At 73.4% G+C, this 43,102-nt stretch carries 39 protein-coding genes and 2 pseudogenes; 27 read left to right on the forward strand and 14 right to left on the reverse strand.

What is annotated here, in order from left to right; all coding sequences use genetic code 11:
• Positions 1 to 50: 50 nt before the first annotated feature.
• On the reverse strand, positions 51 to 386 hold the full coding sequence (locus ACN6LM_RS23445) for a hypothetical protein (RefSeq protein ID WP_445067354.1): 336 nt from the start codon (positions 384 to 386) through the stop codon (positions 51 to 53).
• Positions 387 to 538: 152 nt separating this feature from the next.
• Positions 539 to 1,321: a hypothetical protein gene (locus tag ACN6LM_RS23450; RefSeq protein WP_445067355.1), complete on the reverse strand. Its 783-nt coding sequence runs from the start codon at positions 1,319 to 1,321 to the stop codon at positions 539 to 541.
• Between the two features lie 633 nt (positions 1,322 to 1,954).
• Between ACN6LM_RS23450 and ACN6LM_RS23455 the strand changes: the two genes are divergently transcribed.
• Positions 1,955 to 2,170 (forward strand): I78 family peptidase inhibitor, encoded by a 216-nt coding sequence (locus ACN6LM_RS23455; protein WP_445067356.1) that lies wholly within the window; start codon positions 1,955 to 1,957, stop codon positions 2,168 to 2,170.
• 69 nt (positions 2,171 to 2,239) lie between these two features.
• Here ACN6LM_RS23455 and ACN6LM_RS23460 read toward each other — a convergent pair whose 3' ends face one another.
• The gene (locus tag ACN6LM_RS23460) at positions 2,240 to 3,265 is read right to left on the reverse strand and encodes a phosphatase PAP2 family protein (RefSeq protein ID WP_445067357.1); all 1,026 of its coding nucleotides are present in this window, start codon (positions 3,263 to 3,265) and stop codon (positions 2,240 to 2,242) included.
• 466 nt (positions 3,266 to 3,731) lie between these two features.
• On the opposite strand from ACN6LM_RS23460, the gene ACN6LM_RS23465 reads away from it, so the two are divergent.
• Complete coding sequence (locus ACN6LM_RS23465; protein WP_445067358.1) at positions 3,732 to 5,456, forward strand: MFS transporter; 1,725 nt, start codon at positions 3,732 to 3,734, stop codon at positions 5,454 to 5,456.
• A gap of 40 nt (positions 5,457 to 5,496) precedes the next feature.
• Positions 5,497 to 6,708 (forward strand): acyl-CoA dehydrogenase family protein, encoded by a 1,212-nt coding sequence (locus ACN6LM_RS23470; RefSeq protein WP_445067359.1) that lies wholly within the window; start codon positions 5,497 to 5,499, stop codon positions 6,706 to 6,708.
• A gap of 15 nt (positions 6,709 to 6,723) precedes the next feature.
• Here ACN6LM_RS23470 and ACN6LM_RS23475 read toward each other — a convergent pair whose 3' ends face one another.
• Positions 6,724 to 7,167, reverse strand: a complete 444-nt coding sequence (locus ACN6LM_RS23475; RefSeq protein ID WP_445067360.1) for a cell division protein SepF — start codon at positions 7,165 to 7,167, stop codon at positions 6,724 to 6,726.
• 305 nt (positions 7,168 to 7,472) lie between these two features.
• Between ACN6LM_RS23475 and ACN6LM_RS23480 the strand changes: the two genes are divergently transcribed.
• The 5 genes from ACN6LM_RS23480 to ACN6LM_RS23500 all read left to right on the forward strand — a co-directional run bounded on the left by ACN6LM_RS23480 (position 7,473) and on the right by ACN6LM_RS23500 (position 12,908).
• Positions 7,473 to 8,696, forward strand: coding sequence for a DUF5685 family protein (locus ACN6LM_RS23480; RefSeq protein ID WP_445067361.1), 1,224 nt, complete (start codon positions 7,473 to 7,475; stop codon positions 8,694 to 8,696).
• Positions 8,697 to 9,126: 430 nt separating this feature from the next.
• On the forward strand, positions 9,127 to 10,104 hold the full coding sequence (locus ACN6LM_RS23485; RefSeq protein ID WP_445067362.1) for an LLM class flavin-dependent oxidoreductase: 978 nt from the start codon (positions 9,127 to 9,129) through the stop codon (positions 10,102 to 10,104).
• Positions 10,101 to 11,015 (forward strand): LLM class flavin-dependent oxidoreductase, encoded by a 915-nt coding sequence (locus ACN6LM_RS23490; protein WP_445067363.1) that lies wholly within the window; start codon positions 10,101 to 10,103, stop codon positions 11,013 to 11,015. The genes ACN6LM_RS23485 and ACN6LM_RS23490 overlap by 4 nt, the downstream gene beginning before the upstream one ends.
• 5 nt (positions 11,016 to 11,020) lie before the next feature.
• The gene (locus ACN6LM_RS23495) at positions 11,021 to 11,821 is read left to right on the forward strand and encodes a DUF1684 domain-containing protein (RefSeq protein ID WP_445067364.1); all 801 of its coding nucleotides are present in this window, start codon (positions 11,021 to 11,023) and stop codon (positions 11,819 to 11,821) included.
• 187 nt (positions 11,822 to 12,008) lie between these two features.
• Complete coding sequence (locus ACN6LM_RS23500) at positions 12,009 to 12,908, forward strand: S1 family peptidase (RefSeq protein ID WP_445067389.1); 900 nt, start codon at positions 12,009 to 12,011, stop codon at positions 12,906 to 12,908.
• Between the two features lie 69 nt (positions 12,909 to 12,977).
• On the opposite strand, the gene ACN6LM_RS23505 is transcribed toward ACN6LM_RS23500, so the two are convergent.
• From ACN6LM_RS23505 to ACN6LM_RS23515, 3 genes are all read right to left on the reverse strand, one after another.
• Positions 12,978 to 13,463 (reverse strand): phospholipase, encoded by a 486-nt coding sequence (locus ACN6LM_RS23505; RefSeq protein ID WP_445067365.1) that lies wholly within the window; start codon positions 13,461 to 13,463, stop codon positions 12,978 to 12,980.
• Positions 13,464 to 13,600: 137 nt separating this feature from the next.
• On the reverse strand, positions 13,601 to 14,152 hold the full coding sequence (locus tag ACN6LM_RS23510) for a hypothetical protein (RefSeq protein ID WP_445067366.1): 552 nt from the start codon (positions 14,150 to 14,152) through the stop codon (positions 13,601 to 13,603).
• A 76-nt stretch (positions 14,153 to 14,228) separates the two neighbouring features.
• On the reverse strand, positions 14,229 to 15,251 hold the full coding sequence (locus tag ACN6LM_RS23515; protein WP_445067367.1) for a DUF3533 domain-containing protein: 1,023 nt from the start codon (positions 15,249 to 15,251) through the stop codon (positions 14,229 to 14,231).
• A gap of 184 nt (positions 15,252 to 15,435) precedes the next feature.
• On the opposite strand from ACN6LM_RS23515, the gene ACN6LM_RS23520 reads away from it, so the two are divergent.
• The 4 genes and pseudogenes from ACN6LM_RS23520 to ACN6LM_RS23535 all read left to right on the forward strand — a co-directional run.
• Positions 15,436 to 18,897, forward strand: a complete 3,462-nt coding sequence (locus ACN6LM_RS23520; RefSeq protein ID WP_445067368.1) for a DNA polymerase III subunit alpha — start codon at positions 15,436 to 15,438, stop codon at positions 18,895 to 18,897.
• Entirely contained in the window at positions 18,894 to 19,889 is a 996-nt protein-coding gene (locus ACN6LM_RS23525) for a DNA polymerase Y family protein (RefSeq protein ID WP_445067369.1), read from the forward strand. The genes ACN6LM_RS23520 and ACN6LM_RS23525 overlap by 4 nt, the downstream gene beginning before the upstream one ends.
• 195 nt (positions 19,890 to 20,084) lie before the next feature.
• A complete protein-coding gene (locus ACN6LM_RS23530) occupies positions 20,085 to 20,975 on the forward strand; it encodes an esterase/lipase family protein (RefSeq protein WP_445067370.1) in 891 nt (296 codons plus the stop codon).
• Between the two features lie 75 nt (positions 20,976 to 21,050).
• Positions 21,051 to 22,136 (forward strand): annotated as a pseudogene (locus tag ACN6LM_RS23535) (methyltransferase domain-containing protein); the annotation flags it as partial.
• 15 nt (positions 22,137 to 22,151) lie between these two features.
• Here ACN6LM_RS23535 and ACN6LM_RS23540 read toward each other — a convergent pair.
• Both ACN6LM_RS23540 and ACN6LM_RS23545 read right to left on the reverse strand, forming a co-directional pair.
• A complete protein-coding gene (locus ACN6LM_RS23540) occupies positions 22,152 to 22,649 on the reverse strand; it encodes a DUF402 domain-containing protein (RefSeq protein WP_445067371.1) in 498 nt (165 codons plus the stop codon).
• The gene (locus tag ACN6LM_RS23545; protein ID WP_445067372.1) at positions 22,630 to 23,550 is read right to left on the reverse strand and encodes a GNAT family N-acetyltransferase; all 921 of its coding nucleotides are present in this window, start codon (positions 23,548 to 23,550) and stop codon (positions 22,630 to 22,632) included. Before ACN6LM_RS23545 ends, ACN6LM_RS23540 begins: the two co-directional genes overlap by 20 nt.
• A 69-nt stretch (positions 23,551 to 23,619) precedes the next feature.
• On the opposite strand from ACN6LM_RS23545, the gene ACN6LM_RS23550 reads away from it, so the two are divergent.
• From ACN6LM_RS23550 to ACN6LM_RS23565, 4 genes are all read left to right on the forward strand, one after another.
• Positions 23,620 to 23,994: a GntR family transcriptional regulator gene (locus ACN6LM_RS23550; protein WP_445067373.1), complete on the forward strand. Its 375-nt coding sequence runs from the start codon at positions 23,620 to 23,622 to the stop codon at positions 23,992 to 23,994.
• A 199-nt stretch (positions 23,995 to 24,193) separates the two neighbouring features.
• Positions 24,194 to 24,994 (forward strand): SGNH/GDSL hydrolase family protein, encoded by an 801-nt coding sequence (locus tag ACN6LM_RS23555; protein WP_445067374.1) that lies wholly within the window; start codon positions 24,194 to 24,196, stop codon positions 24,992 to 24,994.
• A 184-nt stretch (positions 24,995 to 25,178) separates the two neighbouring features.
• A complete protein-coding gene (locus ACN6LM_RS23560; protein ID WP_383296636.1) occupies positions 25,179 to 25,442 on the forward strand; it encodes a hypothetical protein in 264 nt (87 codons plus the stop codon).
• Between the two features lie 166 nt (positions 25,443 to 25,608).
• A complete protein-coding gene (locus ACN6LM_RS23565) occupies positions 25,609 to 26,217 on the forward strand; it encodes a TetR/AcrR family transcriptional regulator (RefSeq protein WP_445067375.1) in 609 nt (202 codons plus the stop codon).
• 15 nt (positions 26,218 to 26,232) lie between these two features.
• Here the strand turns inward: ACN6LM_RS23565 and ACN6LM_RS23570 are convergent, their stop codons facing one another.
• Genes ACN6LM_RS23570 through hmgA form a run of 3 tightly spaced genes read right to left on the reverse strand, consistent with a single transcriptional unit; the run spans position 26,233 to position 29,715 of the window.
• Complete coding sequence (locus tag ACN6LM_RS23570) at positions 26,233 to 27,513, reverse strand: type ISP restriction/modification enzyme (RefSeq protein ID WP_445067376.1); 1,281 nt, start codon at positions 27,511 to 27,513, stop codon at positions 26,233 to 26,235.
• 44 nt (positions 27,514 to 27,557) lie between these two features.
• Positions 27,558 to 28,358, reverse strand: coding sequence for a GntR family transcriptional regulator (locus tag ACN6LM_RS23575; protein WP_445067377.1), 801 nt, complete (start codon positions 28,356 to 28,358; stop codon positions 27,558 to 27,560).
• Positions 28,359 to 28,386: 28 nt separating this feature from the next.
• Positions 28,387 to 29,715, reverse strand: a complete 1,329-nt coding sequence (gene hmgA, locus ACN6LM_RS23580) for a homogentisate 1,2-dioxygenase (RefSeq protein WP_445067378.1) — start codon at positions 29,713 to 29,715, stop codon at positions 28,387 to 28,389.
• A gap of 119 nt (positions 29,716 to 29,834) precedes the next feature.
• On the opposite strand from hmgA, the gene ACN6LM_RS23585 reads away from it, so the two are divergent.
• The 7 genes from ACN6LM_RS23585 (at position 29,835) to ACN6LM_RS23615 (ending at position 38,900) form a co-directional block, all read left to right on the forward strand.
• Entirely contained in the window at positions 29,835 to 31,976 is a 2,142-nt protein-coding gene (locus ACN6LM_RS23585) for a right-handed parallel beta-helix repeat-containing protein (protein WP_445067379.1), read from the forward strand.
• Entirely contained in the window at positions 31,973 to 32,782 is an 810-nt protein-coding gene (locus ACN6LM_RS23590; protein ID WP_445067380.1) for a hypothetical protein, read from the forward strand. The genes ACN6LM_RS23585 and ACN6LM_RS23590 overlap by 4 nt, the downstream gene beginning before the upstream one ends.
• Complete coding sequence (locus tag ACN6LM_RS23595) at positions 32,779 to 34,089, forward strand: hypothetical protein (protein ID WP_445067381.1); 1,311 nt, start codon at positions 32,779 to 32,781, stop codon at positions 34,087 to 34,089. Before ACN6LM_RS23590 ends, ACN6LM_RS23595 begins: the two co-directional genes overlap by 4 nt.
• A gap of 39 nt (positions 34,090 to 34,128) precedes the next feature.
• Positions 34,129 to 34,746, forward strand: a complete 618-nt coding sequence (locus tag ACN6LM_RS23600; RefSeq protein ID WP_445067382.1) for a TetR family transcriptional regulator — start codon at positions 34,129 to 34,131, stop codon at positions 34,744 to 34,746.
• A 138-nt stretch (positions 34,747 to 34,884) separates the two neighbouring features.
• Positions 34,885 to 36,243, forward strand: coding sequence for an ABC transporter ATP-binding protein (locus ACN6LM_RS23605; protein WP_445067383.1), 1,359 nt, complete (start codon positions 34,885 to 34,887; stop codon positions 36,241 to 36,243).
• Positions 36,244 to 36,363: 120 nt separating this feature from the next.
• Positions 36,364 to 37,758, forward strand: a complete 1,395-nt coding sequence (locus tag ACN6LM_RS23610) for an aldehyde dehydrogenase family protein (RefSeq protein WP_445067384.1) — start codon at positions 36,364 to 36,366, stop codon at positions 37,756 to 37,758.
• A 62-nt stretch (positions 37,759 to 37,820) separates the two neighbouring features.
• Positions 37,821 to 38,900: a Zn-dependent alcohol dehydrogenase gene (locus tag ACN6LM_RS23615; protein WP_445067385.1), complete on the forward strand. Its 1,080-nt coding sequence runs from the start codon at positions 37,821 to 37,823 to the stop codon at positions 38,898 to 38,900.
• On the opposite strand, the gene ACN6LM_RS23620 is transcribed toward ACN6LM_RS23615, so the two are convergent.
• Positions 38,897 to 39,574 (reverse strand): TetR/AcrR family transcriptional regulator, encoded by a 678-nt coding sequence (locus ACN6LM_RS23620; protein ID WP_445067386.1) that lies wholly within the window; start codon positions 39,572 to 39,574, stop codon positions 38,897 to 38,899. The genes ACN6LM_RS23615 and ACN6LM_RS23620 overlap by 4 nt on opposite strands.
• 65 nt (positions 39,575 to 39,639) lie before the next feature.
• Here ACN6LM_RS23620 and ACN6LM_RS23625 point away from each other — a divergent pair, with 65 nt between their 5' ends.
• From ACN6LM_RS23625 to ACN6LM_RS23635, 3 genes are all read left to right on the forward strand, one after another.
• A complete protein-coding gene (locus ACN6LM_RS23625) occupies positions 39,640 to 40,791 on the forward strand; it encodes an acyl-CoA dehydrogenase family protein (protein ID WP_445067387.1) in 1,152 nt (383 codons plus the stop codon).
• A gap of 59 nt (positions 40,792 to 40,850) precedes the next feature.
• Positions 40,851 to 41,141 (forward strand): YiaA/YiaB family inner membrane protein, encoded by a 291-nt coding sequence (locus ACN6LM_RS23630; RefSeq protein ID WP_164398473.1) that lies wholly within the window; start codon positions 40,851 to 40,853, stop codon positions 41,139 to 41,141.
• Positions 41,142 to 41,221: 80 nt separating this feature from the next.
• The gene (locus ACN6LM_RS23635; RefSeq protein ID WP_164398472.1) at positions 41,222 to 41,845 is read left to right on the forward strand and encodes a TetR/AcrR family transcriptional regulator; all 624 of its coding nucleotides are present in this window, start codon (positions 41,222 to 41,224) and stop codon (positions 41,843 to 41,845) included.
• Positions 41,846 to 41,904: 59 nt separating this feature from the next.
• On the opposite strand, the gene ACN6LM_RS23640 is transcribed toward ACN6LM_RS23635, so the two are convergent.
• Positions 41,905 to 42,366 carry a MaoC family dehydratase gene (locus ACN6LM_RS23640; RefSeq protein WP_445067388.1) on the reverse strand — a complete coding sequence of 154 codons (462 nt, stop codon included), beginning with the start codon at positions 42,364 to 42,366 and terminating at the stop codon, positions 41,905 to 41,907.
• 130 nt (positions 42,367 to 42,496) lie between these two features.
• Between ACN6LM_RS23640 and soxR the strand changes: the two are divergent.
• Positions 42,497 to 42,970: pseudogene (gene soxR, locus ACN6LM_RS23645) on the forward strand (redox-sensitive transcriptional activator SoxR); the annotation flags it as partial.
• Positions 42,971 to 43,102: the final 132 nt, after the last annotated feature.

The following is a 43,102-nucleotide window of genomic DNA, read 5'->3' on the forward strand; positions in this document are numbered from 1 at the left end:
CCCCGGAGCGCTCGGTCACCGAGCGCTCCGGGGCTGTCGCGTACGGGAGGTCAGGCGTCCCGTGAGCCGGGCGGCAGCGCCGCGGGCCGGGCGCGCCCCGCATGGCGGCCCACCCGCTGCCAGCCGCCGAGACTCCCGGAGCGGGTGCCCGCGCCGGAGCGGTCGCCCGCCGCCGTCACCGTCCCGCCGGGCGAGGAGTGGCCCGAGTGGCCGCGCAGCGGCGCGCGCGAGCCGAAGAGGCCCGGGCCGAGCGCCTGGAGGCCCAGACTCTCCTCGCCGGTCCTGTCCCCCGGCAACGCCCGGAACGAGCGGCGGTACTCGGAGTACAGCGCGTCGTAGATCGGGGTGTGGGACGGGCCGCCCGAGGGGTCCTGCGCGGGACGCATGGCAGGGATCGGGCTCGGACGCTGGTGGGAGGGGTCGTATGAGTGCACGTAGGTGCCAACGACCCCGTCGGCCGTCGGATGCGGGCCCGACGCGGAAACACCCGTCGGGCAGACATCTGTTCGCCGCCGGTGCACCGGAAGCGCGGTCACGGTCAGGTCCCGGCCAGCGGCATGGCGGCGGCGACCAGCAGTCCGGCGGCCGACGCCTTCTCCAGCGCGTCGCGCAGCAGGTCCTCGCGGGGCTGCTGGCCGATGGAGCCCGCCGGGGCGGCGTAGACCAGCACGGTCTGGGACTTGTTGGCGGCGGTCCGCCAGCCCTCGGTGACCTGGAGCGGTGCGTGCGCCTGCCACCAGGCGACCGGGGTGCCGCCCCCCGTACCCGGCTGGAGCACGGCGTGCAGCTGGCCCATGGCGAGCAGGATCGACCAGCCGTGCAGCACCTCCGGCACCTGCTCCATGCGGTGGACCGGCTGGAAGCCCTGTTCCAGGAGGAGCTGGAGGAACTGGTCGCCGTCCCGGCCGTCCGTCCCGGGGCGGGCGATCGCGCCGGTCGGCTCGACGACCAGGGCCGGGTGGAGTTCGTCGTCGATCAGCACGAGACCGCTGGTGATGCCGAGGACGGCCTGCTCGGGGACGACCCGCTCCGGCTCCCCCCGGTCTCCGGCGGTGATGCTGCGGACGGCGCCCTGCAGCTGCTCCTCGGCGACCTGGACCACCTGCGAGGGGATGCAGCTGGCGTGCGCGAAGGCGAGCACGGCGGTCTCGTCGCCGACGAACAGCACCGTGCTGGTGCGCTCCTGCTCGGAGTCGCCGGGGGTGCGGCAGGAGGTGCAGTCGTAACTGCCCGGGGTGTTGTCGCCGACGAGCAGCCGGTCGGCTTCGGCGTCGCCGATCTCGGCGCGTACGTCCTCGCTGACGTCGAGCATGCGCGGCACGGGTGGCTCCTCGAACTCGGTGCGTGCGCCGGGCGGTTCCCGGCTCGGAGATGACAACGGGCGAGCCGCTGCCGGGGTCACGCGGGAAGCCGTACGGAATCGGCCCGGGCGCGCCGGGAGGGTGGGGGATCGGCCGACAAAGAGGGAGGAAGCGGCCCGCCGGGACGGGTATGCAGGGGCGGGCGCGGGGTAGGCGCGGGGTGCGGACCGCTGCCCGGCCGCACGCCGGAATGCGCGGACCGGGGTTGTCCGCTATACGGTCCCGCGGCCCCGGGCGGGCCCGTCCGATGGTATGCCTGTCGGCCCTCTGGGATAAGGACGCGATAAGGAACGGTGAATTACCGGCGAAGCCCGTCTTCGCGGAACGTTTTCCCGAAGGGGAATTCAACCTCGCCCCGGGGCGGAAATCGTGCTGGTTTTCTCGTCTTCCGGAACCCGGTCCGATGATCGTTCACGGCCTGTGCGATTACTGTGCGTCCGGTTGTGAATCGCACGTTCGGGTGAAGGGGGCCGCGGGGGAGACCTGTCGGGATCCTGTGACACAAGCGTGACCGGTGAGCGACGTGAGGATGCCGTGTGCCCGCGCGCGGCCCCCGCTACCGCCTCCGCGCCCGGGCGCCTACGGTGAGGGGTATGGCACCCATACCGACTCCCCCCGCCCAGCCCGACGACGCCGCCGGCGCCTATGTGGGACTCTCCGCGGAGAGCGCCGAACAGCGGGCCCGGGAGCACGGCTGGTCCACCGTACGGGCCCTGCCGCCGGGCATGGTCATCACCATGGAGTTCCAGGCGGGCCGGATCAACTTCGAGGTCGACGGCGGCGTCGTCAGGCGCTGCTGGACCGGCTGAGCCGTCCGTGCCGTACGCGTGAGGGGCCCCGACCGGACGTGGTCGGGGCCCCTCACGCGTGTGCCGGGATCAGCCGCCGGCGACCGGGCGGGCCGGGGCCGTGCCTCCACGCGGCGCGCGGTCCGCGTGCGGCGGGCGCCGGCTGCCGGCCGGCGTCACCGGGGACCGCTCCGAGCGCACCGCGTGAGCCGCGGCCGGCGCGGGATGGGCGCGCGGGCGGCCGCTCGCGGCCGACGGGCGCCCGGCCTGGCCACGCGCCGGGCCCTGGGCCGCCGGCTCCTCCGCGGGCGGCTGCACGGCGGGCTGTACGGCCGGCACGGGCACCGGGGCGTCGGCGGCGGGCGCCGGGGCCGCGGGGCGGCTGCCGGGGGCGCCGAGCCGTGCGCGGGCGGCGAAGATCCAGTTCTCGGCACGGGTGATCAGGGGCTCCACCCACGGCAGGCCGAGCAGGATCAGCAGGCCCGCCGCCCAGCCGAGGAGCACATCGCTCAGCCAGTGCGTACCGAGGTAGACCGTCGTCAGGCCGACGCCGAGGGAAACGATGGCGGACATGGCCGACAGGTAGCGCCTGGCCCTCGGGGTGGCGGCCAGATAGGCGAGGATTCCCCAGGTCACGACGGCGTTGGCGGTGTGGCCGGAGGGAAATATATCGCCGCCGGCGAAGAGCTCGGCCGATCCGATCCTGGTCGCGTAGTGCGGGCCGAGCCGGCCGAGGCCGATCTTGACCGCGCCCACCGTCAGGTTGAGCAGCAGCAGCGAGGCGCCGAGCGTCAGCAGGGGACGCAGGGTGTGCTGCCGCCAGGAGCGCCAGCCGAGCCAGCAGGCGACCATGACCGCGGTGGGCCCGCGCTGGCCGAGGACCACGTAGTAGTCGAGGGCGGCGTGGATTTCGGGCCACTGCTGGTAGGGCCGGAAGAGCATGACCTTCCAGTCCAGGGCCACCAGCCAGGACGACATGAGCACGGCAATGACGATGGCCAGATAGAACGCCAACGTCCCGCCGAAGAGAGCGATGCGGTGACGGCTCATCCGCGGTGTCTCTATCTTCGGCGGTTCCGGCTCCCGGTCCAGCCGGGCGAAGATGTCGGTACGCACCCAATCGACGTTACAGGGAGTGAGTGGGCGCGCCTGTCGATCCGGGCCCTTTGTGATGACGATGTGATGTGGAGTATGTCTCAGCCGCCCGGTTTTTCCAGGGCGGCTGAATAACTCTCCTATTCTTTGCAGCCTGTTATGCGATACCTGTTCGACAAGTAATTCGCTGAAACTTGCGAAGAATTCCGGAGATGCCGAAGTGTGTTTATCCGCGGTGCGGCGGAGCGGAACGGAGGGTGTCAGTCCGGTTACCGTACGGCTTCGGGCGGGAGGTCGCGCGGGGCCCCCGGGCCGCACATGCAGTGGCGTACGCCACACTCCGGCGGGTCGGGCGGTATGAGATGGGCCACGTGTGGCCCCGCCGAACTCGCGTACGCTGACGGATCACTCGCCCGTCGACGCCGGGCCCGGACACCGCGTCCCGTGGGCCCGCCGAGAGCGAGGGGACCATCTGGGAGGTAGATGCATGTCCGGGACGCCCACCGCCCGAATCCGCCTGCGCGCAGCCGCCGACGGTGCCAACCGCTGGGTCGTCCTGGTCGTCCTCTGCCTCAGCCTGCTGCTCGTCGCGCTCGACGCGACGGTGCTGCACGTGGCCGTCCCCGCCGTCACCGAGGACCTGCGGCCCAGCGCCGCCGGACTGCTGTGGATCGTGGACGCCTACCCGCTCGTCTGCGCCTCGCTGCTCATCCTCTTCGGCACCCTCGGCGACCGGGTCGGACGCCGGCGCGTCCTGCTGCTCGGATACGCCCTCTTCGGCGTCGCCTCGGCCGTCGCCGCCCTGGCCGACAGCGCGGCCGTGCTCATCGCGGCGCGGGCCCTGCTCGGGGTCGGCGGGGCGATGATCATGCCCGCCACCCTCTCGATCCTGCGCCAGGTCTTCCCCGACCGGCGCGAACGGGCCGTGGCGATCGGCGTCTGGTCCGCCGTGGCCGCCGTCGGTGCCGCCACCGGGCCCGTCATCGGCGGCTTCCTCGTCGAGCACTTCTGGTGGGGTTCCGTCTTCCTGATCAACATCCCGCTGATGGCCCTGATCCTCCCGGTCGGCCGTCTGCTGCTCCCCGAGTCCCGGGGCAACGACGACGGACCCTGGGACGTGCTCGGCGCGCTGATGGCCGCCGCCGGGGTGCTCGGCGTGGTCCTCGGCGTGAAGCGGGCCGGTACCGGCGAGGGACTGGTCGACTTCGCGACCCTGGTGCCGCTGCTGCTCGGGGCCGCCCTGCTCATCGCCTTCGTGCGCCGCCAGAAACGGCGCACCCACCCGCTGATCGACATCGGCATGTTCGCCCGGCCCGCCTTCTCGACCGCCGTCGGCTGCATCGTCCTGGCCATGCTCGCCCTGGTCGGCCTGGAACTCGTCGCCGTCCAGTACCTCCAGCTCGTTCTGGGCCTCAGTCCGCTGGAGACCGGCCTCCGGCTGCTGCCGCTCACCTTCGCCGCGATGGCCGCGGGCGCCACCGGCTCCCACACGCTGCGCCGGATCGGGCCGCGCCGGATGGTCGGCTGGGGCTTCGTCGTGACGGCCGCGGCGGTGCTGACGTTGACCGTGATGGGCCGCGACGACCGGCCCGTCCTGCTGGCGGCCGCGTTCGTCGCCCTCGGCTTCGGCCTCCAGTCCACGCTGTTCGGCGCGTACGAGTCGATGCTCAACGAGGCCCCCGCCGACCGGGCGGGCGGGGCGGCCGCGATCGGGGAGACCTCCTACCAGCTGGGCGCCGGGATGGGGATAGCGCTGCTCGGCAGTGTGATGAACGCCGCCTATACGCCCGGCCTCGCGGGGCTGCACGCCGACGGCGTCCCCGCGTCCGCGGCGGCCGGGGCCGCCCGCTCGCTCGGTGAGGCGTACGAGGAGGCCGCGCACCTGGGCGGGCCGCTCGGCGCCGTCCTGCGCACCACGGCCCGGGACGCCTTCATCGACGGGCTGCACGTGACCCTGCTGGTCAGCGCCGGGCTCCTGCTGCTCGGGGCGCTGGCCGCGCTGCGGCTGCCCCGCGCGATGGAGTGCGCCCCGAAGCTCTGCGAGCCCCGGGAGCCGGCCGAGCGCCCGGACGCGCCGCAGCGCGAGGGTGTCGACCGGCTCGACGCGCAGCCGCGGGTGCCCGCGCGGCGCCGGCCGGGCGGAGCGGCGGGCTCCGGACGCTCTGGACGTCCGGCACACCGGGTCGTAACGTCGGCACGGCACCGTAACTAACGCTGCTAGTTTTCGAGCACCCCGCCGGAGGCACACCCTCATGTCCACCGCCCCCACCTCGAAGCTCCCGCCCTTCGACCCCCGTGACCCGATCGGCGTCGACGACCTGCTGAGCCCCGAGGACCTCGCGATCCGCGACACCGTCCGCACCTGGGCCGCCGACCGCGTCCTGCCGCACATCGCCGAGTGGTACGAGAACGGCGAGCTGCCCGGCATCCGAGAGCTGGCCCGCGAACTGGGCGCCCTCGGCGCGCTCGGCATGTCGCTCCAGGGCTACGGCTGCGCCGGTGCGACGGCCGTCCAGTACGGGCTGGCCTGCCTGGAGCTTGAGGCGGCCGACTCCGGCATCCGCTCACTCGTCTCCGTACAGGGCTCCCTCGCGATGTACGCGATCCACCGCTACGGCTCCGAGGAGCAGAAGCAGCGGTGGCTGCCGGGCATGGCGGCGGGCGAGACCATCGGCTGCTTCGGCCTCACCGAGCCCGACCACGGATCGGACCCGGCCGCCATGCGCACGTACGCCAAGCGCGACGGCGAGGACTGGGTGCTCAGCGGCCGCAAGATGTGGATCACCAACGGCTCCGTCGCCGGCGTCGCGGTCGTCTGGGCGCAGACCGACGAGGGCCCGGCCGGCACCGGCGTCCGGGGCTTCGTGGTCCCGACGGACGCGCCGGGCTTCTCCGCGCCCGAGATCCGGCACAAGTGGTCGCTGCGTGCCTCGGTCACCAGTGAACTGATCCTGGACGAGGTACGGCTGCCCGCCGACGCCGTCCTCCCCGGGGTCACCGGGCTGCGCGGACCGCTCAGCTGTCTGAGCCACGCCCGCTACGGCATCGTCTGGGGCGCCATGGGCGCGGCCCGGTCCAGCTTCGAGGCGGCCGTCGACTACGCGCGCACCCGGGAGCAGTTCGGGAAGCCGATCGGCGGCTTCCAGCTCACCCAGGCCAAGCTGGCCGACATGGCCGTCGAGCTCCACAAGGGCATTCTGCTCGCCCACCACCTGGGGCAGCGGATGGACGCGGGGCGGCTGCGCCCCGAGCAGGTCAGTTTCGGGAAGCTGAACAACGTGCGGGAGGCCATCGAGATCTGCCGCACCTCGCGCACGATCCTCGGCGCCAACGGGATCTCGCTGGAGTATCCGGTGATGCGGCACGCGACCAACCTGGAGTCGGTGCTCACCTACGAGGGGACCGTGGAGATGCACCAGCTGGTCCTGGGGAAGGCGCTCACCGGCCTGGACGCGTTCCGATGAGCGCCCGGAGGGCGGTCAGCTCTGGTTGAAGAAGCCGTCGGCCGGCCGGCCGACGGCTTCGCCGTTCATCACCTGGGTGTCGGCGGGGGTCAGCAGGAAGACGCGGGTGGCGACGCGGTCGATCGACCCGCGCAGTCCGAAGATCAGGCCCGCGGCGAAGTCCACCACGCGCTTGGCGTCCGCGGAGTCCATGGACGTGAGGTTCATGATCACCGGGACGCCGTCCCGGAAGAGCTCGCCGATGGCGCGGGCGTCCCGGAAGCTGTCCGGGGTCACGGTGGCGATCCGGCGGCCCGTCTCCTCGGCGCTCTCGGAGACCACCCGCACCCGGGGATCGGTCACCCATGCCTGACCGGTACCGGTCCGTGCACCCTCGGTGTACTCGTCGTCGTCGTAGTACCGCTCGTCGTTGTCCTCTACGAGGCCCAGCCAGGCACTCGCCTTGCGCACCGATCCCATGGACGCCTCCTCTCACCGCGGTTCCTTGTTGTTCCGCATCTCTTTCGTATCCCTATGGTCGTCCATGATGCGGATCGTGCGCCAAGGGGATAGGCGGCGCGCAGGGCATTCGTGACGGTACTGGTGCAGAGGATGTGGTGATTCGTCAGGCTTCGTACGGGTAAGGGGGCCTGAAGAAAGAAAATATGAAGTCCGGGCCGTACGGGTGACATGGGGGACGTACGGGTGAACGGGCCGCTCGGTACGATGCCGTCGCGTCCGCGCCCGAGTGCGGCGCACACGCGAACGAAACCCGGGGGACGACCGTGTTCGGAATAGTCAGGCCCTGTACGCATCGCCTCTCCGAGAGGCTCAAGACCGAGTGGATGGCCCATCTCTGCGGGCTCTGTCTGGCGCTCCGCTCCGACCACGGGCAGTTCGCCCGGGTCGTCACCAACTACGACGGCCTGATCGTCTCGGTCCTGACGGAGGCTCAGGCCGAGCGCACCCCCGCGCAGCGCCGCACGGCCGGGCCCTGCCCCCTGCGCTCCATGCGCACCGCGCCCGTCGCGCGCGGCGAGGGCGCCCGGCTGGCCGCCGCCGTCTCGCTGGTGCTGGCCTCGGCGAAGGTACGGGACCACGTCGCCGACCGGGACGGCCTGTTGGCGCGCCGCCCGGTCGCCGCGGCGGCCCGCCGTGTCGCGGCGGGCTGGGACCGGGCCGGGGCGCGCACCGGCGCACAGCTCGGCTTCGACACCGCGCTCCTGGTCGACGCGGTCGACCGGCAGACCGGCATCGAACTCCTCGCGGGCCCCGGCACCCCGCTGCTGACCGTCACCGAGCCCACCGAGACCGCCACCGCCGCGGCCTTCGCGCACACCGCCGTCCTCGCGGGCAAGCCGCACAACGCCGAACCGCTCGCCGAGGCCGGACGCCTCTTCGGACGCCTCGCGCACCTGCTGGACGCCGTGGAGGACCAGGAGGCCGACGCGGCGTCGGGTGCCTGGAACCCGCTCACCGCGACCGGCACCTCGCGCGCGGAGGCCCGCCGGCTGTGCGACGACGCGCTGAAGGGCGTACGGCTGGCGCTGGCGGACGCGGAGTTCACCGACGGCAAGCTCACCCATGTGCTGCTGACCCACGAACTCCGGCGCTCGGTGGACCGGGCCTTCGCCACGGACGTCTGCTCGCACCGGTCCGGCGGGCTGCTGACCGGCGAACCGTCAGGAACGGCGCCCACGGGCTCCTTCGGGCCGCCGCCGGGCAATCCGTACGCGCCCACGGGGCCGGGCGGGCCCTCCGGGCCCCGGCCGCCCGAGCCGCCGCGCGACCGGCGCGGGCTCGTCATGGGCTGCCTGGTGTGGGCGGGGCTCGCCTGCACCTGCCAGATGTGCTGCGGCACCTTCGAGGACCCCTGGTCGCGTCAGCGGCGCGAGGGGCTGTGCAGCCAGTGCGACTGCGGGGACTGCTGTGACGGCTGCGACGCATGCAGCAACTGCTGCGACTGTTGCAACTGCTGTGACGGCTGTGACTGCGGGTGCGACTGCTGAGGCGGTGTCACCTGGACGTCGTCACCCCTGCGTCCCGCTCCGCGACAGGGCGGAGCGGGACGCGGCGAGGGGAGGGTGTGCTGCTGTGCCGGATGCGCGAGGGCGCGCCTGGACAAGGGCAGGGCGGGCGCGGAGAGCAGGGCGTCGGCTCAACAGGAACAGGACCACACGCGACCGAAGTCGATGTGGGAGCGCTTGACCAGCCACTGCTGCGATTGCATGGCCTCAGTGGAACAGCCATCCGATGGCCCGTCAACTGCCTTGAGACGTAGTGCTCACAGTGTGGACAGGCTTGACAGCCCGCCCCGCACAGCGCTTGTCTCGGGCAAGGACCGGGCTGAGGGGCCCGTCCGCCTCGCTCCACGCTGCTGCTTTCCGCCGTCCGCGCCGAGGGCGCGCCCCGTGTTCACCGCATCCACGGAGCCTCCGCATGCCCGCGCGCACATCCGCACCCCGTCCTGCCGCCCTCCGGCCCCTCCACCTGGCCGCCGAGATCGGCGGCCCGCCCCGCTACGACGCGGCCCACCACACCGGTCTCGCCCGGCTCGCGGAGAGCGGCGCGCTCGACTTCGTCACCCTCGGCGACTCCTTCGCCCGGCCGGGCCCCGACGCGCTCGCCGTCCTCGCCCGGGTGGCCCCCGCCACCCGCCGCATCGGCCTCGTGCCGACGCTCACCGCCACCCACACCGAGGCGTCCCGCCTGGCGTCCGCCGTGGCGACCCTGGACTGGGTCAGCCGGGGCCGGGCGGGCTGGCGCGTCGGCGTGTCGGCCACGGAGGCCGAGGCGCGGCTGTTCGGCCGCCGCCCCGCCGCGTCCGCCCACGCCCTGTGGGCCGGGGCCGGGAAGTACGCCGAGGTCTGCGCCCGGCGCCGGCACCGCTGGGAGCCGCCCCAGGGACACCCCGTGGTCGTCGTCGACGGCACGCCCGAACCGGCCAGGGCGGCCGCGGCCCGCCACGCCGACGTCGTCCTCGTACGGGCCGGCACCCCCGAGCGGACCGCCGCGATCCGCGACGACGTGCGCCGCCGCGCCGCCGCGCACGGCCGGGACCCCGACGCGCTGCGGGTGCTCGCCGCGCTCACCGTCGACCTCGGCGACGCCGAGACGGCACCGGAACCGGGGCTGGCCGACGAGCCGTCACTGCCCGACCGGGGCACCTACTACCGGGGCGGACCGGTCGACCTGGCCGCGCTGATCACCCGGTGGTACCGGGCCGGCGCGGTCGACGGCTTCCACCTCACCCCGATCACCCCCGGGCGCGACCTCGAACGGATCGTCAACGGCACGGTGGCCCTGCTCCAGCACCGCAGCCTGTTCCGGACCTTCTACCCGGGCGGCACCCTGCGCGAGCACCTGGGCCTGGCCCGGCCGGCCCGTCGGTACGCACGGACCGGAGCGGGCGTATGACGGCCGCGCCGCCCCGGCGGATGCACCTCGCCGCGTGCGGCCCAGGCGCCGGCGAGCGGGCCGGGTTCGCCTCGTACGAACACCTCGCGCGCACGGCGGAGCGGGGCCTGTTCGACTTCCTCCTCGTCGCCGAGGGGGCGGCCGGCGGGCCCGACGCGCTCACCCTGCTGGCCGCCCTCGCCGCCGGCACCGACCGGCTCGGTCTCGCCGCCGGTACCGCCTTCGGGGAGCCCTACGAACTGGCCCGCCGCCTGGCCACCCTCGACCACCTCAGCGCCGGCCGGGCCGCGTGGCACGCGCGCCCCCCGGCCGGTGAGCACCCGCGCGCCGCCGAATGCGTCGCCGCCGCCCGCGCGCTCTGGGACTCCTGGACACCCGACGGCACCCCGCGCCCCGTCGCCCACCACGGGCGGTACTTCGCGGTGGAGGGCGAGTTCACCGTGGAGCGCTGTCCGCAGGGGCACCCCGTCACCGCCCTGGCGGGCGACTCGCCGCAGGACCGGGAACTCGCCGCGTCCGCCGCCGACATCGTCCTCGTTCCGCACACCACGTTCGACGCGGCCCGCGCCCGTTACGCGGAGGTGAAGGGGCGGCTCGCGGCCCACGGCCGGGCGCACGACGAGCTGAAGGTCATGCTCCGCGTCGACCTCGTACCCGGTGACACCGACGACACCGACGCGCGGGAACCGTTCACCGGCAGCCCGGCCGCCGTCGCCGCGCTGCTCACCGAATACGTCACGGAGGGCGCCGCCGACGGCTTCGTCCTCGTCCCGGACGCTCCCGGCGGCCTCGACGGCTTCGTGGACCGGGTCGTTCCGCTCCTCCGGGACCGGGGAGCGTTCCGCCGCACGTACACCGGTTCGACGCTGCGGTCGCATCTCGGGATCGCGGCACCGGTGTGGAAGGGTTGACCGCTATGAGTACGCACGCACAGCAGCAGGCAGCGCGGGACTGGGAGCGCTGGCACGAGGAGCGGACCGCCACGGTCGCGGCGCCGTACGGGCCGCTCTCCCTCACCGGGACCCACTGGCTCGCGGATTTCCCGGAGGGGCGAATTCCGGCCGTCCCGGGGCGGTGGCGCGAGGAGGGCGGCGCGCTGGTGCTCGACGCCGTCCCGGAGGACGGGCTGACCGTCGACGGGAAGCCCTTCGCCGGCGAGGTCCGGCTCGGTGCCGACCGGGGCCCGATCGACGGGTCCCGGGTCGCGCACGAGGGGCGCAGGCTCGTCGTGCTCAGCCGCGAGGGCCTGTGGGCGGTCCGGGTCTTCGACCCCGGTTCGCCCGCGCGGCGTGCGTTCCAGGCGATCGACGCGACCCCGTACGACCCGCGCTGGGTGCTGCCGGGCACCTTCCGCCCGTACGCGGACGCGCGCACCGTCCGGGTCGAGAACGCCGACGGTGTCGAACGCGGACTCGGGCTCGCGGGGGAGATCGCCTTCGAGGTGGACGGGGCCGGGCACACGCTCCAGGTCGCCGTCGAGCCGGACGGGTCGCTCTGGGCCGTCTTCGCCGACGCCACCAGCGGGAAGGGGAGTTACCGCTTCCGGTTCCTGCGGCCCGCCGCGCCGGACTCGGAGGGCGCGGTGACCGTCGACTTCAACCGCGCGCTGCTGCCGCCGTGCGCCTTCGCGGACCATTTCATCTGCCCCTTCCCGCCGCCGGGCAACACCCTTCCGGTGGCCGTGGAGGCGGGGGAGCGGCAGCGGACCGACGGCTGAGGACGGCTGTCGCGAGCTCAGGCCAAAAGGCACCCTTGCGCGAGAAGTTGACGCCTTGAATACTCCCGAGCAGCGCTTGTCAGGGGCACGGCGTATCCGGAATGCGGACGGATCGCCGTGGACCTGACTGCGCCTCACGGGCCCGGCCACCCCACAGGCGGGCCCCCGATCCCCTCGGGAGATGACAGTGAGGATCAAGCGCACCACCCCCCTCAGCGGTACCGCCAGACGCAGCAGGGCCGTCGCCATCGCGGCGGGCCTGGTGGCCGTAGCCGCCCTGGCCGCCCCCACCGCCCACGCGGACTCCAGCGGAACGTACAGCGCCAACCAGCTCGCCGCCGCCAGCGACGCCGTCCTCGGCGCCGACATCGCCGGCACCGCCTGGAACGTCGACGCGAAGACCGGGAAGCTCGTGGTCACCGTCGACAGCACGGTCTCCGCGGCGGAGATCCGGCAGATCAAGGACTCCGCCGGAGGCAACGCGGGCGCTCTGCGCATCGAGCACACCCCGGGCACGTTCAACAAGCTGATCGCCGGCGGCGACGCCATCTACGCCCCCGGCTGGCGCTGTTCCCTCGGGTTCAACGTCCACAGCGGCAGCACGTACTACTTCCTGACCGCCGGTCACTGCACCGACGGCAACCCGCCCTGGTACACCAACTCCTCGAACAGCACCTACATAGGCCCGACGGTCGGCTCCAGCTTCCCGGTCAACGACTACGGAATCGTGCGCTACGACAACACCTCGCTCGCCCACCCGGGCAAGGTCGGCGGCGTCACCATCACCGGCGCGGCCAACGCCACGGTCGGCATGTCGGTGACTCGCCGGGGCTCCACGACCGGCACCCACAGCGGCAGCGTCACCGGGCTCAACGCCACGGTTAACTACGGCAACGGTGACATCGTCTACGGCATGATCAAGACCAACGTGTGCGCCGAGGGCGGCGACTCGGGCGGTCCGCTCTACTCCGGCAGCAAGGCCATCGGCCTGACCTCCGGCGGCAGCGGCAACTGCAGTTCCGGCGGTACGACGTTCTTCCAGCCGGTCACCGAGGCGCTGAGCGCCTACGGCGTCACCCTGAACTGACGCCCGGTCCGTACGGACACATGGCCCCCGGTCCCGCCGGGGGCCATGTGCGCGCGGGGCGGATGCCGGTCAGCCTCTGGCCGCGCCCGCCCCGGCCGGGGCCACGCCGAAGATGTCCACCGCGTGGTAGTACGTCCAGGCCGTGGCGTCGCACGAGGTGCGCTTGGCGCCGGAGTAGGCGGCGCACACGCGCTTGAGGTCCGCGTAGAGGGCGCTGTCGAGCCGGGCCTTGTTGGCGGAGAACGTGCCGGCGGCCTTGTAGTTGCGGTACCCGAAGTCGTGGCGGGCGCAGGCCGTCTGGAACGGGAAGCCGAAGGGGTTGTCGGGCGAGGTGCTGCAGTAGTCCGTCGACCAGTCGAAGCCGTACGCGGACCACGCGCCCTTGTTGTTGCGGGCGGAGTTCCACGCGTTGTAGCTGGCGGCGCTCGTCTGCGTCCAGGAGCTGAGGACCTGGGGCTTGTCCGCGGGGGCCGCCGAGGCGGACGCGGTGGGCAGCAGGGTGAGCGGGAGCGACAGGCCGAGGGCGGCGAGCAGGGTGGCGACGCGACGGCGCATGAGCAACCTCCGTGGTGCGGCGGGGAATCGTGGCGGCTCGCGGGGTGCGCGAGGTCGCTCCAGGATGCCGTCATGCACCTGTCACGCCTAGGGGCGTGCGGTGGCCGTTCGGCGCTGTGCGCCGTGCGGGGTACGTGTCAGCGGGCGCGCCGCCGCCCCAGCAGGCGGGCCTGTTCCCTCTTCAGTTCGGTGAAGCCCTTGCGCGCGTAGGCGGCTATCTCCTGACTGGGGAACGGTACGACCGAGAGGTGCTGTTCATGGCTGCCCCGCGACCACCGGGCGGCCGTGATCTCGTAACCCGAGACATGGGCGCACAGCTGGAGCAGGAGGGGCGGCATCACCGGGTCGTTCAGGAGGTCGGCGTGGGCGAGGACCAGATCGCGCATGGCCCGGATGTTCGGGAGGAAGACGGTGGTGACCCACAGCCGCCACTCGGCGAGCTCCTCCTCGGTGGGCGGCGTCTCATGGTCGAAGGGGGACCTGCCGTCGGGGCGGGCGTTGCGCTCCAGGAACGCGGCGAAGACGCGGCTGTTGGCCTCGGTGAGGGCGAACAGGGGGCCGTAGAAGTCACTGAGCTGGCGGTTCACCCGGGCGAGGCGTTCCTGGCGCTGCGAGAGGCGCAGTCCGTTGAGATAGGTGAGGGCGTAGCCCGCGAACGTGAGTCCGATGGTGACGGCCAGTGTGATCATGGGGGCCGATGCTAGGGCGTGTTCCGAAAGTAGCGCCGTCCGCCCGGCCGGACAGGCGGGACTTTCGAAACACGCCCTAGTGGTGGGACGCCTCCACCGTCGGCCGGTCCTGGGGTCCGCGCATCGCCGTCAGCAGGGTCCCCGCCGTGCCCGCCACCGCCCACGCGGACAGCACCAGCAGGGGGCCGGTCACGGCGTTGCCGTGGAAGTACGCGATCGAGCGGGCCGTCCAGGTCGAGGCGCCCGGGGGCAGGGCGGGGCCGATCGCGCGCCAGAAGTCCGGGAGCATCGGGAGCGGGAAGGCGCCGCCCGCGCTCGGGTTGCCCGCGATGACCACGATCAGGACGGCCAGGCCGATGCCGACGATGCCGGTGAGCCCCTCCAGGGCGAGGGTGATCATGCCGACCGCGAAGACGGTCAGCGCGCCCAGGCCCGACAGCCCCCAGAGGCTGCCGGGCAGGGCGCCGAGGACCGGGCCGATGATGAGCGCGCCGCCGATGCCGCCCGCGATCGAGTACAGCGCCATCACCCCCGTGCGGATCAGCGCGCGCTGCCGGTTGGCGGGGCGGGTGCCCGCGCTGATCGCCAGGATCGAGGCGCACAGGTAGCCGCCGACGCACCAGCCCACCGCCAGGTAGAACGCGGACAGCCCGTCGAAGTCCTGGCGGGAGGCCGGGGCCACGTCGACGGCGCGCACGGTGCGCCGCTGGGCCGCCTCCGCCTCCTTGACGATCTTCGTGAGGGAGGTGGCCAGGACGGTGCCCCCGCCGGAGGCGACCAGCACGGTGTCCCTCGTGCCCCGGGGGTCCACGATCAGGGCGCCGTCGATCTCGCGGTCGAGGATCTGCCGGCGGGCGGTGGCCTCGTCGGAGACCGTACGCGGGTCGAGCGGGCCGCCGGGGAGGCCGTCCAGCCGGTCGACGAGCCGGGCGGACGCCTGCTGGGGCGCGACCACACCGAAGGGGACGTCCGTCGGCTTCGGGTGGTGCAGCGCCCCGATGTAGGACGCGATGAACAGCAGCTGGAGCGCCAGCACCCCGATGACGAGCAGGGCGGCTCGGGGGGTGACGGCGTTCCGCACCTCGTCGGCGAAAGTCATGCCCCCACGCTCCGGGCTGTCCCTCGCGCGCGCAGTCGGGGCGCGGCCGAACGGCGGAAGGCGAGGGGTGCGTGACCGGGGGAGATGGGGCGGGCAGCGAGTATCGTACGAGTGTTCGAAACTTGGTTTATGGTGGAGAGCGAGGGGGTGGGTCAGCGCGTACGAATCGGTTCAGGAGGTGCAGGTGCCAGGGTTCACGCATCTGCATACCGCCTCCGGGTTCTCCCTGCGGTACGGGGCCTCGCACCCGGAGCGGCTGGCGGAGCGCGCCGCCGAGCGCGGCCTGGACGCCCTCGCGCTGACCGACCGCGACACCCTGGCCGGCGCGGTCCGGTTCGCCCGGGCCTGCGAGCGGGCAGGGGTGCGCCCGCTGCTCGGGGCGGACCTCGCGGTGGGACCGGGGCCGGGGGACGGGCCCGCCCGGCGCCCCCGCACCCCCGCCCGCGGAGGTGTCTTTGTCGATGAATCCGCACCCCGGGTCACCTTTCTCGCCCGCGACGGCGCCCAGGGCTGGGCCGAGCTGTGCCGTCTGGTCACCGCCGCCCACGCCGCCGTCCCCGAGGGCGGCCGCCCCCTGGTCGGCCGGCCCGCCCTGCCCGCCGAAGGGCTCACCGTCCTGCTCGGCCCCGCCTCCGACGTGGGCCGGGCGCTCTCGGCGGGCCGCCCCGACCTGGCCGCCGCCCTCCTCGGCCCCTGGCGCGAGCTGTACGGCGACGGCCTGCGCCTCGAAGCCGTCCACCACGGGCGGACCGGCACCGGGCCCGGTTCGCTGCGGCTCGCCGCCCGGACCGTCGGCCTCGCCGCCGAGCAGGGCGTACGGGCCGTGCTGACCAACGCCGTCCGGTACGCCGACCCGGGGCAGGGCCCGGTCGCCGACGTGCTCGACGCCGCTCGCCGGCTCGTCCCCGTCGACCCGCGCCGCGCCCCGCTCGACAGCGGTGAGCGCTGGCTCAAGGACGCCTCCGCGATGGCGGAGACCGCCGAACGGATCACCGCCGCCGCCGGGCTCGGCTCCGGTGCCGGGGCGCGGCTCCTCGCGGAGACCCGGCACACCGCCGAGGCGTGCGTGGTGGACCCCGGGGGCGACATCGGCCTCGGCTCCGTCCACTTCCCCGAACCCGGCCTCGTCGGCGCGGGCCGGCGCACCGCCCAGCGGGTGCTGGCCTCCCGCGCCGCCGCAGGCATGGTGCTGCACGGCTACGACCGCAGGCCCGAGTACTGGGACCGGATGCACCACGAGCTGGACATCATCGCCCACCACGGCTTCGCCTCGTACTTCCTGACGGTCGCCCAGGTGGTGGAGGACGTACGCGCGATGAAGGTGCGGGTGGCCGCCCGGGGCTCCGGGGCCGGTTCGCTGGTCAACCACCTGCTGGGCATCGCGCACGCCGACCCGGTCGAGCACGGGCTGCTGATGGAGCGCTTCCTGTCCAAGCGCCGCTTCGTGCTGCCCGACATCGACATCGACGTCGAGTCGGCCCGCCGCCTCGACGTCTACCGCGCGATCATCGGCCGCTTCGGCGCCGAGCGGGTCGCCACCGTCGCCATGCCCGAGACCTACCGGGTGCGCCACGCCATCCGCGACGTCGGCGCCGCGCTCTCCATGAACCCGGCCGAGACCGACCGGCTCGCCAAGGCGTTCCCGCACATCCGGGCCCGCGACGCCCGCACGGCCATGGAGGAACTGCCCGAACTGCGCGAGGTCGCGAGGACCAAGGAGACGTACGGGAGGCTGTGGGAGCTGGTGGAGGCGCTGGACGCGCTGCCGCGCGGCGTCGCCATGCACCCGTGCGGGGTCCTCCTCTCGGACGCCTCGCTGCTGCGCCGTACCCCCGTCATGCCCACCAGCGGCGAAGGCTTCCCGATGTCCCAGTTCGACAAGGAGGACGTGGAGCACCTGGGGCTGCTCAAGCTGGACGTGCTGGGCGTGCGGATGCAGTCGGCGATGGCGCACGCGGTGGCCGAGGTGAAGCGGGCCTCGGGGCGCGAGGTGGACCTGGACGCCGTGGAGCCGGGCGACCCGCGTACGTACCAGCTGATCAGGACGGCCGAGACGCTGGGCTGCTTCCAGATCGAGTCCCCGGGCCAGCGGGACCTGGTCGGCAGGCTCCAGCCGGAGAACTTCCACGACCTGGTGGTCGACATCTCGCTGTTCCGGCCGGGCCCGGTCTCCGCCGACATGGTCCGCCCGTTCATCGAGGCCCGGCACGGCCGGGCGCCGGTCCGCTATCCGCACCCCGACCTGGAGGGGCCGCTGCGCGAGACGTACGGCGTGGTGGTCTTCCACGAGCAGATCATCCAGATCGTCGACATCATGACCGGCTGCGGCCGCGACGAGGCCGACCGGGTCAGGCGCGGGCTCTCCCACCCCGAGTCCCAGTCCCTGATCAGGGTCTGGTTCGCCCAGCACGCGGCGGCGCGGAAATACGACGCGGAGGTGATCGCCCGCGCCTGGGAGATCATCGAGGCGTTCGGCAGCTACGGCTTCTGCAAGGCGCACGCGGTGGCCTTCGCCGTGCCCACGTACCAGTCCGCCTGGCTGAAGGCGCACCACCCGGCGGCCTTCTACGCCGGGCTGCTCACCCACGACCCCGGGATGTACCCGAAGCGGCTGCTGCTCGCCGACGCCCGGAGGCGCGGGGTGCCCGTGCTGCCGTTGGACGTGAACCGGTCGGCGGCCGCTCACAGAATCGAACTGGTGTCTGATGAAGGGGGGAAGGGGGAGCGCTGGGGACTCCGGCTCGCGCTCTCGGACGTCCACGGGATCAGCGAGGCCGAGGTGGCCAGGATCGAGGCCGGTCAGCCCTACAGCTCGCTGCTCGACTTCTGGCAGCGGGCCCGCCCGGGAAGGCCGGCCGCCGAACGGCTGGCCCAGGTCGGCGCGCTCGACGCGTTCGGGGCCAACCGCCGCGACCTGCTGCTGCACCTGTCCGAACTGCACCGCGCCCAGCGCGGCGCGGGTTCCGGCGCTCAGCTCCCGCTCGGCGGCGGGCACCGCACCGCGTCCGTCGGCCTGCCCGACCTCAACGAGGCGGAACGGCTCAGCGCCGAGCTGGGTGTGCTGAGCATGGACGTCTCGCGCCATCTGATGAGCGATCACCACGCCTTCCTCAAGGAGCTCGGCGCGGTCTCGGCCAAGCGGCTGCGCGAGGCGCGGCACGGGGAGACCGTGCTGGTCGCGGGCGCCAAGGCGGCGACCCAGACCCCGCCCATCCGCTCCGGCCGCCGGGTCGTCTTCACCACCCTGGACGACGGTACGGGCCTGGTCGACCTGGCCTTCTTCGACGACAGCCACGCCGCCTGCGCGCACACCGTCTTCCACTCCTGGCTGCTGCTGGTGCGCGGAGTGGTGCAGCGGCGCGGGGCGCGCAGCCTGAGCGTGGTCGGCGCGGCGGCCTGGAACCTGGCGGAGCTGGCCGAGCTGCGGCGCACCGGCGGACTCGACGCGGTCGCGGAGCGGCTGGCGCGGGTGCCGGAGCCGGAGGGCGGGGACGAGGAAGGGCCGGAGCCGGCCGGTGACGACGGGCGGCGCATCCGGATGCCCACCGGTTACGAGATGAACCCCTGGGCGGACCTCAAGCCGGCCGGTGAGGGGCTGCCCACCGGAAGGAAGCTGTGGCACCAGAGCCCGGGGAGCGCGGGATGACCGGGGCCGATGTCCTCTGCCTGCGGTTCCGGCGGGTCGGCGGTGGGCCCCCGGACGCCGCCGGGTACGCGGGACTGCTCGCCCTGCTCGGTTCGTTCACCCCGGTCGTGGAGGCGGCCCCGCCCGACGGGGCGCTCGCCGATGTACGCGGCGCGCTCCGCTACTTCGGGCGGGACGTACGGGGGCTGGCCTCGGTGATCCGGGTCCGCGCGCTGGCCCTGCACGGGGTGGACTGCGCGATCGGGGCCGCCCCGAACCCGATGCTGGCCCGGATGGCGCTGCGGCAGGCCCCGCCCGGGGCGACCTTCGTGGTGCCCGCCGACGGGGTGACCGCCTTCCTCGCGGACCGGCCGGCCGCCGCGCTGGACGGCGTCGGGGCGGCGACGGCCCGGACGCTGTGCGGCTACGGGCTCGACTCTGTCGGCCGGATCGCGGCCGCCCCGCTCGGCACCCTGCAACGGATCACCGGGACGCGGACCGGGCGCGACCTGTGGGAGCGGGCGCACGGCATCGACCGCACCGCCGTCCGGCCGAACGCCGCCGCCCGCTCGGTCGCCGCCGAGCGCACCTTCCCGCGCGACGAGCTGGACCCGGAGCGGCAGCGCCGCGCGCTCATGTCGCTCACCGAGGAGCTGGGGGCGCGGATGCGCGGCGAGGGGCAGGTGTGCCGCGCGCTCGCGGTCTCCGTGCGGTACGCCGACCGCACCGGCTACTCGACGCTGACCCGGAGCCGTACCCTCCGCGAACCCACCGCGCACTCCGCGGAGCTCACCGCGCTCGCGTACCGCATCCACGACTCGTTCGGCCTGCAACGGGCCCGGGTGCGGGGGATCGGTCTGCGCGCGGAGGGGCTGGGCGAGGCCGAACGGGCGGCCCGGCAGCTGAGCTTCGACCCGGTGGACGAGCGGGCGCGGCGGATCGAGGAGGTCGCGGACCGGCTGCGCGAGCGGTTCGGCCCCCGGGCCGTGATGCCGGGGCGGCTGGCGGCCTGAGCGGTGCGCGCGGGGCCGCCCGCCGGTCGCGTAACGCCTGGCCGGCCCGCGGACTTTTTACCGACGCGTAACTTCCCAGCGAACCCTACTCGTGCGTAATTTGGCATGAGCACGCAGAAAGTCAGCAGAACTTGTGGTCCGGGCCGCAGGGTGCACAGACATCGCAACTCCCTTGAGCCGCAAGGAGACCCCACGATGCTGCCCTGGATCCGTGCGCCGCGTCCCCCACGCGCCCGCCGGACACTCGCCGCCCTGCTTCTCGCCGTCGCCGCGGTCGCCACCCCCACGGCGACCGCGGCGGCCGCCCCCGCCGCGACGGCCGCCACCTCGCGCGGCTGGAACGACTACTCCTGCAAGCCCTCCGCCGCCCACCCCCGCCCCGTCGTCCTGGTCCACGGGACCTTCGGGAACTCCGTCGACAACTGGCTCGTCCTCGCCCCCTACCTGGTGAACCGGGGCTACTGCGTCTACTCGCTCGACTACGGTCAACTGCCCGGCGTGCCGGTCTTCAACGGCCTCGGCCCGATCGACAGGTCGGCAGGCCAGCTCGCCACCTTCGTCGACAAGGTGCTCGCCTCCACCGGCGCGGCCAAGGCGGACATCGTCGGCCACTCGCAGGGCGGCATGATGCCGAACTACTACCTGAAGTTCCTGGGCGGGGCGGCCAAGGTGAACGCCATGATCGGGCTCGCGCCCGACAACCACGGCACCACGCTGCTCGGTCTGACCAAGCTCCTGCCGTACTTCCCCGGTGCCGAGTACCTGCTCAACGCCGGTACGCCCGGACTCGCCGACCAGGTGGCCGGATCGCCCTTCGTCACCAAGCTCAACTCCCTGCCGGACACCGTGCCCGGGGTCCACTACACCGTCATCGCGACCCGCTACGACGAGGTCGTGACCCCGTACCGGACCCAGTTCCTGGACGGCCCGGACGTGCGCAACGTCCTGCTCCAGGACCTGTGCCCGGTCGACCTCTCCGAGCACGTGGCCATCGGGACCATCGACCGGGTCGCGTACCACGAGGTGGCGAACGCCCTGGACCCGCCGCACGCCACTCCGACCAACTGCGCCTCGGTCATCGGCTAGGGCGTCCCCCGTCCCGGTGGGGGTTCCTCCTCGCCGGGACGGGGCGTTGTCAGTGCCGGCTGGCACGATCGGATCATGACGACGACCGACTGGGACTCCCTCGCCGACACCTTCGACCACGAGGCCGACCACGGGCTGCTCGACCCGGTGGTCCGCGCCGCCTGGGCGCGGCGGCTGGAGAACTGGCTGCCCGCCGGACCGTCCGATGTGCTCGACCTCGGCTGCGGTACGGGGAGCCTGGCGCTGCTCGCGGCCGGGCAGGGGCATCGGCTCACCGCCGTGGACAGCGCGCCGCGCATGGTGGAGCGGGCCCGCGCCAAGCTGGCCGGCACGGACGCCGATGTGCTGGTGGGGGACGCGGTCCGGCCGCCCGTCGGCGACCGGAGGTTCGACGTGGTCCTCGCCCGGCACGTGGTGTGGACGCTGCCCGACCCGGCGGCCGTCCTGCGCCACTGGGCCGGGCTCCTGCGCCCCGGCGGCAGGCTGGTCCTGGTGGAGGGCGTGTGGAACGGGACCGGTCTTCCCGCCGGACGCCTCACCGCGCTGCTCGCCCCGCTCGCCGAGCGCGTCCACCACGAAGGGCTCTCCGGCGACCGCGACCTGTGGGGCAAGGACGTCGACGACGAGCGGTACGCGCTGGTGGCCCGGGTGCGCGGGACGCGCCGCCACACCGAGGTGGTCGACGTGCACCTGATCCTCCGCCGGGGCCCCGAGGTCCTGCTCGCCCGGAGGGCCGGCACGGGATACGCGGACGGCCTGCTGCACGCCCCGTCCGGCCATGTGGAGGACGGCGAGGACGTGCGCGCCGCGGTGATCCGGGAGGCGGCCGAGGAGACCGGCCTCGTCCTGGACCCGGCGGAGCTGAGCGTCGCGCTGGTCATGCAGCACCGCGGCCCGGGCGGCGTTCCGCGCACGGGCTGGTTCTTCGAGGCGGCGTACGACCCCGCGCGGCCCCCGTACAACCGCGAACCGGACAAGTGCTCCGAGCTGGCCTGGTATCCGCTGGACGCCCTCCCCGACGACATGGTCGCGTACTGCCGCGCGGGACTCGACGGCTACCGGGCGGGGGAGCGCTTCCTGATCCACTGGCACGAGGACGGCGACCCGATCGCGTACGAACCGGAGGGCGAGCGGCGGGCGGTGGTGCTGCCGGTGAGCGGGGGGTGAGGCCGGGCCTCAGGCCAGCAGTGGGGACAGGCCCTCCGGCGAGCGGGCCAGCCGTTCCAGTTCGTCCAGAGCCGCCGCCGCGGCCTCCGCCGCCGCCGGGTCCCGCCCGGCCAGGCCGCTCGCGGCGAACTCGTCCTCGTCCAGCCGCAGGATCTCCGTGCGGTCGGCCGACACCCACAGGTCGAGGTCCAGGTCCTCCACGACCAGTTCGCCGTTCCGGAGCACCGCCGGGCGGGTCACGTCGCAGTACCAGCCCTTGAGTTCGCCCGCGCCGGTGCGGACCTCCTTCACCGCGAACCAGGCGTCCCGCCAGTAGTGCTCGGTGAAGACGTCGCCCGGCTCGAAGCGGACGAAGCCGAAGTCCCGGACGCCCGGGGCGGCCCAGGGGGCCCGGACGGTGATCCGGGTGCCGTCGTCGGCGACCGGGGCCGCCGGATACCTGATCTTGGTCTTCCCGGCCTTGACCAGGACGACGGTGAGACCGGCGTCAGCCGAGCCTGCGGGCATGGCGTACCTCCGTGGCGCAGATTTCGTAGCCGAACCACCGGTTGATGGCCAGCATCGGCCCGTTCCCGGCATCGTTGCCGGTGTAGGCGTCGGTGCACCCGGCCGCGCGCGCCCGGTGCAGTGAGTCGTTCTTCGCGAGCTTGGCGAGGCCGCGGCCCCGGTGGGCCCGCCGGGTGCCCGTCATCGCTGACGCGTAGCGGCCCGCCCCGTCGGTCCGGGCGGCGCTGAAGGCCGCCACCTCGCCGTCGGCCAGCACGACCGAGGTGAGGCGGTGGTCGAGACCGGGCGCCCGCCAGGTGTCGGCGAGCCATTCCTCGTAGGCCTCGAATCGGGCAGGCGTGTCGCTGGGCTCGTCCGCGGTGGCCTCGGCGTCCGCCTCGAAGAGCGGGCGCGGATCGTCGGCGAAGTCGGCGCCCGTCCGCAGCTCGACACCGGGCGGCAGTTCCTGACGGGGCGGCAGCGCGCCGTTCGCCAGGTCCAGACGGAGGAAGTGGGCCGGCCGGCTCGGTGTGTAGCCGTGCTTCGCGGCGAACGCCCGGTCGCCGGGCGTGTCCGGGACCCAGGTGTAGACCGTGGTCGCCCCGGCCAGGGCCAGATACTCCTCGGCGGTCCGCAGCAGCAGTGTGCCCGCGCCCCGGCCGGTCCGCTCCGGATGGATGTACGGATTGCAGAACGCCTGCCCCGGCTCCGGGCTCTCGTGGGCCAGGCCCACCTGCGCCGTCCCGATGATCTCGCCGTCCTCCTCGGCGACCAGCATCCGGTACCGCCGCGCCGCCGGTGCCCCGGTGAGGTCGGCCACGGCCTGCTCCGGCGTGGTGATCATGTACGGCAGGGCGGCGCGCCGCACCCGCACCCACCCCTCGGCGTCGGCGGGCCGGAAGTCACGTACGAGGACAGTCATGCGCCGGACGCTATCCGTGTCCCCGGCCCGGCCGCCTCCCCATTTCCGCCCGTGGGGGACAATCGGCCCGTGACCCTGAAGATCGCTGTGGACCCGGACTCCGGCACCGCCCCGTACGAGCAGCTGCGTACCCAGATCTCCGAACAGGCCCGCTCCGGCGTGCTGCCGGTCGGCTACCGGCTCCCGACGGTACGCGGCCTCGCCGAGGAGCTGGGCCTCGCCGCCAATACGGTCGCCAAGGCGTACCGGGCGCTGGAGGCGGACGGCGTCATCGAGACCCGCGGCCGCAACGGCACGTTCGTCGCCGCCGCCGGTGACACCGCCGAGCGCAACGCCGCCGCCGCGGCCCGTGTGTACGCCGAACAGGCCCGCCGCCTGGGCCTCTCCCGCGCCCGCGCCCTGGAGCTCGCCGAGGACGCGGTGCGCGCCGTCTACGCCGGCTGAGAGCGCCCACCTCTCTGGGCCGTTTCGTCGGGTCGTGTCGGCAACCCCGCTGAGGATATGCGGAGTTGGCGACGCGCCCGACACGGCGCCGTAAGCGAAAGCTCATCGGTTCGACTTGGCATGAACACTTCCGGAAGTGGTGTCCGCGCTGCTACCACTGAGTAGGCAGAGATCCTGCCGGTCGCTCAAGGGAGATTCCGTGAAACTGTCCAGACTCGTGGCATTCTCGTCCTCGCTCCTGCTCGGCGCCGTCATCGCCCTGACCGGGGCGGCCACCGCGAACGCCGCAGCGTCCGTCGACTACGTCGCCCTCGGGGACTCGTACTCCTCGGGCGTCGGCTCCGGGAGTTACATCGGCTCCAGCGGCGACTGCAAGCGCAGTACCCTCGCCTATCCCTCCCTCTGGGCCTCCGCCCACTCGCCGGCCTCCTTCTCCTTCACCGCCTGCTCCGGGGCGCGCACGGGCGATGTGATCGCCAATCAGCTCGGGCCGCTCAACTCCTCGACCGACCTCGTCTCGATCTCCATCGGCGGCAACGACGCGGGCTTCTCCGACGTCATGACGACCTGTGTCCTCCAGTCGGAGGCCACCTGCCTCAGCCGCATCGCCACCGCCCGCAGCTACGTGGACACCACGCTGCCCGCCAAGCTGAACTCGGTGTACGACGCGATCGAGGCCAAGGCTCCCGCCGCCCATGTCGTCGTCCTCGGCTACCCGCGCTTCTACAAGATCGGCGGCAGCTGTGTCGTCGGCCTGAGCGACAAGGTGCGCACCGCCATCAACGGCGCCGCCGACTACCTCAACGCGGCCACCGCCAAGCGCGCCGCCGACCACGGCTTCAGCTTCGGCGACGTCACGAGCGCCTTCACCGGACACGAGATCTGCTCCGGAAGCGCCTGGCTGCACAGCCTCAACTGGCTGAACATCGGCGAGTCGTACCACCCCTTCGCCGCCGGCCAGTCGGGCGGCTACCTGCCCGTCCTGAACGCGCTCGACTAGAGCGGTGGCGGGCCCCTGGAGGGGCGCGCCCGTCAACTCGCCCCGGAGCCGGGCGGATTCGCCGGCGCCTCGTCAACCCCCGTATATGTGTGCGCAATCCCGCTCCCGGGATACACGGGGGTCGGTGGCAGGCGATAGGGTTAACCTGCCCGGGCCGAGTGCCCTCGTACGGGTGGGGAGTGACATGGAACAGATAACGGTGCGCAGCAGGGCGCGCGTGCCTGCCATTACATGCGGGAGCAGCGCGACGAGTTCGCGCCTCGACCGCCATCTCGCGGTGCTGGGCGGCCCCGTCGTGCCGCAGCGCGAGGCGGCGGAAGCGACGCTGCTGATGCGCGAGCTGACCTCGCGGGACGCCGGACACGCCCGGCGCAGCAGAAGCGCGCGGGTGTCGCTCTTCGCGCCCCTGCGCCGGCTGCGGCGCTCGCTCTTCGGCGGCCGCCACTGATCCGACCGCGGTCCTGGTTCCCGCAGCGCGCTGCTGCCCGCTCTTCCGTCATCCCCGGAGCCGGCAGTGGCGCGTCGCCATGTCCGCGCTCGGTCACGCACTGTGTCCGGCAGGCCCGCATGGGTGCCGAGGTAATTCGGTGCCGAACTACTTCTACACTGGGCCCATGCCCGAGAAGCGTGCCGCGCGTCTGCGCCCCGACGAGCGAAGGGCGCAATTGGTAGCGATTGGCGTGGACATGCTCGCCGATTGTTCCCTGGACGAGCTCTCCACCGATGCCGTGGCCCGGCGGGCCGGCATATCGCGCGGCCTGCTCTTCCACTACTTCGACTCCAAACGCGACTTCTACCGGTGCGTGGTGCGCAAGGAGTGCGACGACTTCGCCGCCGCCACCGAACCCGACGCCGCGCTGGACCCGGTCGCCTGGATGCGCGCGTTCATCGCCGGTTTCGTCGCGTACGTGACCGGGCGCCGCAAGGTCTACCGCGCCCTCGTCCGGGGCGCCGCCGGCAACCACCCCGCCGCCGGCGACATCGTGGAGGCCACCCGCGCCACCCTCGCCCGGCGGGTCGCGGAGGGGCAGCGCCGGCTCGGGATGGAACCGTCGCCCCGGCTGGCCCTGGCCACCCGGGCCTGGCTCGCCTTCGCCGAGGAGGCGGTCACCAGCTGGCCGCTGGACGAGCCGGACGCCCTGGACGAGCTCCGCGCCTTCCTGGAGACGGGCTTCGTCCGCCTCCTCGGCGACCTGGACCGGCCGGCCGCCCTGGCCGAGTAGCCGCGCCGGCCCCGCTCACAGCAGCGCGAACTGCCCGTCCGGCCCCTCCTCCTGATGATCCAGGACCGAAGCGGGCCGCCGCGCCGCCTCCCCGACCGGCAGCACCCCCGCCGCCCGCAGTTCGTCCTCGCCGGTCCGCGGCCCGGAGGCCAGCGCGTCGGCCAGCTCCTCCTGGCGGGGCCGCAGCTCGGCCAGGAGGGCGAGGAGCGTCACCAGGTCCAGCAGCTCCGAGGTCCACTCCTGCGGCCAAGCGCGCGGCCGGACCGTGTCGAGCCCCGTCGCGTCCGCCCCCGGCGCCCCGCACACCGCCGCCCGGCGCTCGGACCACAGCTCCAGGGTCCGCACACCGCTCACCCGGAACTCCCACGCGGCGGCGGGCACCGGCGAGACGCGGCCGGTGCCCAGGGAGAGCGCCCGCTCCTCGGCGTCGTACGACAGCGGTACCGGGACCGGCGGGACGGCCGCGCGCACATAGGGGCGCTGCCCGCCCGGCAGCCGGGGGCGCTCCGTCCCGCGCGCCCCGCGCAGCTGGAGCCGCAGCAGCTCACGGCCCAGCTCGGCCCCCTCCGCCCAGCGCGCGGCGTCCGGCGGGAGCGGGACCACGCAGCCGGCCGGTGAGGGGCGGGCCGCAGCCAGGATCCAGGCGAGCACCGACTCGGCGGTGACCGCGTCCCCGTACCGGGCCCGCAGGACGGGGAGCAGGCCGGGGGCGAGGTTGGGTTCGAGGCCGCCGGGGCGGCGGTACAGCGGGCGGACCCGGCCGGGGCGGCCGGCGGGGGAGTGGCCGTCGGGCAGCAGCGTCGTCACCGACACGGCGGGGCCCGGATCGTTCGGCACCCGGCCGTGCTCGACCAGGAAGAGCTGGTGGTCGTCGGCGACCCGCCACAGCTCGGGCCGGGCCACGTCGATGAGACGGTGGTCGGGGATCAGCCACTGCTCGTCGTACGGTCCGTGCAGCACCCGTACCGGCTCCGGGCAGGGGCCCGTCTCGCGGGCGAAGCGGCCGGTGGCGCCGGACCGGCCGGGCAGGGCGGTCACGGCGGTGTGCTGCGTACGCGCGCGGGTCGGGGCGAACAGCCGCTCGCGCTCCTCGCCGGACGCCCGCACGAGGCGGTCCCAGCGGGCCCGCAGGGACGCCGCGTCGGGGGCGGTCACCCAGGCGCGCCCGGTGCGCAGCGGGCGGACCGACCAGGGCATGAGGTCGTCCAGGAGGGGGCCGCGCGGGCCCTCGCCGGACCCGGCCGCTGCCGGTGCTGCCACCGTTTCGTCCTCCCCGCCTGCCGCCTTCCCCGGCATCGTAGAGGGGGCGGGCCGGTCAGGAGCACCCCTCCTCGAAGACGTCAGTGCGCTTCCACCGTCACCGAGAACGAGAAGCGGTCGCCCCGGTAGTGGATCCGGGCCACGTCGACCACCCGGCCGCCCTCGTCGTAGGTGATGCCCGTGTAGTACAGGATCGGGCTCAGCAGCGGGACGCCCAGCAGTTCGGCGGTGGCCGGGTCGGCGAGGCGGGCCTCGACCGTGTCGGTGATCCGGGAGATCGGGACGCCGACCCGGTCGCGCAGCACCTTGGTCATCGGCCACCGGTCGAGGTCCGCCGGGTCCAGGTCCGCCGCGACCTCCGGGTGCACCCAGTTCTGCGCCCAGTTGGTCGGCTCGCCGGTCGTGCCCTCGCACCGCAGCCTGCGGTAGCCGACGACCTCCGCGCAGCCCGGGAAGTGCTCGGCCACCTCGCCCGGGACCGGGACCGGGCCGTGGTCGAGCAGGGTGGAGCGCTCGCCCGACTGCTGGGCGACGATCGCGTCGATCGAGCCGAGCAGCCGGACCGGCGAGCCCCGGCGGGCGTGCGGCTCGATGAACGTGCCGCGCCGCCGGTGCCGGCTGATCAGGCCCTCCGTCTCCAGCTCCTTGAGCGCCTGGCGCATGGTCAGCACGCTGACCCCGTAGTGCGCCGCGAGCTGCTCCTCGGTGGGCAGCCGCAGCGTGGCGTCCGGGGCGCGGCCCAGTATGGACGCCCGCAGCGACTGCGAGACCTGGTACCACAGCGGCAGTTTGCGGTTCAGGACCAGCGAGTCGGGCGCGAAGGCGGCGCCCCGGGGCGCGGGGCTGTTCGCAGCGGGCTGCGGCACCTGGTCCTCCTGCATGCGTCGTCGCCGGCCCCGGCGGGGGCCGTCACGGCCTGAAGTTGCGGCTCAGACCCTGCCATACGTCGTCGTAGCCCTGTTGCAGGTGGTCCGCCGCCGCGGCCTGCGCGGTCGCGATGACCGGCCAGCGGGTCTCGAACATGAAGGCGAGGCCGTCATCGATCTTCTGCGGCTTCAGCTCCGCAGCGCTCGCCTTGTCGAAGGTCTCCCGGTCCGGGCCGTGCGCGGACATCATGGTGTGCAGCGAGCCGCCGCCGGGCACGAAACCGCCCTTTCCGGCCGTCTTCGCGTCGTACGCGCCCTCGATCAGGCCCATGTACTCGCTCATCACGTTGCGGTGGAAGTACGGCGGTCGGAAGGTGTCCTCGCCGACCAGCCAGCGCGGCGCGAACACCACGAAGTCGACCCCGGCCAGGCCCGGCGTGTCCGAGGGTGAGGTCAGCACCGTGAAGATCGACGGGTCCGGGTGGTCGTAGCTGATCGAGCCGATGACGTTGAACCGGTGCAGGTCGTAGACGTACGGGGTGTGGTTGCCGTGCCAGGCGACGACGTCGAGCGGGGAGTGGTCGTAGGTCGCCGTCCAGAGGTTGCCGCAGTACTTGTTGATCACCTCGACCGGGCGCTCCACGTCCTCGTACGCGGCGACCGGGGCGAGGAAGTCCCGCGCGTTGGCGAGACCGTTGGCGCCGATCGGGCCGAGGTCGGGGAGCGTGAACGGGCGGCCGTAGTTCTCGCAGACGTACCCGCGAGCGGTCTCGTCCAGCAGCTCGACCCGGAAACGGACACCGCGCGGGATCAGGGCGACATGACCGGGCTCGGCGCGCAGCAGGCCCAGTTCGGTGCGCAGGAGCAGTCCGCCGTGCTGGGGGACGATCAGCAGCTCGCCGTCACTGTCGCTGAACACCCGGTCCGTCATCGCCGCGTTGGCGTGGTAGAGGTGCACGGCCATGCCGGTGCGCTGCGCCGCGTCGCCGTTGCCGCCCAGGGTCCACAGGCCCGCCACGAAGTCCGTGCCGGGCGCGGGCTCGGGGAGCGGGTCCCAGCGCAGCCGGTTCGGATCCGGCACGGTCTCGGTGAACGGGGCCGAGCGCAGCGCGCCGTTGTCCGTGCGGACGAAGGGGGGATGGGCCGCCGAGGGGCGGATGCGGTACAGCCAGCTGCGGTGGTTGTGGGCGCGGGGCTCGGTGAACGCGGACCCGCTCAGCTGCTCCGCGTACAGCCCCAGGGGGGCGCGCTGCGGCGAGTTGCGCCCGTGCGGGAGCGCTCCCGGCACCGCCTCCGAGCTGTGCTGGTTCCCGAAGCCGGTGGAGTACTCGAGCCCCTCCGCCGTCTTCCTCGCCTGCTCGATGCCGCCCATGTGCGCTCCCGTCCGAAGGAATCCTATGCACAACCGTAGGAATGGAAGCGCGGCGAGTCAACGGCATTCGGTGTGCAGAAGGGGTTCAAAAAGCTGAACAATGCTCTACTCTCCCGCACATGTCGTGGACACGAAGACTTTTGGCGGTTCTGGCGGTGCTCGCCGCCGCACTGCTCGCGGCCCCCGCCGCCCAGGCGCACGAGGAACGGCCGGTCACCCTGCCCGACGGCACCGGCAGCGTCCCCGTGTACCGCACCGGCGAGCCCGACCTCTTGGTCTGCAAGACCGACCGGGCCGGCTTCGAGCGCCGGATCTCCGGCTTCCCCGAGGCGCTGAAGGCCCGCAACCTCACGCTCTTCGAGCGGTGCCGCACCTCCGGCTACCGCCACCTCCAGCAGGCGGTCGACGCCGTCGACGGGCCGGGGAAGACCATCGCGATCCTGCCCGGCCTGTATGAGGAGGAGCCCTCGCTGCCCGCGCCGAAGGGGGAGTGCGCCCGCCTCAAGGCGCCCGACTCCAAGCTGGGCTACCAGATCCTCAGCTACGAGCAGCAGGCCCGGTGCCCGCACAACCAGAACCTGGTGGCGATCCTCGGCAAGAAGGACCTCCAGATCGAGGGCACGGGCGCCGCCCGCACGGACGTCGTCATCGACGCCAAGTACCGCAAGCTCAACGCGATCCGCTCGGACAAGTCCGACGGGATCTACTTCAGGAACTTCACCGCCCAGCGCACCACCTTCAACTCGCTCTACGTCCTCGCCCAGGACGGCTTCGTCATCGACGGCGTGCTGACCCGCTGGAACGACGAGTACGGCTTCCTGACCTTCGCCAGCGACCACGGCCTGTACAAGAACTGCGAGTCCTACGGCAACGGCGACTCCGGCATCTACCCCGGCAGCGCCTCCGACATCAACGACGGCTACGGCTACGACGTACCGCGCTACTCGATCGAGATCACCGGCTGCCGCAGCCACCACAGCATGGTCGGCTACTCCGGCACCGCCGGAGACTCCGTCTACGTCCACGACAACGAGTTCGACCACAACATGGGCGGCGCCTCGATGGACAGCGCCTTCCCCGGCCACCCCGGACTCCCGCAGAACCACGCCCGCTTCGAACGCAACCTGATCCACGACAACAACGCCGACTACTACCGCTACGTCGCCGACGGCACCTGCGCGAAGCCGCCCGCCGAACGGGGGTACGAGGACGGCGTCGTCTGCCCGCAGATCTCCATGCCCCCCGGCACCGGCATCATCACCGCGGGCGGCAACTGGAACCGCTACGAGGACAACTGGATCTACGGGCAGGACCGCGCCGCCTTCTTCCTGAGCGCCGTCCCCGCCTTCATCCGCGGCGAGAACGCCCTGGGCAAGCAGACCGACACCTCGCACCACAACCGGTACGCCGGCAACCACCTCGGCGAGGACAGGAACGGCAAGTCCCGCCCCAACGGCACCGACGTCTGGTGGGACGGCCAGGGCGACGGCAACTGCTGGCAGTCCGGCACCGGCGCCTCCACCCCGCGCTCCCTGCCCGGCTGCGGCGAGAAGCGGGGCGACGTCTCCGGCTCCACCGACCGGCTCTTCGGCGAACCCGTCAAGCTCGCCCAGCTGCTGGTCTGCGCCGACTACGACGTACGGGCCCGCCGGCTGCCGGCCGGCTGCGACTGGTACGGGGCGCGCGGCATCGCACGCATCGAGGTCCAGGCCGCCCTGGGCATCGCCGTGGTCCTCGTGCTCGTCGGCGGGGTCCTCTGGTGGCGGCGGCTGCGGACCAGCCGGCTCGCCGCGGTCGCGTCGGTCCTCGGCGTCATCGGTCTCGGCCTCGACGTGGCCGGCTCGACCATGAGCCTCGCCGCCACCTACGTCCCGGCTGTCGCGCTGCTGCTGACCGGGCTCTGGTGGACCGGCATCGGCCTGGCACTGCGCCCGGCGCGCCCCGTGTTCGGCTGGGTGACCGTGGTCCTGGGCGCGCTGACGCTGCTCGACGCGCTGGACAAGGGCGTGTTCATGATCCCGTGGATCCCGCTGAGCCCGGCCTGGATACGGGGGCTGCTCGGCCTGGTCTGGGTCGTCTGGGCCGTCGTGGCCGCCGCCCGGCACGGGGAGCGGGGCGCGGAGGGCGCCGGAGGCCCGGACGGGGACGGCGGTACGGAGGGCGCCGGCGCACCGGAGCCCGCGACCCCCGCCCCGCACACCGGCGCCCCCGCCCCGCACAACGGCGCCCCCGCCCCGCAACCGGGAGGCGACCCCTCGTGAGCCGTGTCCGCCCCGTCCGCCCCGCCCTCGCCCTGCTCACCGCGGCCGTCCTCGTCCTCGGCGCGGGCGCCTGCGGGGGCAGGGCGACCACCCACCACAAGCCCGGCACCAGCCACGCCGAGGACACCGGCAGCAACGGCCGCCTCCTGAAGGCCGACGACGGCAACGGCCACCGGCTCCGCCAGGTCGACGCCGCCGGCGCCCCGGAGGTGGACCTCGCCGTCCGGCCCGACTCGGAGGACGGCTGGAACGTCCACCTCACCGTCCGCAACTTCCGCTTCACCCCGGACAGCGTGGGCGGCGGCGCGCTCGCCGGACGCGGTCACGCCCGGCTCTTCCTGGACGGCCACCCACTCGCCCGGGTCTACGGCGCCTGGTTCCACCTGCCCGCGTCGCTGCTCCGCGCGGCCGGGGGCGGCACCCGGCTCACCGCGGGCCTGTACGCCGACGACCACACCGCCTGGGCCGTCGGATCCGCCCCGGTCCGGGCCGCCGCCACGCTCGGCGACGCCTCCGCGGGCCCCGCCTCCCCGAGCCCCGACGACACCACCACCGTCGACATCGCGATCAAGGGCGGCAAGGTGAGCCCCGCGCCCGGCCGCACCGAGATCGAGAAGGGCCGCACCGTGCGCCTGCGGGTCCGCAGCGACCGCGACGACGTCCTGCACGTCCACGGCTACGACAAGGAGGCGGAGCTCCCCGCCGGACGGACCGTCACGGTCGCGTTCACCGCCGACCGCACCGGGCTCTTCGAGGTCGAGACCCATGAGTCGGACCTTCTGCTGACCCAGCTCGTCGTCCGGTGACGGGCACCCCCGCCCCCGATGCCGTGCGCGTCCTCGCCCACGGCATCGGGGCCCGGCACGACCTGCCCCTCTCGCCCTTCTACGCGTTCGCCGGGGCCTTCGCCGCGCTCTTCGTCTCCTTCCTCGCGCTGGGGCTCCTCTGGTCCGACTCGCGGTTCACGGGTGAGCGCGCGGGCCGCCCGCTCCCGGCCGCCGTCCAGCGCGCGGCCGACGCCCGTGCCACCCGGCTCACCGCCCGCGCGCTCGGCCCGGCCGCCGCGCTCGCCGTCGTGCTGTGGCTGCTCCTCGGGCCCGCCGACCCGGACCGCAACCCGGCACCCGGCGCGGTGTACGTCCTCCTGTGGGTCGGGCTCGTCCCCGCCTCGCTGCTCCTGGGGCCCGTGTGGCGGCCGCTCAACCCCCTGCGCACCGTGCACCTCCTCGCCTGCCGGGCGCTCCACCGCGACCCGGACAACGGCCGCCCTCTCCCCGTACGCCTGGGGATGTGGCCCGCCGCGGCCGGGCTGCTCGCCTTCACCTGGCTGGAACTCGTCGCCCCCGACCCCGCCTCGCCCACCGTCCTGCTGGTGTTCCTCGGCGGTTACGCGGCCGTGCACCTCGCGGGCGCGGCGGTGTACGGCTCCCACTGGTTCGACCACGCCGACGCCTTCGAGGTGTACTCCGGCCTCCTCGGCCGGCTCTCCCTCCTCGGCCGCCGCCCCGCCGACGGCCGCCTCGTCGTCCGGTCCCCGTTCAACGGGCTCGACGCCACGCCCCGGCTCCCCGGACTCGTCGCCACCGTCTGCGTGATGTTCGGCTCCACCGCGTACGACGGCTTCTCCGACGCGCCGCGCTGGATCACCACCGTGCAGACCTCGGAGCTGGGCCGTACCACCACCGCCACCCTGGGGCTGTTCGGCGCCGTCGTCCTGGTCGCCACCCTGTACGGGCTCTGCGCGGGCGCCACCCGGCTCGTGTGCGGCACGCCGCCCCGCCCGCTCACCGCGTTCGCCCACTCCCTGGTGCCGATCGCCCTCGGCTACCTCGTCGCCCACTACTTCACGCTCTTCGCCACCGAGGGCCCCCGCACCCTCGCGCTGGCGTTCGGCGCCGACCGGCCCGCCCCGCCCGAACCGCCCCTGGGGCCGGGCGGCGTCGCCACCCTCCAGGTCGTCGCGATCGTCACCGGGCACGTCCTGGGCGTCATCGCCGCGCACGACAGGTCCGTACGGCTCATGCCGCCCCGGCGCGCCGTCATCGGCCAGCTCCCGCTGCTCGTCCTGATGATCGCGTACACCGTGGGAGGTCTCGCCCTGCTCATCGCCTGAGCCTTGGCTCCCGCCCCGCCGCAGGAGGTCCACGGCATCATGGAAGGCGTGCCCGACACGAACAACCTCCGCCGCGCCCCGGTGCAGCAGCGCAGCGCCGAACGCCTCGCCCGGATCCTCGACGCCTGCGCCGGACTCCTCGACGAGATCGGCTACGAGCAGCTGTCCACCCGGGCCGTGGCCCAGCGGGCCGGGGTGCCCATCGGCTCCGTCTACCGCTTCTTCTCCAACAAGCGGTCCCTGGCCGACGCGCTGGCCCGCCGCAACCTGGACAGCTACGCCGAGCGCATCACCGCCCGGCTGACCGCCGTCGAAGCGGCCGACTGGCGCGGCGCGATCGACGCCGTGCTGGACGAGTACCTGGCGATGAAGCGCACCGTCCCCGGCTTCGCCCTCGTGGACTTCGGCGCCCCCGCACCCGACGAGGACCCGGCCGACGACGCCAACCAGCGGGTCGCGTCCCGGCTCGCCGGACTCCTCGCCGGGCAGCTCGGCCGGGAGGCCGACGCGGACCTGCTGCGCGCGATCCTGGTCTGCGTGGAGGCGGCCGACGCCCTGCTCAAACTCGCCTTCCGCACCGATCCGTCCGGCGACGACGCGCTCGTCGCCGAGACCCGCGAACTCATCCACGCCTACCTGGCCCGGAGGCTCGACTGAGCTTTCCCCGGCTGTGAATAGCCCCGGGGCGTACCCAAATTTGCGCGAGTCATTCCCTCCCCGGGCGCGGTGGGTTAATTTCGGGCCACTGCTGCCGCTCCCCACCGCTCCATCACGAACCCTCCCGGGCGGAACCACATGACTCGCGCCATCACCCTGCACAACGTCAGCAAGGCATACGGACGGTCCCAGCGCGCCGTCGACCAGCTCTCGCTCTCCATAGACCCGGGCGAATTCGTCGTCCTGCTGGGCCCCTCGGGCTGCGGCAAGTCGACCGTGCTCCGCATGATCGCCGGCCTGGAGGACACCACCGAGGGCGAGATCCTGCTCGACGGCGAATCGGCCAACCACCTCACCCCGCGCGAACGCGGGATGGCCATGGTCTTCCAGAACTTCGCGCTCTACCCGACCATGACCAACCGGGACAACATCGGCTTCCCGCTGAAGCTGGAGAACCCGCGCCTGGACCACACCGAACGCATCGAGAACACGGCCAGGATGCTCGGCATCGAGCGCATTCTGGACCGCCGCCCCGGCCAGCTCTCCGGCGGCGAGCGCCAGCGGGTCGCCATGGGACGGGCGATCTCGCGCCAGCCCTCCGCCTTCCTCATGGACGAGCCGCTGTCCAACCTCGACGCGAAGCTCCGCAACCATCTGCGCGCCGAGATAGCCCAGCTCACCAAGGAACTCGGTGTCACCACCGTCTATGTGACCCACGACCAGGCCGAGGCCATGTCCCTGGGCCACCGGGTCGCCGTCATGCGGGGCGGGATCCTCCAGCAGGTCAGCCCGCCGCGCGAGGTGTACGCCCTGCCGGAGAACGTGTTCGTCGCCGCGTTCATCGGGACGCCCCGGATCAACCTCCTCCAGGCCGTGGTGCACGCGCCCCTGGAGGGCCGGATGTCCATCGACCTGGGCCGCCAGCGCCTCCCGCTGCCCGAACCGCTCAGTCCCGACCACCAGCTCCTGCGCATCCAGCAGGGCCGCCCGATCATCGTCGGCCTCCGCTCGGAGGCGGTCCGGATCGCCCCGCCCAGCCACGCCCGCCCCGGCGAGGTCGCGCTCAGCGGCATCGTGGAGCACGTCGAGTACCAGGGCCACGAGGCGCTGGTCCACCTCAACACCGGCTCCCGGCCCGCCGTCGTCCCCGAGCTGGAGTCGGCCCGCCCCGACCGGGGCCCCGTGCGCAGGCGCCGGGGCGGCCAGGGCGGCGCGGGGGTGCTGGAGCGGATCAAGGAGCGCGCCAGCTCCTACGTCGGAGGGTCCGTCGCCGTCCTGGACGCGCCGGAGGCCGACGACCTGCCGCCGGGCATGCACAGCCCGGACCGCCCCGCCGTCACCGCCAGCGACCTCGTCGTGCGGACCGGGCCCGACATGATGCTGCGCACCGGCGGCCAGGTGCCCCTCCTGGTCGACCTCGCGCACCTGTACGTCTTCGACCACCAGGGCCGCCGCATCTGCCCGCTGCCGAAGGACGTCCCGGGCCTGGACATGTAGGACGGTGCCGGGCACGGCACGTGACGGGGGTCTCCGGAGGGTCTCTGGCGCCAGAAAACTAACAGCGCTAGTTTGGGCTCCGGACGATCCCGTCCGTCACCGTGCCCGGGAGGAACAGCGATGAAGGCCCACGACGGTATGTACATCGGCGGCGCCTGGCGGCCCGCCGCGGGAACGGACACGATCGCGGTCGTGAACCCGGCGGACGAGCAGGTCATCGGCCACGTCCCGGCCGGCACCGCCGAGGACGTCGACGCGGCGGTACGCGCCGCCCGTGCCGCCTTCCCCGGCTGGGCCGCCACCCCGCCCGCCGAGCGCGCCGCCCGCATCGCCGCGCTCCGCGACGTGCTGGGCGTCCGCGCGGAGGAGATCGCCGAGACGGTCACCGCCGAGCTGGGCGCCCCGCCCGCGCTGGCCGTCTCCGTGCACGCGGGCCTCCCGGTCCTGGTCGCCGGGACGTACGCCGAGCTCGCCGCCACGTACGCCTTCGAGGAGCGGCACGGCAACTCCACAGTGTACCTGGAGCCCGTGGGCGTCGTCGGCGCGATCACCCCGTGGAACTACCCGCTGCACCAGATCGTCGCCAAGGTGGCCCCCGCGCTGGCCGCCGGCTGCACGGTCGTCCTCAAGCCCGCCGAGGACACCCCGCTCACCGCCCAGCTCTTCGCCGAGGCCGTCGCCGAGGCCGGGCTGCCCGCGGGTGTGTTCAACCTGGTCACCGGCCTCGGCCCGGTCGCCGGCCAGGCCCTCGCCGCGCACGAGGACGTCGACCTCGTCTCCTTCACCGGGTCCACCGCGGTCGGCCGGCGGATCGGCGCCACGGCCGGCGGCGCGATCAAGCGCGTCGCGCTGGAACTGGGCGGCAAGTCCGCCAACGTGATCCTGCCCGGCGCGGACCTCGCCAAGGCGGTCAACGTGGGCGTCGCCAACGTGATGTCCAACTCCGGCCAGACGTGCAGCGCCTGGACCCGGATGCTGGTCGACGCGGAGCGGTACGAGGAGGCCGTGGCGCTCGCGGCGGCGGCCGTCGCCAAGTACGTGCCCGGGGACCGGGTCGGCCCGCTCGTCAACGCCAAGCAGCAGGCCCGGGTGCGCGGTTACATCGAGAAGGGCGTCGAGGAGGGCGCCCGCCTCGTCGCGGGCGGCCCCGACGCCCCGCTGCCCACCGGCTACTACGTGAGCCCCACGGTGTTCGCCGACGTCACCCCGGAGATGACGATCGCCCAGGAGGAGATCTTCGGCCCCGTCGTCTCGATCCTGCGGTACGAGGACGAGGACGACGCGCTCCGCATCGCCAACGGCACCGTCTACGGGCTGGCGGGCGCCGTCTGGGCCGCCGACGACGAGACGGCCGCGGCCTTCGCCCGCCGGATGGACACCGGCCAGGTCGACATCAACGGCGGCCGCTTCAACCCGCTCGCGCCCTTCGGCGGCTACAAGCAGTCCGGCGTCGGCCGCGAACTCGGCGCCCACGGCCTGTCCGAGTACCTCCAGACCAAGTCCCTCCAGTTCTGAGAACCCTGCCCAAGCCCCGTACGCCCACCGATCGCGCCCATCGATCAGCAAGGAGCAAGTCCGTGGTCCGCGCCGCCGTACTGCCCGCCGTCGGAGCTCCGCTGGAGATCACCGACATCGTCCTGCCGGAACCCGGCCCCGGCCGGGTGCGTGTCCGCCTCGCCGCCGCCGGGGTCTGCCACTCCGACCTCTCGCTGTCCAACGGCACGATGCGGGTGCCCGTCCCCGCCGTCCTGGGCCATGAGGGCGCCGGCACCGTCGTCTCGGTCGGCGAGGGCGTCACCCATGTCGCCCCGGGCGACGGCGTCGTCCTCAACTGGGCGCCCTCCTGCGGCAGCTGCCACCACTGCGGGATCGGTGAGGTGTGGCTCTGCGCGGCCGCCCTGGCCGGCGCGGCGGACCTGCACGCCCGCACGGCCGACGGCACCGACCTGCGCCCCGGGCTGAACGTCGCCGCCTTCGCCGAGGAGACCGTCGTCGCCGGGAACTGCGTGCTGCCCGCCCCGGACGGCATCCCGCTCACCGACGCGGCGCTCCTGGGCTGCGCGGTGCTCACCGGGTACGGCGCGGTCCACCACAGCGCCCGGGTCCGCGTGGGGGAGTCCGTGGTGGTGTTCGGCATCGGCGGCGTCGGTCTCGCCGTGCTCCAGTCGGCCAGGATCGCGGGCGCCTCGCAGGTCATCGCGGTGGACGTCTCACCGGAGAAGGAGGAGCTGGCCCGCCGCGCCGGCGCCACGGACTTCGTCATCGCCTCGGAGACCACGCCCCGCGACATCCGGAAGCTCACCGGGGGCCAGGGCGCGGACGTGGCCGTCGAGTGCGTGGGGCGGGCGGCCACTATCCGGAGCGCCTGGGAGTCCACCCGGCGGGGCGGCCGCACCACGGTCGTCGGGATCGGCGGCAAGGACCAGCAGGTCACCTTCAACGCCCTGGAGATCTTCCACTGGGGGCGGTCCCTGACCGGTTGCGTCTACGGCAACAGCGACCCGGTCCGCGACCTCCCGGTGCTGGCGGACCACATCCGGGCGGGCCGCTTCGACCTCTCCATGATGGTCACCGAACGCATCGGCCTGGACGGCATCCCCGCCGCCTTCGACAACATGGTCGCGGGCAAGGGCGGCCGGGCCCTGGTCGTCTTCTAGGGCGTGTTCCGAAAGTCCCGCACTCCACGGTGGGCGGGCTCCAGCCGCGCGTACTGCAGCTCCAGCCCGTCCACCAGTGCCCGCAGCCCGGTCTCGAAGGCCCCCTCGTCCACCTGCTGCCGCCGCTCGGCCAGCAGGTGCGCCTGGCCCAGGTGCGGGTAGTCGGCGGGGTCGTACGCCGTCTCGTCGTCCACGAACCCCCGGGCGAAGGAGCCGAGCGCCGAGCCGGTGATGAAGTAGCGCATCAGCGCGCCGATGTACGTGGCCTGGGCGGGCGGCCACCCCGCGCGCACCATGGCCCCGAACACGGCGTCCGCCACCCGCAGGCCGGCCGGGCGGCGTCCGGGCCCCTGCGCGAGCACCGGGACGATGTGCGGATGCGCGGCGAGCGCCGCCCGGTAGGAGACCGCCCAGTCGTGCAGCGCGGCCCGCCAGTCCCGGGGATCGGACTCCTCGAACATCGACAGATCGACCTGCGCCGAGACGGCGTCGGCGACCGCGTCCAGGATCTCGTCCTTGTTGCGGAAGTGGTTGTACAGCGAGGGCCCGCTGACCCCCAGCTCGGCCGCCAGGCGGCGGGTCGACACCGCGTCGAGCCCTTCGGCGTCCACGAGGGCGCTCGCCGTCTCGACGATGCGTTCTCTGCTCAGGAGGGGCTTGCGCGGGCGGGCCATGCGGCACATAGTAGGCCCTGCGATCTGAAAACTAGCAGTGCTAATTAAAGCGGAGGGTGCGGCCGATGAACCTGGAGCTGAGCGAGGAGCAGGAAGCCGTACGGCAGCTCGCGAAGGACTTCGTCACCCGCGATGTCGCCCCGTACGCGGCCGAGTGGGACCGGTCCGAGAGCGTCGACAAGTCGATCGTGAAGAAGCTGGGCGCCCTCGGCTTCCTCGGCCTGACCGTCCCCGAGGAGTACGGCGGCTCGGGGGGCGACCACCTCGCGTACTGCCTGGTGACCGAGGAACTGGGCCGGGGCGACTCCTCGGTGCGCGGGATCGTCTCGGTCTCCCTCGGCCTGGTCGCCAAGACCATCGCCGCCTGGGGCGACGAGGAGCAGAAGCGCCAGTGGCTGCCCGGGCTGACCTCGGGCGACGCGGTCGGCTGCTTCGGGCTCACCGAACCCGGCACCGGCTCGGACGCGGGCAGCCTGGCCACCCGGGCCGTGCGGGACGGCGCGGACTACGTGATCAACGGCAGCAAGATGTTCATCACCAACGGCACCTGGGCCGACGTGGTGCTCCTCTTCGCCCGCACCAACGACACCCCCGGCCACAAGGGCGTCTCCGCCTTCCTGGTCCCCGCCGACGCCCCCGGCCTCACCCGCCGCACCATCCACGGCAAGCTCGGCCTGCGCGGCCAGGCCACCGCCGAACTGGTCCTGGAGGACGTCCGGGTGCCCGCGAGCGCCCTGATGGGACCCGAGGGCAAGGGCTTCTCCATCGCCATGTCCGCCCTGGCCAAGGGCCGGATGTCGGTGGCGGCCGGCTGCGTCGGCATCGCCCGGGCGGCCCTGGACGCGGCCGTCGGATACGCGGGCGAACGCGAGCAGTTCGGGAAGCCCATCGCGGGCTACCAGCTCGTCCAGGAACTCATCAGCGACATCTCCGTGGACGTCGAGGCCGCGCGCCTGCTCACCTGGCGGGTCGCCGACCTCATCGACCGGGGCCAGGACTTCGCCACCGCCGCGTCCCGGGCCAAGCTGTTCGCCTCCGAGGCCGCCGTCCGCGCCGCCGGCAACGCCCTCCAGGTCTTCGGCGGCTACGGCTACATCGACGAGTACCCGGTCGGCAAGCTGCTCCGGGACGCCCGCGTGATGACGCTCTACGAGGGCACCAGCCAGATCCAGAAGCTGATCATCGGCCGGGCCCTGACGGGGGTCTCCGCGTTCTGAGTACCGTATGAGTATCCGTACGGATGTGGCGTGGATCATAGTGCCGGATGCTGACCCCCATGAGTGAGACGACACCGGTCAAACAGCAGACCACCTCCGCCTACTTCGGGCAGGCCGTCGCGTCCTTCGGGATCGCGATGGCCGCGGTCACCCTCGGGATCTACTTCCTCGACGCCGACGCCTGGGTGCGGGCCTTCCTCGCCATCGGCGTCCTCTACCTGGTCACCTCCTGCTTCACCCTGGCCAAGGTCGTCCGGGACCGGCAGGAGGCGGGCCAGCTGGTCAGCCGGGTCGACCAGGCCCGGCTGGAGAAGATCCTCGCCGAGCACGACCCCTTCCAGAAGCTCTGAGCCCCGCCGAGGTTGCCCTAAGCGCTTGCTCAGGATCGGGGTATGGTGTGCGTCCTGTTGACTGAGAGGGGCGAGCGACGATGAGCACGGCGCAGGAGACCGACGCCGAGGACCCGCCGTGGGCCGAGGTGACGCCCGAGGCCGCCCGGCGGCTCCTGGTCGCGGCCGTCGACGCCTTCGCCGAGCGCGGGTACCACGCGACCACCACCCGGGACATCGCGGGCCGCGCCGGAATGAGCCCCGCCGCGCTCTACATCCACTACAAGACCAAGGAAGAGCTGCTCCACCGGATCAGCCGGATCGGCCACGACCGGGCCCTGGCCGTGCTGGAGGCCGCCGCCGACAGTGACGGCACGGCCGCCGAACGGCTCGCCACCGCCGTCCGCTCCTTCGTCCGCTGGCACGCCGAACGGCACACCACCGCCCGCGTGGTCCAGTACGAACTGGACGCGCTCGGCGAGGAGCACCGCACCGAGATCATCGCGCTGCGCCGCAGGACCGACGCGGTGGTGCGCCGGATCATCGGCGAGGGCGTCGCCTCCGGCGAGTTCGACGTACCGGACGTGCCGGGCACCACGCTCGCGGTGCTGTCGCTCTGCATCGACGTGGCGCGCTGGTTCAACGCGCAGGGCAGCCGGACGCCCGACGAGGTGGCCGAGCTGTACGCCGGCCTGGTGCTGCGGATGGTCGCCGCCGGGCGCTGAGTACGGTCACGCCCCCGGCCTCCTCGTGAGGCCGGGGGCGTTCGCGTACGCACGCGGGCTCAGAAGTAGTAGCGCGACACCGACTCGGCGACGCACGCCGGCTTGTCGCCGCCCTCGCGCTCGACCGTCACGACGGCGGTGATCTGCACGCCGCCGCCCGCCTCCTCGACGCTCTTCAGGACGGCCGTCGCGCGCACCCGCGAGCCGACGGGGACGGGGGAGGGGAAGCGCACCTTGTTGGTGCCGTAGTTGATGCCCATCTTCGCGCCCTCGACCGCCATGACCTGCGGGACGAGCACCGGCAGCAGCGACAGGGTCAGATAGCCGTGCGCGATGGTCTTCCCGAACGGTCCGGACGCCGCCTTCTCCGGGTCCACGTGGATCCACTGGTGGTCGCCGGTGGCGTCGGCGAACAGATCGATCCGCTTCTGGTCGACCTCCAGCCAGTCGCTGTACCCCAGCTGCTCGCCCACGCCGTCCCGCAGCTCCTGCGCGGACTCGAAGATCCTCGGCTCAGCCATGTCCCTGGTCCCTGCCTTCCCGCTCTGCCGTCCATCGACCACGCTGTCTAAGCGCTTGCTCAGCATCCTTGGCGGGTGCGTTCCTGTCAACGACGGACCGGCCGGGCACCGGCCACGTAGGCTTCGACGGGTGCCCCAGATCCCGCAGACACTCCATGAACTCACCGTCGGCCAGCTCTCCGCGCGCAGCGGCGCCGCCGTGTCGGCCCTGCACTTCTACGAGGCCAAGGGCCTGATCAGCAGCCGCCGCACCAGTGGCAACCAGCGCCGCTACAGCAGGGACGCCCTGCGCCGGGTCGCCTTCGTCCGCGCGGCCCAGCGGGTGGGCATCCCGCTGGCCACCATCCGCGAGGCGCTGGCCGAACTCCCCGAGGAGCGCACGCCGAACCGCGACGACTGGGCGCGCCTCTCGCACGCCTGGCGCTCCGAACTGGACGACCGGATCAAGCAGCTGGGCCGGCTCCGCGACCACCTCACCGACTGCATCGGCTGCGGCTGCCTCTCGCTGGAGACCTGCGTCCTGTCCAACCCGGACGACGTCAACGGCGAGAAGATCAGCGGCTCGCGCCTGATGCCGGAGCGCAAGGCGGCGGAACGGGCGCCGGCGAGCCGTGAGCCGGCGGAGAGCGTCGAGGGCTGCTCCCTCGCCACCGGCTACATGAGCGACGTACCCGGCATGGACCTCTTCGGCGGCGGCGCCTGGAAGGACGTATGGGCCTTCGTCCTCCTCATCGTC

This window comes from Streptomyces sp. SAS_281, assembly GCF_052542855.1.

Excerpts from the sequence above, each read along its gene's own strand:
- ACN6LM_RS23470 (WP_445067359.1), top strand. The coding sequence starts at position 5,497 with ATGTCCACCGCCCCCACCTCGAAGCTCCCGCCCTTCGACCCCCGTGAC.
- ACN6LM_RS23505 (WP_445067365.1), bottom strand. The coding sequence starts at position 13,463 with ATGCGCCGTCGCGTCGCCACCCTGCTCGCCGCCCTCGGCCTGTCGCTC.
- ACN6LM_RS23565 (WP_445067375.1), top strand. The coding sequence starts at position 25,609 with ATGCCCGAGAAGCGTGCCGCGCGTCTGCGCCCCGACGAGCGAAGGGCG.
- ACN6LM_RS23530 (WP_445067370.1), top strand. The coding sequence starts at position 20,085 with ATGCTGCCCTGGATCCGTGCGCCGCGTCCCCCACGCGCCCGCCGGACA.
- ACN6LM_RS23515 (WP_445067367.1), bottom strand. The coding sequence starts at position 15,251 with ATGACTTTCGCCGACGAGGTGCGGAACGCCGTCACCCCCCGAGCCGCC.
- ACN6LM_RS23635 (WP_164398472.1), top strand. The coding sequence starts at position 41,222 with ATGAGCACGGCGCAGGAGACCGACGCCGAGGACCCGCCGTGGGCCGAG.
- ACN6LM_RS23610 (WP_445067384.1), top strand. The coding sequence starts at position 36,364 with ATGAAGGCCCACGACGGTATGTACATCGGCGGCGCCTGGCGGCCCGCC.
- ACN6LM_RS23490 (WP_445067363.1), top strand. The coding sequence starts at position 10,101 with ATGACGGCCGCGCCGCCCCGGCGGATGCACCTCGCCGCGTGCGGCCCA.
- ACN6LM_RS23525 (WP_445067369.1), top strand. The coding sequence starts at position 18,894 with ATGACCGGGGCCGATGTCCTCTGCCTGCGGTTCCGGCGGGTCGGCGGT.
- ACN6LM_RS23605 (WP_445067383.1), top strand. The coding sequence starts at position 34,885 with ATGACTCGCGCCATCACCCTGCACAACGTCAGCAAGGCATACGGACGG.
- ACN6LM_RS23465 (WP_445067358.1), top strand. The coding sequence starts at position 3,732 with ATGTCCGGGACGCCCACCGCCCGAATCCGCCTGCGCGCAGCCGCCGAC.
- ACN6LM_RS23625 (WP_445067387.1), top strand. The coding sequence starts at position 39,640 with ATGAACCTGGAGCTGAGCGAGGAGCAGGAAGCCGTACGGCAGCTCGCG.
- ACN6LM_RS23570 (WP_445067376.1), bottom strand. The coding sequence starts at position 27,513 with ATGCCGGGGAAGGCGGCAGGCGGGGAGGACGAAACGGTGGCAGCACCG.
- ACN6LM_RS23600 (WP_445067382.1), top strand. The coding sequence starts at position 34,129 with ATGGAAGGCGTGCCCGACACGAACAACCTCCGCCGCGCCCCGGTGCAG.
- ACN6LM_RS23540 (WP_445067371.1), bottom strand. The coding sequence starts at position 22,649 with ATGCCCGCAGGCTCGGCTGACGCCGGTCTCACCGTCGTCCTGGTCAAG.
- ACN6LM_RS23485 (WP_445067362.1), top strand. The coding sequence starts at position 9,127 with ATGCCCGCGCGCACATCCGCACCCCGTCCTGCCGCCCTCCGGCCCCTC.
- ACN6LM_RS23495 (WP_445067364.1), top strand. The coding sequence starts at position 11,021 with ATGAGTACGCACGCACAGCAGCAGGCAGCGCGGGACTGGGAGCGCTGG.
- ACN6LM_RS23575 (WP_445067377.1), bottom strand. The coding sequence starts at position 28,358 with ATGCAGGAGGACCAGGTGCCGCAGCCCGCTGCGAACAGCCCCGCGCCC.
- ACN6LM_RS23510 (WP_445067366.1), bottom strand. The coding sequence starts at position 14,152 with ATGATCACACTGGCCGTCACCATCGGACTCACGTTCGCGGGCTACGCC.
- ACN6LM_RS23455 (WP_445067356.1), top strand. The coding sequence starts at position 1,955 with ATGGCACCCATACCGACTCCCCCCGCCCAGCCCGACGACGCCGCCGGC.
- hmgA (WP_445067378.1), bottom strand. The coding sequence starts at position 29,715 with ATGGGCGGCATCGAGCAGGCGAGGAAGACGGCGGAGGGGCTCGAGTAC.
- ACN6LM_RS23620 (WP_445067386.1), bottom strand. The coding sequence starts at position 39,574 with ATGGCCCGCCCGCGCAAGCCCCTCCTGAGCAGAGAACGCATCGTCGAG.
- ACN6LM_RS23445 (WP_445067354.1), bottom strand. The coding sequence starts at position 386 with ATGCGTCCCGCGCAGGACCCCTCGGGCGGCCCGTCCCACACCCCGATC.
- ACN6LM_RS23545 (WP_445067372.1), bottom strand. The coding sequence starts at position 23,550 with ATGACTGTCCTCGTACGTGACTTCCGGCCCGCCGACGCCGAGGGGTGG.
- ACN6LM_RS23475 (WP_445067360.1), bottom strand. The coding sequence starts at position 7,167 with ATGGGATCGGTGCGCAAGGCGAGTGCCTGGCTGGGCCTCGTAGAGGAC.
- ACN6LM_RS23630 (WP_164398473.1), top strand. The coding sequence starts at position 40,851 with ATGAGTGAGACGACACCGGTCAAACAGCAGACCACCTCCGCCTACTTC.
- ACN6LM_RS23640 (WP_445067388.1), bottom strand. The coding sequence starts at position 42,366 with ATGGCTGAGCCGAGGATCTTCGAGTCCGCGCAGGAGCTGCGGGACGGC.
- ACN6LM_RS23560 (WP_383296636.1), top strand. The coding sequence starts at position 25,179 with ATGGAACAGATAACGGTGCGCAGCAGGGCGCGCGTGCCTGCCATTACA.
- ACN6LM_RS23585 (WP_445067379.1), top strand. The coding sequence starts at position 29,835 with ATGTCGTGGACACGAAGACTTTTGGCGGTTCTGGCGGTGCTCGCCGCC.